This is a genomic window from Halopenitus salinus (assembly GCF_042662125.1).
In the GTDB taxonomy this organism is placed as follows: domain Archaea; phylum Halobacteriota; class Halobacteria; order Halobacteriales; family Haloferacaceae; genus Halopenitus; species Halopenitus salinus.
The window spans coordinates 57,098-113,954 of sequence record NZ_JBHSXL010000009.1; the positions used below are offsets into that span (position 1 = coordinate 57,098).

General features: G+C 66.5%; 54 protein-coding genes (2 of these 54 cut by a window edge). 29 read left to right on the top strand and 25 right to left on the bottom strand.

The window, feature by feature from the left end; genetic code table 11:
- From ACFQE9_RS09715 to ACFQE9_RS09760, 10 genes are all read left to right on the top strand, one after another.
- Positions 1-944: the 3' portion of an alpha-1 4-glucan-protein synthase gene (locus ACFQE9_RS09715; RefSeq protein ID WP_379743891.1), read on the top strand. 217 nt of this gene lie to the left of the window's left edge; the window shows 944 of its 1,161 coding nt (coding positions 218-1,161); its start codon lies beyond the left edge, outside the window; its stop codon occupies positions 942-944.
- A gap of 39 nt (positions 945-983) precedes the next feature.
- Positions 984-2,210 carry an extracellular solute-binding protein gene (locus ACFQE9_RS09720; protein ID WP_379743893.1) on the top strand — a complete coding sequence of 409 codons (1,227 nt, stop codon included), beginning with the start codon at positions 984-986 and terminating at the stop codon, positions 2,208-2,210.
- Between the two features lie 40 nt (positions 2,211-2,250).
- Positions 2,251-4,617, top strand: coding sequence for a DUF7846 domain-containing protein (locus ACFQE9_RS09725; protein WP_379743895.1), 2,367 nt, complete (start codon positions 2,251-2,253; stop codon positions 4,615-4,617).
- A gap of 52 nt (positions 4,618-4,669) precedes the next feature.
- Positions 4,670-6,016, top strand: a complete 1,347-nt coding sequence (locus tag ACFQE9_RS09730) for an outer membrane protein assembly factor BamB family protein (RefSeq protein WP_379743897.1) — start codon at positions 4,670-4,672, stop codon at positions 6,014-6,016.
- A 62-nt stretch (positions 6,017-6,078) separates the two neighbouring features.
- Positions 6,079-6,207 carry a hypothetical protein gene (locus tag ACFQE9_RS09735; RefSeq protein ID WP_379743899.1) on the top strand — a complete coding sequence of 43 codons (129 nt, stop codon included), beginning with the start codon at positions 6,079-6,081 and terminating at the stop codon, positions 6,205-6,207.
- A 115-nt stretch (positions 6,208-6,322) separates the two neighbouring features.
- Entirely contained in the window at positions 6,323-7,468 is a 1,146-nt protein-coding gene (locus ACFQE9_RS09740; protein ID WP_379743901.1) for an aminopeptidase, read from the top strand.
- A gap of 269 nt (positions 7,469-7,737) precedes the next feature.
- On the top strand, positions 7,738-8,760 hold the full coding sequence (locus ACFQE9_RS09745; RefSeq protein ID WP_379745564.1) for a nucleoside recognition protein: 1,023 nt from the start codon (positions 7,738-7,740) through the stop codon (positions 8,758-8,760).
- A gap of 40 nt (positions 8,761-8,800) precedes the next feature.
- Entirely contained in the window at positions 8,801-9,304 is a 504-nt protein-coding gene (locus tag ACFQE9_RS09750; protein WP_379743903.1) for an HPP family protein, read from the top strand.
- A 51-nt stretch (positions 9,305-9,355) separates the two neighbouring features.
- Positions 9,356-10,642 (top strand): Glu-tRNA(Gln) amidotransferase subunit GatD, encoded by a 1,287-nt coding sequence (gatD, locus tag ACFQE9_RS09755; RefSeq protein WP_379743905.1) that lies wholly within the window; start codon positions 9,356-9,358, stop codon positions 10,640-10,642.
- Entirely contained in the window at positions 10,639-10,869 is a 231-nt protein-coding gene (locus ACFQE9_RS09760) for a hypothetical protein (RefSeq protein WP_379743907.1), read from the top strand. Before gatD ends, ACFQE9_RS09760 begins: the two co-directional genes overlap by 4 nt.
- A gap of 37 nt (positions 10,870-10,906) precedes the next feature.
- Here ACFQE9_RS09760 and ACFQE9_RS09765 read toward each other — a convergent pair whose 3' ends face one another.
- Positions 10,907-11,338, bottom strand: coding sequence for a universal stress protein (locus ACFQE9_RS09765; protein ID WP_379743909.1), 432 nt, complete (start codon positions 11,336-11,338; stop codon positions 10,907-10,909).
- Positions 11,339-11,400: 62 nt separating this feature from the next.
- On the bottom strand, positions 11,401-11,799 hold the full coding sequence (locus ACFQE9_RS09770) for a hypothetical protein (RefSeq protein ID WP_379743911.1): 399 nt from the start codon (positions 11,797-11,799) through the stop codon (positions 11,401-11,403).
- Between the two features lie 138 nt (positions 11,800-11,937).
- On the opposite strand from ACFQE9_RS09770, the gene deoC reads away from it, so the two are divergent.
- A complete protein-coding gene (deoC, locus tag ACFQE9_RS09775) occupies positions 11,938-12,573 on the top strand; it encodes a deoxyribose-phosphate aldolase (RefSeq protein WP_379743913.1) in 636 nt (211 codons plus the stop codon).
- Between the two features lie 77 nt (positions 12,574-12,650).
- Here deoC and ACFQE9_RS09780 read toward each other — a convergent pair whose 3' ends face one another.
- Both ACFQE9_RS09780 and ACFQE9_RS09785 read right to left on the bottom strand, forming a co-directional pair.
- Entirely contained in the window at positions 12,651-13,322 is a 672-nt protein-coding gene (locus ACFQE9_RS09780; RefSeq protein ID WP_379743915.1) for a universal stress protein, read from the bottom strand.
- 52 nt (positions 13,323-13,374) lie between these two features.
- The gene (locus tag ACFQE9_RS09785) at positions 13,375-15,786 is read right to left on the bottom strand and encodes an amino acid permease (protein ID WP_379743917.1); all 2,412 of its coding nucleotides are present in this window, start codon (positions 15,784-15,786) and stop codon (positions 13,375-13,377) included.
- A 517-nt stretch (positions 15,787-16,303) separates the two neighbouring features.
- Here ACFQE9_RS09785 and ACFQE9_RS09790 point away from each other — a divergent pair.
- Positions 16,304-16,957: a bifunctional 4-hydroxy-2-oxoglutarate aldolase/2-dehydro-3-deoxy-phosphogluconate aldolase gene (locus tag ACFQE9_RS09790; RefSeq protein ID WP_379743919.1), complete on the top strand. Its 654-nt coding sequence runs from the start codon at positions 16,304-16,306 to the stop codon at positions 16,955-16,957.
- A 452-nt stretch (positions 16,958-17,409) separates the two neighbouring features.
- Here the strand turns inward: ACFQE9_RS09790 and ACFQE9_RS09795 are convergent, their stop codons facing one another.
- Positions 17,410-18,141, bottom strand: a complete 732-nt coding sequence (locus ACFQE9_RS09795; RefSeq protein ID WP_379743921.1) for a fumarylacetoacetate hydrolase family protein — start codon at positions 18,139-18,141, stop codon at positions 17,410-17,412.
- Positions 18,142-18,261: 120 nt separating this feature from the next.
- Between ACFQE9_RS09795 and ACFQE9_RS09800 the strand changes: the two genes are divergently transcribed.
- Entirely contained in the window at positions 18,262-19,074 is an 813-nt protein-coding gene (locus ACFQE9_RS09800) for an SDR family NAD(P)-dependent oxidoreductase (protein WP_379743923.1), read from the top strand.
- 51 nt (positions 19,075-19,125) lie between these two features.
- Here the strand turns inward: ACFQE9_RS09800 and ACFQE9_RS09805 are convergent, their stop codons facing one another.
- From ACFQE9_RS09805 to ACFQE9_RS09815, 3 genes are read right to left on the bottom strand one after another with little or no spacing between them, the layout of a single operon-like run.
- Positions 19,126-20,241, bottom strand: a complete 1,116-nt coding sequence (locus ACFQE9_RS09805) for a UxaA family hydrolase (protein WP_379743925.1) — start codon at positions 20,239-20,241, stop codon at positions 19,126-19,128.
- Positions 20,238-20,552 carry a UxaA family hydrolase gene (locus ACFQE9_RS09810; protein ID WP_379743927.1) on the bottom strand — a complete coding sequence of 105 codons (315 nt, stop codon included), beginning with the start codon at positions 20,550-20,552 and terminating at the stop codon, positions 20,238-20,240. The genes ACFQE9_RS09805 and ACFQE9_RS09810 overlap by 4 nt, the downstream gene beginning before the upstream one ends.
- Positions 20,549-21,736: a UxaA family hydrolase gene (locus ACFQE9_RS09815; RefSeq protein ID WP_379743929.1), complete on the bottom strand. Its 1,188-nt coding sequence runs from the start codon at positions 21,734-21,736 to the stop codon at positions 20,549-20,551. Before ACFQE9_RS09815 ends, ACFQE9_RS09810 begins: the two co-directional genes overlap by 4 nt.
- Before the next feature lie 173 nt (positions 21,737-21,909).
- Between ACFQE9_RS09815 and ACFQE9_RS09820 the strand changes: the two genes are divergently transcribed.
- From ACFQE9_RS09820 to ACFQE9_RS09845, 6 genes are all read left to right on the top strand, one after another.
- The gene (locus ACFQE9_RS09820; RefSeq protein WP_379743931.1) at positions 21,910-22,653 is read left to right on the top strand and encodes an SDR family oxidoreductase; all 744 of its coding nucleotides are present in this window, start codon (positions 21,910-21,912) and stop codon (positions 22,651-22,653) included.
- Between the two features lie 75 nt (positions 22,654-22,728).
- On the top strand, positions 22,729-23,511 hold the full coding sequence (locus ACFQE9_RS09825; protein WP_379743933.1) for an HpcH/HpaI aldolase family protein: 783 nt from the start codon (positions 22,729-22,731) through the stop codon (positions 23,509-23,511).
- 62 nt (positions 23,512-23,573) lie between these two features.
- Entirely contained in the window at positions 23,574-24,749 is a 1,176-nt protein-coding gene (locus ACFQE9_RS09830) for an enolase C-terminal domain-like protein (RefSeq protein ID WP_379743935.1), read from the top strand.
- Positions 24,746-25,849, top strand: a complete 1,104-nt coding sequence (locus ACFQE9_RS09835; RefSeq protein WP_379743937.1) for a Gfo/Idh/MocA family protein — start codon at positions 24,746-24,748, stop codon at positions 25,847-25,849. The genes ACFQE9_RS09830 and ACFQE9_RS09835 overlap by 4 nt, the downstream gene beginning before the upstream one ends.
- 114 nt (positions 25,850-25,963) lie before the next feature.
- Positions 25,964-26,827: a fumarylacetoacetate hydrolase family protein gene (locus tag ACFQE9_RS09840; protein WP_379743939.1), complete on the top strand. Its 864-nt coding sequence runs from the start codon at positions 25,964-25,966 to the stop codon at positions 26,825-26,827.
- 169 nt (positions 26,828-26,996) lie between these two features.
- The gene (locus ACFQE9_RS09845; protein WP_379745567.1) at positions 26,997-28,172 is read left to right on the top strand and encodes an MFS transporter; all 1,176 of its coding nucleotides are present in this window, start codon (positions 26,997-26,999) and stop codon (positions 28,170-28,172) included.
- Between the two features lie 99 nt (positions 28,173-28,271).
- On the opposite strand, the gene ACFQE9_RS09850 is transcribed toward ACFQE9_RS09845, so the two are convergent.
- The 3 genes from ACFQE9_RS09850 to ACFQE9_RS09860 form a co-directional block, all read right to left on the bottom strand.
- Positions 28,272-29,189, bottom strand: coding sequence for a DMT family transporter (locus tag ACFQE9_RS09850; protein ID WP_379743941.1), 918 nt, complete (start codon positions 29,187-29,189; stop codon positions 28,272-28,274).
- Positions 29,190-29,350: 161 nt separating this feature from the next.
- Complete coding sequence (locus ACFQE9_RS09855; protein ID WP_379743943.1) at positions 29,351-30,214, bottom strand: HpcH/HpaI aldolase/citrate lyase family protein; 864 nt, start codon at positions 30,212-30,214, stop codon at positions 29,351-29,353.
- Between the two features lie 213 nt (positions 30,215-30,427).
- Positions 30,428-31,525 (bottom strand): zinc-binding dehydrogenase, encoded by a 1,098-nt coding sequence (locus tag ACFQE9_RS09860; RefSeq protein ID WP_379743945.1) that lies wholly within the window; start codon positions 31,523-31,525, stop codon positions 30,428-30,430.
- A gap of 124 nt (positions 31,526-31,649) precedes the next feature.
- Between ACFQE9_RS09860 and ACFQE9_RS09865 the strand changes: the two genes are divergently transcribed.
- Positions 31,650-32,936, top strand: coding sequence for a ribulose-bisphosphate carboxylase large subunit family protein (locus ACFQE9_RS09865; RefSeq protein WP_379743947.1), 1,287 nt, complete (start codon positions 31,650-31,652; stop codon positions 32,934-32,936).
- Positions 32,929-34,302: a four-carbon acid sugar kinase family protein gene (locus ACFQE9_RS09870; protein WP_379743949.1), complete on the top strand. Its 1,374-nt coding sequence runs from the start codon at positions 32,929-32,931 to the stop codon at positions 34,300-34,302. The genes ACFQE9_RS09865 and ACFQE9_RS09870 overlap by 8 nt, the downstream gene beginning before the upstream one ends.
- A 5-nt stretch (positions 34,303-34,307) precedes the next feature.
- On the opposite strand, the gene ACFQE9_RS09875 is transcribed toward ACFQE9_RS09870, so the two are convergent.
- A complete protein-coding gene (locus ACFQE9_RS09875) occupies positions 34,308-35,093 on the bottom strand; it encodes an SDR family NAD(P)-dependent oxidoreductase (RefSeq protein WP_379743951.1) in 786 nt (261 codons plus the stop codon).
- Between the two features lie 195 nt (positions 35,094-35,288).
- Here ACFQE9_RS09875 and ACFQE9_RS09880 point away from each other — a divergent pair, with 195 nt between their 5' ends.
- Together ACFQE9_RS09880 and ACFQE9_RS09885 are read left to right on the top strand one after the other, a co-directional pair.
- A complete protein-coding gene (locus ACFQE9_RS09880) occupies positions 35,289-37,487 on the top strand; it encodes an acetate--CoA ligase family protein (protein ID WP_379743953.1) in 2,199 nt (732 codons plus the stop codon).
- Between the two features lie 112 nt (positions 37,488-37,599).
- A complete protein-coding gene (locus ACFQE9_RS09885; protein ID WP_379743955.1) occupies positions 37,600-38,523 on the top strand; it encodes a 3-hydroxyacyl-CoA dehydrogenase family protein in 924 nt (307 codons plus the stop codon).
- Positions 38,524-38,584: 61 nt separating this feature from the next.
- Here the strand turns inward: ACFQE9_RS09885 and ACFQE9_RS09890 are convergent, their stop codons facing one another.
- Genes ACFQE9_RS09890 through ACFQE9_RS09900 form a run of 3 tightly spaced genes read right to left on the bottom strand, consistent with a single transcriptional unit; the run spans position 38,585 to position 40,824 of the window.
- Entirely contained in the window at positions 38,585-39,937 is a 1,353-nt protein-coding gene (locus tag ACFQE9_RS09890; RefSeq protein ID WP_379743957.1) for an NAD(P)H-dependent oxidoreductase, read from the bottom strand.
- A 21-nt stretch (positions 39,938-39,958) separates the two neighbouring features.
- Positions 39,959-40,393, bottom strand: coding sequence for a VOC family protein (locus ACFQE9_RS09895; protein ID WP_379743959.1), 435 nt, complete (start codon positions 40,391-40,393; stop codon positions 39,959-39,961).
- A gap of 5 nt (positions 40,394-40,398) precedes the next feature.
- Positions 40,399-40,824 (bottom strand): VOC family protein, encoded by a 426-nt coding sequence (locus tag ACFQE9_RS09900; protein ID WP_379743960.1) that lies wholly within the window; start codon positions 40,822-40,824, stop codon positions 40,399-40,401.
- Positions 40,825-41,030: 206 nt separating this feature from the next.
- On the opposite strand from ACFQE9_RS09900, the gene ACFQE9_RS09905 reads away from it, so the two are divergent.
- Entirely contained in the window at positions 41,031-41,177 is a 147-nt protein-coding gene (locus tag ACFQE9_RS09905) for a hypothetical protein (protein WP_379743962.1), read from the top strand.
- A gap of 39 nt (positions 41,178-41,216) precedes the next feature.
- Here the strand turns inward: ACFQE9_RS09905 and ACFQE9_RS09910 are convergent, their stop codons facing one another.
- The gene (locus tag ACFQE9_RS09910; RefSeq protein WP_379743964.1) at positions 41,217-42,023 is read right to left on the bottom strand and encodes an NAD(P)-dependent oxidoreductase; all 807 of its coding nucleotides are present in this window, start codon (positions 42,021-42,023) and stop codon (positions 41,217-41,219) included.
- Between ACFQE9_RS09910 and ACFQE9_RS09915 the strand changes: the two genes are divergently transcribed.
- Positions 41,973-42,275: a hypothetical protein gene (locus tag ACFQE9_RS09915; protein WP_379743966.1), complete on the top strand. Its 303-nt coding sequence runs from the start codon at positions 41,973-41,975 to the stop codon at positions 42,273-42,275. The two genes, ACFQE9_RS09910 and ACFQE9_RS09915, sit on opposite strands and share 51 nt — an antisense overlap.
- A 273-nt stretch (positions 42,276-42,548) precedes the next feature.
- Here ACFQE9_RS09915 and ACFQE9_RS09920 read toward each other — a convergent pair whose 3' ends face one another.
- From ACFQE9_RS09920 to ACFQE9_RS09935, 4 genes are all read right to left on the bottom strand, one after another.
- On the bottom strand, positions 42,549-43,307 hold the full coding sequence (locus tag ACFQE9_RS09920; protein ID WP_379743968.1) for a VOC family protein: 759 nt from the start codon (positions 43,305-43,307) through the stop codon (positions 42,549-42,551).
- Positions 43,308-44,086: 779 nt separating this feature from the next.
- Positions 44,087-44,611, bottom strand: coding sequence for a tripartite tricarboxylate transporter TctB family protein (locus ACFQE9_RS09925; protein WP_379743970.1), 525 nt, complete (start codon positions 44,609-44,611; stop codon positions 44,087-44,089).
- Between the two features lie 59 nt (positions 44,612-44,670).
- Entirely contained in the window at positions 44,671-46,197 is a 1,527-nt protein-coding gene (locus tag ACFQE9_RS09930; RefSeq protein WP_379743972.1) for a tripartite tricarboxylate transporter permease, read from the bottom strand.
- A gap of 234 nt (positions 46,198-46,431) precedes the next feature.
- Entirely contained in the window at positions 46,432-47,628 is a 1,197-nt protein-coding gene (locus ACFQE9_RS09935) for a CaiB/BaiF CoA transferase family protein (protein WP_379743974.1), read from the bottom strand.
- Positions 47,629-47,860: 232 nt separating this feature from the next.
- Between ACFQE9_RS09935 and ACFQE9_RS09940 the strand changes: the two genes are divergently transcribed.
- Positions 47,861-49,057: a CaiB/BaiF CoA transferase family protein gene (locus ACFQE9_RS09940; RefSeq protein ID WP_379743975.1), complete on the top strand. Its 1,197-nt coding sequence runs from the start codon at positions 47,861-47,863 to the stop codon at positions 49,055-49,057.
- 24 nt (positions 49,058-49,081) lie between these two features.
- Here ACFQE9_RS09940 and ACFQE9_RS09945 read toward each other — a convergent pair whose 3' ends face one another.
- The 5 genes from ACFQE9_RS09945 to ACFQE9_RS09965 form a co-directional block, all read right to left on the bottom strand.
- Positions 49,082-49,873 (bottom strand): enoyl-CoA hydratase/isomerase family protein, encoded by a 792-nt coding sequence (locus tag ACFQE9_RS09945; RefSeq protein WP_379743977.1) that lies wholly within the window; start codon positions 49,871-49,873, stop codon positions 49,082-49,084.
- 170 nt (positions 49,874-50,043) lie between these two features.
- Complete coding sequence (locus ACFQE9_RS09950) at positions 50,044-50,829, bottom strand: enoyl-CoA hydratase/isomerase family protein (RefSeq protein WP_379743979.1); 786 nt, start codon at positions 50,827-50,829, stop codon at positions 50,044-50,046.
- 150 nt (positions 50,830-50,979) lie between these two features.
- Positions 50,980-52,113 (bottom strand): Bug family tripartite tricarboxylate transporter substrate binding protein, encoded by a 1,134-nt coding sequence (locus ACFQE9_RS09955; RefSeq protein WP_379743981.1) that lies wholly within the window; start codon positions 52,111-52,113, stop codon positions 50,980-50,982.
- Between the two features lie 217 nt (positions 52,114-52,330).
- On the bottom strand, positions 52,331-52,831 hold the full coding sequence (locus tag ACFQE9_RS09960; protein ID WP_379743983.1) for a gamma carbonic anhydrase family protein: 501 nt from the start codon (positions 52,829-52,831) through the stop codon (positions 52,331-52,333).
- Positions 52,832-52,942: 111 nt separating this feature from the next.
- On the bottom strand, positions 52,943-53,368 hold the full coding sequence (locus ACFQE9_RS09965; RefSeq protein ID WP_379743985.1) for a universal stress protein: 426 nt from the start codon (positions 53,366-53,368) through the stop codon (positions 52,943-52,945).
- Positions 53,369-53,495: 127 nt separating this feature from the next.
- On the opposite strand from ACFQE9_RS09965, the gene ACFQE9_RS09970 reads away from it, so the two are divergent.
- The 3 genes from ACFQE9_RS09970 to ACFQE9_RS09980 form a co-directional block, all read left to right on the top strand.
- Positions 53,496-54,287, top strand: coding sequence for an IclR family transcriptional regulator (locus tag ACFQE9_RS09970; protein WP_379743987.1), 792 nt, complete (start codon positions 53,496-53,498; stop codon positions 54,285-54,287).
- 187 nt (positions 54,288-54,474) lie between these two features.
- The gene (locus ACFQE9_RS09975; protein WP_379743989.1) at positions 54,475-55,557 is read left to right on the top strand and encodes an ADP-ribosylglycohydrolase family protein; all 1,083 of its coding nucleotides are present in this window, start codon (positions 54,475-54,477) and stop codon (positions 55,555-55,557) included.
- 530 nt (positions 55,558-56,087) lie between these two features.
- A protein-coding gene (locus ACFQE9_RS09980; protein ID WP_379743991.1) for an enolase C-terminal domain-like protein crosses the window boundary here: on the top strand, positions 56,088-56,857 show its 5' portion. 397 nt of this gene lie beyond the right edge of the window; 770 of the gene's 1,167 nt are visible here — the first part of the coding sequence; the start codon lies at positions 56,088-56,090; the stop codon falls past the right edge of the window.

The window sequence follows — 56,857 nt, forward strand, 5'->3', positions numbered from 1 at the left end:
ACGAGGAGCACGGGATATCGGAGTACGGCCACCTCGTTCCGGCGGCGAGCCACGCCGAGACGAGCTTCGGGCTCCTCTACATGTGGGCGAACGACCGCTTCGAGTACGGGTTCTTCATCGACGACGACACCCTTCCGGAGCCGGAGGACGACTTCTTCGGACGCCACTTCGAGAACCTCGCGTTCGAGGGCGAGATCGAGTCGGTCTCCTCGGACCAGCGGTGGGTGAACGTACTCTACCAGCGCGCGGACGAACACGGGCTCTACCCGCGCGGGTACCCCTACGCGGCGATGGACGAGACGGTCGAGACGTCGACGGAGACCGTCGACGACGTCGTCGCCTCCCAGGGGCTCTGGACCAACGTTCCGGACCTGGACGCGGTCCGAATCCTGATGGATGGCGACCTGCAGGGGCAAGCACAGACCCGCACGAGCCGGTCGGACTTCACCGGTGACTTCGTGGCCGCGGAGGGCAACTACCTGACCGTGTGTTCGATGAACCTCGCGTTCAAACGGGAGGTCATCCCCGCCTTCTATCAGCTCCCGATGGACGACAACGAGTGGGACGTCGGCCGCTTCGATGACATCTGGAGCGGCGTGTTCTTGAAACGCGCCTGCGACGTCCTCGGAAAGACGATCTACAACGGGTTCCCGCTCTGTGAGCACAACAAGGCGCCGCGGTCGACCTTCGACGACCTCCAAAACGAGGTCGCCGGCCTCGAGCTCAACGAACACCTCTACGAGATCGTCGACGACGTCGGCGGCGACGCCGACTCCTTCGCCGGCGTCTTCGAGGCCATGGGCAGGGAGCTGGCCGAGGGATCCCACGAGGAGTACAACAACGGTGCGTTCTTCACCCACGTCGGCGAACACATGCTCGAGTGGATCGAGTGTCTCGACGCGCTCGAGACGCCGGCCCGGACCCCTGCTGCGGCGGACGACTGAATCGACGACTATTTAATGATTTAGGTTGACCTAAAACACATGACGTCATCCGACCCTTCACGCGAACGAGAGGACACGGAATCACGGGAAGGAGAACCTCACGACCGGCGCGAGACCGCCGATCGTCGGACCTTCCTCGCGACCGCGGGCGCGATCACGGCCGCGGGGCTCGCGGGCTGTACCGGAAACGGCGGAAATGGCAACGGGAACGGCGGAAATGGCAACGGCGGCGGCAACGGAAACGGCGGCGGCAACGGCGACACCGGCTCCGACGTCGGGCAGATCGGGTCGGGTCGCGAGGGACGCGGCGCCCCCGGCGGCACCTCCATGGAGGAGATGCCCGACCTCGAGGGCGAGCTCACGGTCTACTCCGGCCGCGGCGAGTTCCTCGTCGGGGAGCTCGTGAGCTACATCGACGAGCTCTACGACGACTTCTCGCTCACGGTCCGCTACGGCGGCTCGACCGACCTCGTCAACCAGATCGCAACCGAGGGCGAAGGTACCTCGGCCGACGTCTTCTACTCCGTCAACGCTGGGTCGCTCGGCGCGCTCGCCGACGAGGGGTACGCCGCGTCGCTCTCGAGCGACCTCACGGACCTCATCCGTTCCGAGTTCCACACCGAGAACTGGATCGGAACCTCCGGCCGAGCGCGAACGGTCCCCTACAACACGAACGACGTCTCGGAGGACGGCCTCCCGGACGACATCATGGCGTACCCCGAGGAGTTCGACGGCGATCTCGGCTGGGCCCCCTCGTACGGGTCCTGTCAGGCGTTCGTCACCGCCATGCGGATCATCGAGGGCGAGGAGGCGACCCGCGAGTGGCTCCAGGGCGTTCTCGATGCGGGCATCCAGGAGTATCCCGACGAGTTCGTGACCTGTCAGGCGATCGCCGACGGCGAGATCGACGCCGCGTTCACGAACCACTACTACATCCAGCGCGTGCTCGACGGGAACCCCGAGGCGCCGATCGCGACCTCGTTCACCGAGGGCGACGCCGGGGCGGTCTTCAACGTCGCCGGCGCCGCGGTCGTCGAGGGGACGGACGTTCCGGACGTCGCGGAGAACTTCGTCCGCCACCTGCTGTCGGCGGAGGCGCAGGACTACTTCGCGACCTCGACGTTCGAGTACCCGCTCATCCCGGGCGTGGAGCCGGTCGGCGACCTCCCGACGATCGACGAGCTCGACGTCCCGGACATCGACCTCGCGCAGCTTTCCGACCTGGAGACGACCGTCGACCTGATGCGGGACGTCGGCGCCCTCTGAGATCGGTACCGACTCGCCTCCGTCGACCCGCACCCGAATCGTGTTAGAACGAATCCGCGCCACGATCGACCGGACGCTCGCAGCCGGCCAGCGCCGGGTGCGCCGAGCGCTACCGGAGACGTGGCTGGCGGCCCTGATCGCGGGAGTTTCGGGAGTCGTCGTCTTCACCGTCGCGTCCACCGTCTTCGCCTATCACTCGAGCAACCACGACGAGGCGGTCTATCTCATGCAGGCGGCGATGCTGCTCGAGGGGCAACTGGAGCTTCACGCCGGTGAACTGGCGGACGCGTTCCACCCGTGGTTCTTCATCGAGGACGGAGGGCGGCTCTACCCGAAGTACTCGCCGGTTCCGTCCGCGATGTACGCGGTCGCGATGGGCCTCCTCGGCGAACCGCGCGTGACCCTCGCGGCGGTCGCGGCCGCGAACGCCTTTCTCGTGTATCGGCTCGCCTCGATGGCGTGGGACCGGCGGGTCGGCGTGGTCGCCGCGGTCGTCTTCGCGGCCGCGCCGATGGCGGTCGTCACCACGTCGGTCTTTCTGCCGTACGCGCCGACCACCGCGTTAAACCTCGCGTTCGCGGTCGCGTACCTCCGGGGCGTCCGCGAGGAGTCGATCCGGTGGGGCGTTCTCGCCGGGATCGCGGTCGGGATCGCCTTCTTCTCGCGGCCCTACACGGCCGTGCTGTTCGCGGCCCCCTTCATCGCACACGCCGGATACGCCGTGATCGCCGCGGGCAAAGACGAGGGGGTCCTCGGCCGCATCCGCGAGCGCGGACCGGACGCGCTCCGGTGGGGGGTGCTTCCCTCCCCGATCCGGCGGAACCTCGCCACCGCCCTGTTCGGGCTCCTCTTCGTCGGAGTCACGCTCGCCTACAACGCCCGCATGACGGGGTCGGCGACCACGTTCCCCTACGCGGTGTTCGCTCCCCTCGACGGACCGGGATTCGGGCGCCGGCGGATCCTCGGCCACTCGATCGTCTACACGCCGGAGCTGGCGCTGCGCGCGAACGGATACGTCCTGTGGTACCTGTTGACCCGGTGGTTCACGGCCGGCGCGCTCGGCAGCGCGGCGGCCGCCGGCGGGCTCGCGGTGGCGCTCCGCCGATGGAGCCGAGCCGGGCGGCGGCGAGCGGCACGGATGGGCGAGGAGGCCGGCGGGCGTTCGATCGGGAAGTTCGACGACCGTTCGATCCGAGGGACGTCCGGGAAGCTGCTCGCGGGACTGTTCGTGACGGTTCCGCTCGGCAACGTCGCCTTCTGGGGCAACTACAACGTCCTCGCGACGATGGACGACCCGACGAACGGGATCGTCTCGCAGTTCGGGCCGATCTACCACTTCGACCTGCTCGTTCCGCTTTCGGTGTTCGCCGCGATCGGCGTCGTCGTGGGATGGCGTCGGGCTCGGGAGGCGATCCGGGACCTCCTCGAGTCGGACGGGACGGGGATCGATCCCGACGGAACCGTCGTCCGCGCGTGCCTGGCGGCCGTGGTGCTCGCCGGCGTGCTCCTCGCCGGGGGAGCGAACGCGGCCGTCGTCGCGGAGCCCGTCGATCGAAACGCCGCCCACGCCGAGAAGTACGAGACCGCCTACGAGCCGATCGAGACGGCGGAGTTCGAGAACGCGCTCGTCATCATCCCCGCACCCTACGGCGAGTGGCAGAACCACCCGTTCCAGTATCTCCGCAACGATCCGGGCTTCGACGGGCCGGTCGTCTACGCGCTCGATCGGGACCCGGGCGAGGACTTCACCGTGTTCGACGCCTATCCCGACCGCGAGTATCACCGCTACACCTACCGCGGCGAGTGGACGCCGACGGGCGACCGGCACGTGACGCCGAGGTTGGAGCGGATCGAGGTCCGCCGCGGCGCGGTCCTCGAAGGCGAGGCGACGGTGGGGATCCCGGACCGCGTAACTAGCGCGAGGGTTCGCATCGAGGGTGCGGGCGACGAGCACGCGAGCTACGTCGTGGCCGATCCCGACGGATCCCTCGCCGTTCCCTGGCGGATGGATGCCGAGCGCGTTCGGTTGCCGGCGGCTGGAAGCGACGGCGGGGAGGACGCCGTCGACGCGGCGGCCGTCCCCGTGCCCGAGGACGACGGCAGGGTCTCGCTTTCGATCACGCTGACCCAGCCGGACGGGGGGACGCTCACCTACCGACAGGATCTCGACGTTCGAGTGAGCGAAGTGGATGGATCCGAGGCCTCGGACGCCGACGCGGAGGGACGCGACGGGAGCGTGGTCGAGGTCGTCTGGCCGCCCGAGCGGAAGGTGTGTCGCCTCGCCACCGACTGCGGGAGGGAGGGAACGTACCTGCCGAACCATCCGGACGCCCACCTGGACGGCGTGAGCTTCGAGACCTCGATCACCACGGGCGACGAGGAGCGAGACGGCGACGGCGGCACGTGAGCCGTGGAGCACAACAGCTATACCCGTGAGGTCGGTCGGTTGGATCGATCGGATGTCGCCCCCACAGGACGAGACGCCCGACGGTCGAACCGTCTCCCGCCGCCGGTTCCTGGCGGGACTGACCGCCGGCTCGCTGGCCGGGATCGCCGGCTGTTCGGGACTCCGGACCGGGCCGCGGTACGACCGCAGCCAGGCGGACTTCGACCCGGAACCGCTTCCCGGCGATCGGACGTATCCGGACGACGACGGCGTGACGATGTTCAGACGCGGGCTGCGCCGGCTCGGGTACTACCCCGATGCGACCGTGCCCGACTCGGTGGCGGTGAACTGGCAGTTCCCGGCCAACTACATCGGCCACACGGCCGCGAAGGCGAGTCCCCGCCCGACGCCGGACGGCGAGACGATCGTCATCCCCGCGGACACGGGGCTCGTCCACGCGGTCACCCCGAAGGGGCGCAGTCGGTGGACGGCCCGGACGGGCGCGACGTCGCTCGGGATCCACGGAACGCCCACGATCGTCGACGGCGTGGCCTACATCGGCGGCTACGACGGTGACCTCTACGCGTTCGACGTGCGGACGGGCGAGCAGGTCTGGCGGACCTCCCGGATCGCCTTCGACGGCGCCATCGCCATCGGATCGAGTCCGGCCTACTGGGACGGCGTGTTGTACGTCGTCGTCGAGTACAACCACCCGCCGGCCGGCACGATGTGGGCCGTCGACGCGGAGACGGGCCAGCCGCTGTGGAGCGACGACCGGCTGTGGGGGATGCCCCACCCCTCGACGTCGATCGACCCCGAGTACGAGCGGATGATCACCGCCTCGAACGACGGGGTCTGTTACAGCTGGGAGTTCCCGTCCCTCGAGTTCGAGTGGTCCTTCGAGACCGACCACCACGTCAAGGGGACGATCCCCCAGTACGACGGGCGCGCGTTCGTCGGCTCCTGGGACGGCTTCTTCTACTGTCTCGACGTCGTCGACGGCACGGAGCTGTGGTCCTTCGAGACGGGCGAGATCATCATGTCGAATCCCGGCGTGGACCCGGAGACGGGGATCATCTACGTCGGAAGCGACGACCGCCACGTCCACGCGCTCGACATGGAGACCGGCGACCGGATCTGGTCGCGAAACGTCCACGGCAGCGTGATCGGGTCGCTCACCGTGACTTCCGACGCCGTGCTCGTGGGGTCCTACGACGGGAACCTCTACGCGCTCGAGAAGGACACCGGCGAGGTGCGCTGGACGGTCGCGAACAACGGCCACGTCACGAGCGCGGCCGTCCCCCACGACGGACGGATCTACTACGCCGAACGCGCCGTCCTCTCCGGGTACTGGAACGACGACGAAGAGACGAGGGTGGAGGTTCCGGGCCACGCGTACTGTCTCGTCCCCGATGAGTGATCGGGCACGCTTTCGAGAGAAAGCCCCGAAAGCGGTAAACCGACGCGTCGAGAACGCCGGGTATGGACCGATACATCGTCGACGAGGAGAACGACGAACTGCTCTCGCCGATCGTGGTGATCGCGACCGTCGTTCTCGTCGGCGTGTTCGCGATCGGGTTCCTCAACCAGGCGATCTCGCTCGTGCTCTAGGACGGTCTCGGAGGGATCGAACCGGACGGGTCTCCGGCCACACGACGACGGGCCCATGTTTCCGGCCTCACGACGAGACGGACCCATTTTTCAGACCACGCGACGAGACGAGATCATGGACGAACGCGTACGCGAGCACGCCGCGGTGCTGGTCGACTGGAGCGCGCGGATCGAGGCCGGAGACGACGTGGTCGTGAGCGTCGCCGAGGACGCACACGACCTCGGCGTCGCGGTCGCGAGGGAGCTCGGCGAGCGGGGCGCGAACGTCGTGACGCTCTACGGGTCCGGGGAGGTCGAACGCGCGATTCTGAAGGGGCGTGAGGACGCGAGTTCGGGCGACTTCGAGGCCGAGCCGCCCGAGTTCGACTCGGACCCGCCCCACGAGCTCGCGCTCCTCGAGGCGGCCGACGCGTACCTCCGGCTCGGCGGCGGCCGGAACACGGCCGCGACCGCGGACGTGTCCGACGGGATCCGGCAGGGGTACGCCAGGTCCCGACGCGGGATCCGGGAGGCCCGCATGGAGACGGACTGGGTCTCGACGGTCCACCCGACCCGGAGCCTCGCCCAGCAGGCCGGGATGGCCCACGAGGAGCACCGTGAGTTCGTCTACAATGCGGTCCTCCGCGACTGGGAATCGCTGGCCGAGGAGATGGCGATCCTGAAGGAGCTCCTCGACGACGGCGAGATGGTCCGAATCCGCACGGAACGCGACGGCGAGCCCGAGACGGACCTGACGCTGTCGATCGCCGGCCGGACCGCGGTCAACTCGGCGGCCTCCGTAGCCTACGACTCCCACAACCTCCCGTCCGGCGAGGTGTTCACGGCGCCCGCGGGCGTCGACGGCGAGATCCGCTTCGACGTTCCGATGACGATCGAGGGAACGCGGGTGCGCGACGTCCGGCTCACCCTGGCGGACGGCGAGGTCACGGACTTCGAGGCCGAGACGGGCGCCGAGGCGATCGCGTCCGTCCTGGAGACCGACGGCGGCGCGAGGCGGATCGGGGAACTCGGGATCGGGATGAACCGCGGGATCGACCGGGCCACGGACTCGATCCTGTTCGACGAGAAGATGGCCGGGACCGTCCACCTCGCGCTCGGTCGCGCCTACGACGCCTGCCTGCCGGCCGGCGAGTCGGGCAACGACTCCGCGGTCCACGTCGATCTGATCGCCGACGTCTCCGGCGACTCCACGCTCGAGATCGACGGCGAGGTCGTCCAGCGGAACGGCACCTTCCGGTGGGAGGACGGCTTCGAGGGGTGAGGTGGGATTCGAGAGGTGAGGTGGGATTCGAGGGGGAGTCGGACCCCGAGGACCGTCGATGATCGGGCGCGAAGATCGGCCGGCTTCGACGGGAATTTGTCTCCCCCGCTCCAATCCCGGCCGTGAACGCGGCCGTCACCGTCGGACCGGCGCTTCTCGAACTCGCCGCGATCGCCGCCCGCGCCGTGATCGCGGACCCCGGCTCGACCCTCCAGAGCGCCCCGGCCGTCGTCCCGGGCGCCGAGGCGTTCGCGGCGGAGGCGGCGTCGCTGCTTCGTGAGGTCCTCCCGCGGATCGTCCGGATCGCGGTCTTCATCGCGCTCGGGGTCTACGCCGCGAACCTCGCCGTGGAGTTCGGACTGATCGAGCACGTCGCGGGGGTCGCCGGCTATCTGACGCGGCCGGCGAACCTGCCGGACGAGGTCGGAACCGCGATCCTCACCACCGCGGCGTCGACGACGGCCGGCTACGCCACGCTCGCGGAGTACCGCGAGTCGGGGCTGCTCGACGACCGGGCGACGATCGTGGCCGTGATGATAAACACGTTCTTCGGGTTCCTCCAGCACGTCTTCACCTACTACGCGCCGGTGTTGATCCCGATCCTCGGGCTTCGAACGGGCGTGTTGTACGTCTCGATCCGGGCGGGGATCTCGCTCGCGATCACCGTCTGTGGGGTCCTCATCGGGGGGCTCGTCCTCTCCGCACGCAACGTCGACCGGTCGGCACTCGCCGCGATCGACGGGGTCTCGGAGGGAAGCGACGGCACCGGGAACGATGGCGGCGGAGGCGACGACGGTGGCGGTGATGGCGATGTCGACGCGGGGACGGACGCGGACCGCACCACCCGGGATCGGGCGGTCGCGGCCGCCGAGAGCTCCTACGGAACGCTTGCCCGGATCGTTCCCCGGCTCGCGATCGTCTACACGCTCGTGATCGCGCTGGTGAACAACGTGGACGTGGAGGCGCTGACCGGGGTCGCGGAGCCGCTGACGTCGGCGCTCGGGCTGCCCGGCGCATCGGTCGCGATCGTCGCCGTCTACTCGCTCGATACCACCGCCGGGGCGGTCGCGATCGCGCCGCTCATCGGGGAGACGTTCACGCCGCGGACCGCGGTCGCGACGATGTTGCTCGGCGGGATCGTCTCCTTTGCGGTCTCGACGTTCAAGCGGTCGATCCCCTTCCAGTTCGGCATCTGGGGCCCGGAGTTCGGAACGAAGGTGATCGCGGTCAACACGGCGATGAAGCTCGTGTTCATCTCGATCGCCGTCGGGGGATTGCTCCTCGCACCGTGATCCGGTCGGCTTTTGCACAGGCGGGCGAAACACGCGGGGCGTGGTCAGACGCCGCGTGTACACGAGCCTGTACGCGAGCCTGCTTTTCACCGTCCTCGGCGCGGTCGCCTGGGCGACGGGACAGCCGTTCGTCTTTCCGAGCCTCGGCCCCTCCGCGTTCCTGCTGGCCTTCGACAGGCGCGGGGGGCGTGATCGGGCCTACCGCGTCGTCGGCAGCCACCTGATCGGGGCGATCGCGGGGTTCGCGGCCTACCACCTGCTGGCGGAGGGCGTCGCCCTCACGGCCTCGCCGCCGCCGTTCTCGATCGACGGGCTCCGGCTTGCGGCCTCCGGCATGGCGTCCATCGCGGCGACGAGCTGGGCGATGATCGCCACCCGGACGAACCACGCGCCCGCGTGTGCGACGACGCTCATCGTCTCGCTCGGCCTCCTCTCGACGGCCCGTTCGGCAGCGACGATCGTCGTCGCGGTCTGCGTGCTCGTGGGCGCACACGAGACGGTGCTTCGGATCGCGAACCGGGTTCGAGGCGGGCTGACCGGCTGAGCGGCGACCCGAACGGTTGGATTCAAGTCGACCCCGTGGCAATCGGGGCGTATGAACCCAGGGGACCGCGTCCGAATCGAGCGCGCGGGCGTCACGAACGAGGGCGTGTTGATGCCCTCCACGACGCCGGATCGGCTCGTCTTGAAGCTCGAGGGAGGCTACAACGTCGGCGTCGACCGCGAGGAGGCGACCGTCGACGTCCTCGAGACGGACGTCCACGCGATCGACGACGGGGACGGCGCCGAGACCGGCGCCGTCTCGGAGATCGACTTCGGCGAGGACCTGCCCACGATCTCGCTCATCTCGACTGGCGGAACGATCGCCTCGACCGTCGACTACCGGACGGGTGCTGTCACCGCCCGGTTCGACGCCGAGGACGTGCTCCGGGCGGTCCCGGACCTCGCCGGACGGGCGAACTACCGCGGGCGGGTCGTGGCCAACATCCTCTCGGAGAACATGGATCCCTCGATCTGGCGCGAACTCGCCCGGGCGGTCCACGAGGAGATCGAGGCCGGCGCCGACGGCGTGGTGGTCATGCACGGGACGGACACGATGCAGTACTCCGCGGCCGCGCTCTCGTTCATGCTGGAGACGCCGGTTCCCGTCGTCCTCACCGGAAGCCAGCGGTCGGCCGACCGCCCCTCCTCCGACAACGTCATGAACGCGGTCTGTGCGGTCGAGGCGGCCAAATCCGACTGCGCGGAGGTGCTCGTCTGCATGCACGCCGACGAGTCCGACCGGGCGTGCGCGCTCCATCGCGGCACGCGCGTGCGCAAGAACCACACCTCCCGACGCGACGCCTTCGAGACGATCGGCGCGAAGCCGCTCGCCGAGATCGACTACGCGACCGCGAGCGAGGCGGGCGCCGACGGCGAGGCCGCGGAGGAAGCGATCACGTTCCGCCGCGAGCACACGAGCCGGGGGGCGACCGACCTCGACATCGACCCGGACCTCGACCCCGAGGTCGAGCTTCTCAAGTTCACGCCCGGGATGGATCCGGCCGCGCTCGAGTACCTCGAGGGAAAATCGGGGGTCGTCGTCGAGGGGACCGGGCTCGGACACGTGAACACCGACCTCATCCCGCGGATCGAGGAGCTGGTCGACGACGGAACGCTCGTCGTGATGACGAGCCAGTGTCTCGCCGGGCGGGTCTGCGATCGGGTCTACGACACCGGCCGGGACCTCCTCGATGCGGGCGTGATCGAGGGCGAGGACATGCTTCCGGGCACCGCGACGGTAAAGACCATGTGGGCGCTCGCGAACGCCGAGGATCCAGTCGAGACGATCCGGACGCCGATCGCCGGCGAGATCACGGACGAGTCGCGGCCCTGGAGATGACCCCTCTCGACGGGATCGCGCTCTTCGTCTCCCTCGCTACGGTCCGAGCCGGGGTCTACTACGCCGTCGTCTACGGCGTGGTCGTCGCCGCCGCGACGTGGATCTACCGGGACGCGTGCGATCGGGAGATCTCCTACCCGTGGGCGTGGGCCGCCGCGACGCTCTTTTTGACCATCGTCCCGGTGCTCGCGTACCTCTACGTGCGTCGAGGAACGGCGTCGAAGTGATCGAGGCGCCCACGGGCCGTTCGCGGGCGCGCCGACATCACTCCATCCCGTCGCGGGGCAACGCGATGACGGGGAGGTCGCTTCCGGTGACGAGTTTCGTTCGAACGCTGCCCGAGAGGAAATCGAGTATCCGTCCGCCGCCACGCGATCGGAAGGCGATCGCGGTCGCGTCGCGTTCGTCGGCCGCGGCGTTTATCGTCTCCGCGACGTCGGTTCCGTAGTGGATCCCGGTCTCGACCGGGACGTCGTCGGCGTTCGCGAGGCCTCGAACCGCCTCGAAGGCCGTCTCGGCGATCTCCTCGCGCTGTTCGACGCCCGCCTTGTCGATCCCGCCGCCGGCCTTCTCGATGACGTGGACGACGAGGATCGTCGTCTCCGAATCGAGGTACCCGGAGAGCGAATCGTAGGTGTCGACGGCGTCCGCCTCGTTGGCGATCGGGACGAGCACGCGGGAGAGCAGCTCGGTCATACCGGCGCTTCGATCCCCACCCGTATAGTCTTGATCGGACGATCGCCGGCGATCGGAGGGCCTCAAACCGCGGTGACCCACGCGCGGTAGTCCTCCTCCAGCTCGAAGACGCGCAGGAAGGCGGCCTCGATGAACCCCGCGATCCGGTTCGGGTCCGAGCGGGCGGTGATGACCGCGTTCGTCCCCTCGGCGTCCTCCGGGCTCTCGAGCTCGTCGATCCGGAACTCCGGGTACTCCCCGAGGAGGTCCTTGAGACGCTCGAGCTCCGCGTCCGTGACGTCGAGGACGACCTCCGTCCCGGCGAGCTGGATCCACGGCGCGACGTCGCCGCCGTCGGTCGTGTCGTCGTCGGGGTCGACGTCCACCGTCATCACCGGGCTCGAACGGCGCCTGTGTGCGGCCACCGCGTCCGCGAACAGCCGTCGCCGCTCGGTCTCCGTCGCGGCGTCGAAGCGGGTCATGGGACCCAGTTGTCGTCCATCGCCAATAAGCCGGCGGGTGGCCGCGGAGGGTCGACGGAGCGACCCACCGACCGAGGAAGGCCCCGTCCGGGTTGGAGCGACCCGCAGACCTTTCTACCGTGCCCCCGAGGAGCGGACATGGACCGACGGGAGCTCGCGAGCCGGATCGACCACACCGTGTTGGGCCCGGAGACGACCTGGAGCGACGTCTCGTCCGTGCTCGATGCCGCCGAGGAGTACGGCATGAACGCGTGTATCCCCCCGTGTTATCTGGAGGGTGCGACGGCGACGAGTCCGGTCACGATCGCGACCGTGATCGGGTTTCCCCACGGGCAGTCGTCGGCGGCCTCGAAACACGACGAGGCGGAGAACGCCTGGAACGACGGCGCCGACGAGCTCGACGTCGTGATCAACGTCGGCCGGCTGCAGGCCGGCGAGACGGACACGGTGACTGCGGAGCTCGCGGACGTCGTCGCGGCCGTACCGATCCCGGTGAAGGTCATCCTCGAGACGGCGCTCCTCTCGGAGGCCGAGATCCACCGCGCCTGTGAGGCGGCGGTCGCCGCCGACGCCGACATGGTGAAGACCTCGACGGGGTTCGCCGACGGCGGCGCGACGGTGGCCGACGTGGAGCTGATGAGCGAGTACCTTCCGGTGAAGGCCTCGGGCGGGATCGGAAGCTACGAGGAGGCGATGGCGATGTTCGAGGCGGGCGCGGAGCGCATCGGCGCCTCCAGCGGGGTGGAGATCGTTCGGGGACACCCGGACGGATAGCGAACGTCGAGCGGCGGGGCGAGCGGGGTTGGGCCAAGCGTGGAACGTCGAGCGGCGGGTGAGGACCGAACCGACGATCACCCGAAGACGATCGGCGTCGAGCCGGCGGCGGTGACGACGATGACCGGACAGACCGCGTCCGATCGGACGGTTCCGGTCGTCGATCCGAGGACGAACCGCTCGACTCGACCGCTCGTCGGGGCACCGAGGACGACGGCGTCGTAGTAGGAGGACTGTTCGACGATGGCGCTCGCCGGCGAGTCGCCCTCGAACAGCCAGGTGTCGATCCGGTCGCACTCGCCGACGCGGTCCTTCGCGGCCGACAACAGCCCCTCGCCGGCCGTGATCGCGTCGTCGGGTCCGTCCGAGTCGTCCGAGTCGTTCGCCGCGTCCCGGTGACGCGGCGAACTCGCGTCCTCGACTTCGGTGGAAACGGCTCCGCCACCGCTGCCCCCGTCGGGGACGACGTGGAACAGCTCGAGCCACGCACCGCTTTCGCGTGCGAGCGCGCTCGCGAGATCGACGGTGGCCCCGGAGTGCGGGCCGTCCCCGATCGCGACGAGGATCGAGGAGAGACCGTCCGGCGTCCCCGAACCGGACGGAAGCGTCGTTTCGACCGATTCGACGGTCGAAACGTCGTCGACGATCCCCGTCGCGTCCGCGACGTCGAGGAGGGTCGCAAGGTCGACATCGTCGGAGGACGCCTCGCTCGAACCGGGCCCACCGTCGACGCCGTCGTCCGCGTTCATACCACCCTCTACCGCGGTATCGGATAAAAAGGACGGGGTACGGAGGGTCCGGTTATCGATCCTCGGGGGGGCCCTCCGTAGATCCGGCGGAGGGGCCCTCCGCAGAACCGTCGGAGGAGTCCTCTGCGGGCTCCTCGAAGGAGCCGTTCGTCGACTCGTCGTCGGAGTCGAGCGAGGCGGCCGTGCTCGAAACCTCGCGTTCGCGGGCGCCGGCCCCGAACAGCCGCTCGCGGAGCCCGCGTTCGTGTTTCTTCTCGGCGAGGAGGACCGAACAGTCGACCTCGTAGAGGACGTCCAACACGAGGGACCCGCGGACGAGCCGCGAGAGGAGGCCGCGCTCGGTGGCGCCGATCACGAGCATCGTGGCGTCGGCCGCGGCCTCGGCGATGCGTTCCTGGACGTCGCCGGTCTCGACGCGGATCGCCGCGTCCTCGAGGTCGTGCTCGGTTGCCCACTCGCGGAGGAACCGCTCGCCGGCGTCGCGATCGTCGGCGACGTGGAACAGCGTGATCTCGGAGTCGAACTCCGCGCGCAGCATGCGCGCGACCGCGGCGGAGAGATCGGAGTCGGGGCCGCCGGCGGTGGGAACGAGGACGCGGGAGGTGTCGAACCCGCGGTCCTTGAACACGAGGAAGTCGCTCGGCAGCGAGTGGGCCAGCTCGTCGACCGCGGACTCGGCCCGGCCGGGCGATCCGTGGGAGTCCTCGCCCCACCCCATCACCGTGAGGTCGGCCCCGTAGGTCCTCGCGGCGTCGAAGATCTCCTCGAAGGTCCGGTGTGAGAGGATGACGTGGGTCTCGACGTCGACGTCGAAGGTCTCGACGTCGTCCTTGGCGCGATCGAGGAGGTCGTAGGCCGCGTCGTGGGCGCCGCGATCGCGGGCGGCCGCGAGGGAGGTCTGGTCGGGCACGTTCGCGATGTTCACGGCGACGACGGTCCCGTCGTGCTGTTTGGCGATCGCGGCGGCCAGCGAGATGAGGTGTGCCTCGGTGTTCGGGTTCGCGAGGGGGACCATCACCCGATAGGTCCCGCCGTCGGGCTGGACGGACGTGGCGGCGGAGACGGCGGCGTCGGGCAGCTCGTCGGAGCGGTCGAGGATCCACTCCGCGAGAACGCCGGAATCCTCGACGCGCGAGCGCGCGTATCCGAAGTACCAGACGATCGCGAACGCCACGAGGACGGCCGAGAGCGCGATGACCAGCGGCTCGATGTAGGCGATGAGCGCGAAGGAGGTGACGGCGCCGACGATGGGGACGACGGGATAGAGGGGTACCTCGAAGTCCGGGTCGTAGTCGGCGGGTTCGGCCTCGCGCATCACGATCAACGCGAGGTTCAACAGGCCGTAGACGATGAGGTGCAACACGGAGCCCGCGGTGGCGAGCACCTCGAGGTTGCCGAAGACGAGAAAGACCACGATGAGCACGCCCGTGACGGCGATGGAGCGGTAGGGCGTCCCGAACCGACCGTGGATCTCGTTGAGCTGCGGGGTGACGATCTTCTCCCGGCCCATCGCGAAGTTGATCCGCGAGGAGGAGAGGATCGACGCGTTCGCCGAGGAGGCGGTCGCGAGCAGCCCGCCGAAGAGCAGGAGCCCCCATCCGACGATTCCGAGCCCGGCGCCGAAGATCGAGTACCGACCGAAGAGCAACTGTGCGGCCTCGACGACGGCGGTGTCGTTGTTCGCGACCATCTCGTTGGGGACCGCCGCGAGCAACACGACGAGGAACAGCGCGTAGATGGTGGTGACGATCACCACGGAGCCGATGACGGCCCGCGGGAGGTTGCGTCCCGGATCCTTGATCTCCTCGGCGACAGAGGTGATCTGGACGAACCCGAGGTAGGAGACGAAGACGATCGCCGTGACGGGAAGCACCTCGCCCGCGGTGCCCGGCGGCGCGATCGGCCGAAGCGTTTCGAGGTCGGCGTTGAACAGCCCGACGACCGTGAACAGCCCGAGAATGGCCAACAGCGTGATGACGATCACGTTCTGGAGGCCGCCGGTCTCCTTGGCACCGACGTAGTTGACCGCGATGAACAGGAACGCGCCGACGAGGCCGATCGTCTGAGCCGCGGAAAGCGAGACCGGGCCGAGCGCGAGCGCGGGCGCGCCGACGAGCGCGTTGACGTACTCGCCGAACCCGTACATGTAGAACGCGGAGGCGAACGCCAGCCCCAGCCAGTTGGCCCAGCCGCTTATCGATCCGAACAGGGGACCGAGCGCGCGGTTGATGTAGAAATAGGCGCCGCCGGACCGCGGCATGGCGGTCCCGAGCTCGGAGGCAGAAAGCGCCGTGAACAGCGCGATCACGCCGCCGATGACGAACGTCGCGGCGGAGAGGGGACCGGCGCGGGCGACGGCGGTGCCGGGGAGGACGAAGATCCCGGCGCCGATCATCGTCCCGATCCCGATCGTCAACGCCGCCAGCAGTCCGAGGTCCTTGGCGAGTTCCTCGTCGCCGCTCACGTCGTCGCCCCCCCGAATCGGGAGCGACGGGAGGCCCCCGGGAACGGACGAGTCGAACGCCGGGCGTCGAAGCACGGAGCGGGGTCCGTGCCGCTACACCGGTTTCGCAACGGTCGCTCGATCATGTCCTCCCGTTCGCCGTCGAACCGCTTAGTTCGTTCCCTCTGTCGTCGAGATTCAGCGACGTCGAGATGAATATCAAAAGTATAGTTAAAAACGATACATAACGATATACAGATAAAAATAATGCCAGCCAGTTCACCGACGGTGAAGATCGGAAACATCGCTTAATTCAACCGAATAACCCATGTAAACGACATTTATCGAATCGATAGTGTATGAAACGGTCCGGGATGGATCGATGTAGTATTTATATTCTATATTTTTATCTAAGTGATAATTATTCCGAGAAACGCGCACGTCAAATGACACGCGAAAACACCCCACACGGTCATCGGAGCGGTATCGATACCCGGGATCGCACATCTTTTTGCGCGGACCGATCGAAGGCCGATTCATGAACGGGAAACAGGCGGTCGTAGAGAGGCTCGAGGAGAGCGGCGTCGTCGCGGTGTTGCGCGGCGTTCCGGCCGACCGGGTCGGGGAGATCGCCGAGGCGATGTACGACGGCGGCGTGACCGCCCTCGAGGTCACCGCGGACGCCGACCGCTACGCGGAGATGATCGGGACCATCGACGAGCGTCTCGGCGACACCGACGCGGTCGTCGGGGCCGGGACGGTGCTGGACGCGCCGACCGCACGGAAGGCGATCGACGCCGGCGCCGAGTTCGTCCTGGCGCCCGACTTCGACGAGTCGGTCGTGGAGGCCTGCAACGAGGAGGACGTCGTCGCCGTCCCCGGCGTGATGACCCCGACCGAGGCGGTCGAGGCGATGGACGCCGGCGCGGACGTCCTCAAGCTGTTTCCGGCCTCCACGGTCGGACCGGACCACATCGGCGCCCTCCACGGTCCGCTGGGCGACGTCCCGATCATGCCGACCGGCGGCGTCTCGGCCGACAACGTCGCGGACTACTTCGAGGCGGGCGCGATGGCGGTCGGCGCGGGCTCGGCGCTCGTCGACTACGAGGCGATCGAGGCGGACGACATGGACGGCGTGCGCGAGAGCGCCCGCGAGTTCGTCGACGCGGTGGAGGCGGCTCGCTCCGCTTGAACGGTGCAGTGAGACACCACCGGTCTCGACGATCGCCGGATCGCTTCGATCCGAATCATCGTCCCATATAATAAAACGACCTGGTCACGGAGACGAACTGATGCGTCCCGAGCCGGATGGCGTGACGCGCATATGCGTGTAACGTTCGCACGGATCGGCGGATCGGTAAAGCCGGCCACACGCACGGTGGAGACGATGGACAGTGCTGAAGGGAAACCCGACGTGGTCGTCTCCCAATACCGAACTGATCGGACCGCGTGGAAGTCCTCGCTCTGGTCGGGCTGATCGGTGTTTTTCGTCGCCTCGATCCGCTCGCGCGAGAGTACGCCGGTCGGAATTCCGGGATCGATCGACGAACTCGTCAAATGATCGTTTTACATCGTGGGACGGGATCGTGCGTCGAGGGCGATCAGCGTCGGCCTCGAGCAGGAGTCGAAACGGACGGCCGAAGCTCAATCGCGTCGAACCGTGTGTTCGAGCGTTCGGATCCCCTCGATGTCGACCTCGACACGGTCGCCGTCGGAGAGCGGAGCGACGCCCTCGGGCGTTCCGGTCGAGACGACGTCGCCCGCCTCGAGGGTCATGTAGCTCGTGATCTCCGCGATCAGTTCGGGAACGGTGAAGATGAACCGCGAGAGCGTGGAGTCCTGTCTGGTCTCGCCGTTGACCCGGAGGCTGATCCGGGCGTCCTCGGGAACCTCCTCCGGCGTCGCGAGGACGGGCCCGATCGGACAGGAGTTGTCGAACGCCTTCCCGCGGACCCAGTTCCGTTCGATCCGCTGGTCGTCGCGGTTCGAGACGTCGTCGAGGCAGGTGAAGCCGGCGACGTACTCCATGGCCTCCTCCTCGGGTACGTTTCGACACTGCTCGCCGATCACGACGGCGAGTTCGGCCTCGTGTTCGACCCGCTCCTTGCCGGCCGGCAGCGGAACGGTGTCGCCGTGGGCCGACAGGGCGTTCGGCGGCTTGAGGAACAACAGCGGTCGGTCGGGGATCTCCGAGTTCGTCTCGGCCGCGTGCTTCGCGTAGTTCCGACCGACACAGACGACCTTCGTCGGCTCACACGGCGGCAGGATCTCGACCGATTCGGGAGCATAGGTCCGGCCGTCGAAGACGATCCCCTCGTCGGTCCACTCGCCGGTTCGAACGCTTCCCGCCGGGTCGCAAAATCGCACTCGATGCATACCCATAGGGTCGATCGTGTGGAATAAAGCGTTTCGAAACGCACACGGGTTCGACACGCGCCGTCGCCGGCACCGACGCGGACGGGAACGTATTTGCGATCCCGGATCGATCGATCGCGCATGTCCGAGACGAACGACGATCGGGAGGAGTCCGGTGGCGAGCGTGAGGAGTTCGAGTACGCCCCGGTGAGCGTTTCCGGAAAGACGGCCGTGGTCGTCGGCGGAACGAGCGGGATCGGGCGGGCGATCGCGCTCGCGTTCGCCGAGGAGGGCGCGAACGTGGTCGCAACGAGCCGGACGGACTCGAAGGTGGCGTCCACGGCCGAGGAGATCCGCGATCGCGGGGCCGAGGCCCTGGAGGCGACCTGCGACGTGACCGACCGGGACTCGCTGGAGGCGCTCACCGAACGAACCGTAGAGCGTTTCGGTGGCGTCGACGTCCTCGTGAACTCGCCGAGCGCGATCGCCAGGTCCTCCGTCCGCGACGTGACGGACGAGGAGTTCGAACACGTCCTGGACGTCCAGCTTGTCGGGGTCCACCGGACGGTGCAGACGTTCGCGAACGCGACGGATCTGGAGTCCGTGATCTCGATCGCGTCGATCTCCTCCGAGCAGGGGATGTCCGACCTGGCGGCCTACGCCTCCGCGAAGGGGGGGATCGACGGGTACACGCGCGCAGCGGCGAAGGACCTGGGACCGGAGATCCGCGTCAACGCGATCCGGCCGGGATTCATCGCGACCGAGCAGACGGCCGACGCCTACGCGGAGGGGTCGTACCGATACGAACGCGTCACGGAGCGCGCGTCCGCCGGCCGAATGGGTCGCCCGGAGGACGTCGCCGGCGCGGCGGTCTACCTCGCGAGCGACGCCGCGGCCTACGTGACCGGCGAGATCGTGGTCGTCGACGGCGGGTTCTCCGCGAGTTCGTTCTGAAGAGACGGTTCCGATCGGACGAAACGGGAGGAAAGATTCGGGCCGAACCCGCTACATCGAGGGGCCGACGCGGGTGATGGCGAACTGCGTGATGCCGTGGGCCTCCGCGCGACACTCGTCGCCGTTGGCGACCTCGAGAAGCCGATCGACCACGTCGTCGGCGTCGGTCTCCGTCGCGAGCACGTCGATGTCCTCGGAGAGCGCCTCGCCGGTGTCGGCGTCGCCCGTGACCTTGAGGACGGGAACGATCGGGTGGCCGGCGACGACCCCGTCACCCGTGATGTGAACGACGAGGTTCGCGCCCGCGGCCGCGAGACCGGTCGTCGCCTCGGCGAACCGGGAGGGCGCGTCCACGACGGCGACTCCCTCGTCGATGCCGACCTGATCCCCGTACTCGACGACCTCGGAGACGGGGTGGCTACCCCACGATCCCGTCGCGTCCTCGAAGGACATCCCGCGTGCGGCGCGGCCGACCCGAGTCGCCCGATCCGGGTTCTGGCCGTGCCGTTCGATCAGTGCCGACATCGACTCCTCGACGTCGTCGCCATCGGTCGCGGCGCGTGCCGCGTCCGGGTGGGCGGCGATCCGCTCGTTCCCGGAGACGACGACGCGACCGCCGGCGTCGACGACGCGATCGACGACCTCGCGGACGAGCGGATCGGCCTCGGAGACCGTCGACTCGTCGAGGTCGCTCGAGACGACCCCGACGGTGAGGTCCTCGAGGGAGGACGGCGACCGGTCTGCCACGTGGTCGTCGACGAGCTCCGCCGCGGCGGCCGCGCCGCGTTCGATGCACTCGTCGACGCCGCCGGCGCCCTGAATCGACAGCTCGCGGACGGGAACGTCCATCTCCTCGAGCGCCTCCGCGACCTCGTCGCTCTGGACGACCTCGCAGCCGAGCCCGACGACGACCGTGCCGGCCACGTTCGGGTTGCGCGCGAGCGCGAGGAACGTGCGCCGGGTCTGATCGGCGTCGGCGCCGATCTGGGCGCAACCGTGGTCGTGTGGCGCCGCGATCGCGTTCGGAACGCGTTCCGCGATCCGTTCGGCGACGACGTGCGAACAGATGACGGAAGGCAACACGAGGACGGAATCGCGGACCCCGACCGTGCCGTCCCCACGGCGAACGCCCTCGAAGGTCCCGGCTGGAGCGTCGGCGCCGCTCATGCGGATCCCTCCTCGGCCGCGGCCTGGTCACCGCGTCCGCGGGTGCTGTCGCAGTTGTGGGTGTGGACCCACTCGCCGGCCTCGATCGGCGCGCTGGCGGTGCCTATCACTTCGTCGTACTTTCGGATCGCGTCCCCGGCGTCGTGGGGTTCCAACGCGACCTTGTGGCCGAACGGGACGTCCTCGGAGACGACGATCCGGCGGTCGTCGAAGACGACCTCGGTGCCCGCCTCGAGGTCCTCGACTGCGGTGGAGACCGAGTCGTCCTCGGCCATCATCAAAAGCAGGTCGTCGAGAACGCGTCCCTTCATGCGCTCACCTCCGAGGTCAGCTCACGCGGCTGGATCTCGTTGATCGCGAACTCCTCGAGTCGGCGGTTCTCCGCCTCGGTCAGGCGGCCGTCCGCGACCTCGAGTAAGGTCTCGTAGACGCGCCCGCCGACGGCGTCGATGGAGTCGCCGTCGAAGACGGTGCTCGCGTTCACGTCCATGTTGTTCGACATCCGGTCCCAGGTCTTCGGGTTCCCGGTCACCTTGATCACGGGGGCGATGGGGTTGCCCGTGGTGCTGCCGCGTCCGGTCGTGAAGGCGATCACCTGCGCGCCGCCGGCGACCTTTCCGACCACGCTCTCGACGTCGTAGCCCGGCGTGTCCATGAGGACGAGCCCGCCGCCGACGGGCAGGTCCTCGCCGTAGTCGACGATGCCGCGGACCGGCGAGGTGCCGCCCTTGGAGATCGCGCCGAGGCTCTTCTCCTCGATCGTGGTCAGCCCGCCCTCCTGGTTGCCGGGGGAGGGCTGTGCCCCGCGGATGTCGACGCCCATGTTCTCGGCCAGGGCCTCCCTGGCGTCGACGCGCTCGAGGAGCCGCTCGCGGGTCTCCTCGTCGACGCAGCGCTCGGCGAGGATGTGTTCCGCGCCGATGAACTCCGGCGTCTCGCTGAAGCAGGCCGTCCCGCCCGCCTCGACGAGCCGGTCACAGCCCGCGCCGACGCCGGGGTTGGCCGCGATCCCGCTCGTGGCGTCGCTGCCGCCACACTCCACGCCGAAGACCAGCTCGGAGGCGTCCGCCTCCTCGCGCCGGTCGGATTCGGCCTCCCCGTTGAGCCGATCGAGGGCCTCGACGCCCGCGGAGACCGCGCCCGCGGTGCCGCCGACCTCCCGGATCGAGAGGGTTTCGACGGGCGTGCCGTTGGCGGCGATGCCGTCCGCGAGCGTCCCGGCGTCGATGTCCTCGGTCCCGAGTTCGACGACGAGCGCGCCGCCGGCGTTCGGGTTCTGGCCGATGCCCTCGAGGACCCGTTCAGTCTGTTCGCGCGCGGCTTTCGGCTGGCTCGTTCCGAGCTGGTGGGGCGTCGCTCGCGCCCACGCCCCCGCCTCCTCCGCGACCGCGGAGGCGACGGCGGAGGCCGCGACGGACGTCGGGATCACGGCGACGTGATTCCGCACCCCGATCCGTCCGCCAGGTCGTCGGTAGCCGGTGAAGGTTTCTACCATGTGCGGGTATCTGGCAAACGACGGCCATAACCCTTTCGTTGGGGCCGAACGCGGGTCGCCCGGAATACCGCCCGTTTCGGAGGAATCTCGAGGGAGGAGTAACCGATGAAACCGACGGAGAACCGTCCGGCGGCGGTACGTTTATGCTGACGCTTGCGGGTGATCGAGACGCAATGGACGCAGACACGCTCGATGACGCGGCGGCGTTCGTCACGGGAGCGACCTCCGGAATCGGCAGGGCGACCGCGCTCGCGCTCGCAGCGGAGGGCGCGAACGTCGCCCTCGCGGCCCGCAGGGTGGAACGGCTCGAGGAGATCGCGGCCGAGATCGAGTCGGAACACGACGTCGAGGCGCTCGTCGTGCCGACCGACGTCCGGGAGCCGGACCAGGTCGAGGCGTCGATCGAGGAGACGGTCGGGGCGTTCGGCGCCCTCGACGTCGTCGTCGCCAACGCCGGGCTCGGGGTCGGCAAGGACGTCGAGTCGCTGACCGAGGAGGAGTATCTCCTCATGACCCAGGTGAACGTCAACGGGATGTTCTACACCGCCCAGCGGTCCCTGCCGCACCTCCGGGAGTCCTCCGGGAACATCGTCTTCCTCGGGAGCTTCTCCGGGCAGTACCCGCGGCCGTTCAACCCGGTCTATGCCGCCACGAAGTGGTGGACCCGCGGCTTCGCGTTGAGCCTGGAGGGCGCGGTGGGCGACGACGACATCGGCGTAACGGTGGTCAACTCGACCGAGGTGCGCACGGAGTTCGGTTCCGAGAGCGACGACCCGCTGAAGGACCGGTTCGAGCCGGGCGAGGTGACGGAACCCGAGGAGATCGCGGAGGCGATCGTCTTCGCGGCCAAACAGCGGCCGCCGAACACCGTGAGCGAACTCGACCTCTACCGCCGGGACAAGTTCGCGCACTTTTGAGACGACGGCGGCGCGTTCGGGGCGGAACCGGCCGGAATCAAAAGTATATGTACCCCCGCCCTCGAAACGCCGGGCATGGAAACCGATACGCGGCTCCAGAACGCGGCGGAAGCATCGAGGCCGTTGGTCGGCACGTGGGCGACGTTCCCGTCGCCGGCCGTCGGCGAGCTGCTCGGCGAGGTCGGCTACGACTTCGTCAGCGTCGACGCCGAACACTCCCCGACCTCCTACGAGACGATGGAGAACATCCTTCGGGGGATCGACTGCGCCTCCGGCGACTCGGAGGCGCTCGTTCGAGTGCCCGACGGCGACCCGACGACGCTGAAGAAGACGCTCGACCTCGGCCCGGACGCGGTGCTCGTCCCGATGGTCGAGACGGCGGAGGAGGCCGAGGCGATCGTCGAGGCGAGCCGCTATCCGCCCGAGGGGCGACGCGGACTGGGGATCAGCCGCGCGTCCTACGGCCGCGACCTCGGCGAGCACGTCGAGACGGTGGAGCGATCGCTCGTCAGACACGTCCAGCTGGAGTCGGAGCCGGCGATCGAGAACGCCGCCGAGATCGCGGCCGTCGACGGCATCGACGGGGTGTTCATCGGTCCCGTCGACCTGTCGATGTCGATGGACCTCTTCGGCGAGTGGGAAAACGAGGAGTTCCAGGCGGCGATCGACGAGGTCGTCTCGGTCGCCCACGACGCCGGCGTCGCGGTCGGAACCCTCGCAACGACGGCCGAGGAACGTGAGGCGCGCCTCGAGTGGGGCGTCGACTACATCATCGCCGGCGTGGACGCGGTCCACCTCGCGGAGAGCGCGGCCGCGGCGCTCGAACACACCCACGAAGCGATCGACGACGCCGAGTGAACGACGAAGCGATCGACGGCGTCTTTGATACATTTATTAAACCGGATCGAGAATCCCCTCGTGTGAGCCCAGAGATCACACGCATCGAGAGCACGGAATTCAGCTATCCCCTCGAGAACGTCGGGATGGACGAGTCCGGGTTCAACATCGTCTACGAGCCCGGATCGACGCTCGAACGCAAGCTGTTCGCGATCGAGGTCCACACGGACGAGGGGATCACGGGCGAGTACGTGGGCGGGAACTCGCCCGGCGCGGCCCAGATCAACATGTTCGCGGACTACCTGATCGGGAAGAACCCGCTCAAGCGCGAGCGCCACTGGTCGGAGATCAAGCGCGCGCTGCGGAAGTACGACCGGATGGGAATCGGTCCGATCGACATCGCGCTTTGGGACTTCGCCGGCAAGTACTACGATGCGCCCATCCACGAGCTGCTCGGCACCTACCGCGAGCGCCTCCCCGCCTACGCCTCCACCTATCACGGCGACGAGAACGGCGGGCTCGACTCGCCCGAGGCGTTCGCCGACTTCGCCGAGGACTGCCTCGAGATGGGCTATCCCGGCTTCAAGATCCACGGCTGGGGCGGCAGCGACGCCTCCCGCGACCTCGATCGGGAGATCGAGACGGTGCACGCGGTGGGCGAGCGCGTCGGCGACGAGATGGACCTCATGCTCGATCCCGCCTGCGAGTACGAGACGTGGGGCGACGCGCTGCAGGTCGGGAAGGCGTGCGACGAACAGGACTTCTACTGGTACGAGGACCCCTACCGCGACGGCGGCATCACCCAGCACGGCCACGGGAAGCTGATGGAGAAGATCGACACGCCGATCCTCCAGACGGAGCACGTCCGCGGGCTCGAACCGCACGTGGACTTCATCGCGAACGGCGCGACCGACTTCGTCCGCGCGGATCCCGAGTACGACGCAGGGATCACGGGCGCGATGAAGATCGCTAACGCCGCGGAGGGCTTCGGGCTCGACGTCGAGTATCACGCGCCCGGCCCCGCACAGCGCCACTGCCTCGCCGCCACCCGCAACGCCAACTACTACGAACTCGCCCTCGTCCATCCGGGCGCCCAGAACCCGGCACCGCCGGTCTACAAGGGCGACTACTCGGACCTCATCGACACGATCGACGAGGACGGGACGGTGCCCGTGCCGGACGGTCCCGGCCTCGGCGTCGAGTACGACTGGGAGTTCATCCAGGACAACGCCACCGGCAGCGTCCACGTCTACGAATGAGCGAACCCTACCGCGCCGGGATCATCGGAACCGGCGGAATCGCCGGGATGGGCATCCTCGGGATGCACGACGAGGAGGCGATCGGCAGGGAGAAGATCGACGCGAGCCACGCCGGCGGCTACGACCAGACCGACGACATCGAGCTGGTCGCGGTCGCGGACGTCGACGAGGAGAAGCTCGAGACGTTCGGCGAGGCCTGGGAGATCCCCGAGTCGGGCCGCTACGTGGGCCACGACGCGATGCTCGAGGCCGAGGACCTCGACGTCGTCTCCGTGTGTACGCCGTCGTTCCTCCATCACGACCACGTCGTCGACGCCGCCGGGTCGGCCGCGGATCCGGACGTGATCTGGTGTGAAAAACCGATCGCCTCCTCGGTGACCGACGCGGAACGGATGGTCGACGTCTGTTCGGAGACCGACACGGAGCTCGTGATCAACCACTCGTTCCGGTTCACCGACAAGCTGCGGACGCTTCGCGATCACGTCCAGGGGGGCGAGCTGCTCGGCGACGTCAAGTCGGTGAGCACCCAGTTCCGCATGGAGCTGTTGCGGAACTCGACGCACCTGCTCGACACGCTCGTCTACCTGCTGGACGCCCGCGCCGAGCGGGTGAGCGGGTACATCACGGGCGAGAACGAGGCGGTCGACTCGCTTTCGGCCGACCGCGACGTCGACGACGCCGGCGGCGGCGGGTTCGTCGTGATGGACGACGGGACCTTCACCACGATCGACTGTACGATCCCCCGCGAGGAGTCCTCGATGACGCTCAACGTCATCGGCTCGGAGGGGAAACTGTACATGAACAACGACGACGGCGAGTGGCGCTACTGGTCGCTGGAGGACGGCGAGCACGTAGAACGGGAGATCCCCGACATCGACGGCTCCTGGACGTGGGAGGACGACTACAAGCGGTCGTTCGCGAACGCGGCCGACCACCTCCAGGACCTGCTCGACGGGAACGCGGAAAACCAGTCGACCGGTGAGGAGGCGACCCGCTCGCTCGAGATCATCGTCGGGTTCTACGTCTCACACTACACCGGCGGACAGGTCTCCGTTCCGCTCGACCGCCCGCTTCGCGACGTGGAGATCACCTCCTGGTGAGCGGTCTCCGGGTGGGCGTCTCCCCGGCGTGAACGACCGACCGCAGTTTTTATACCGTTCACCCGCAACCGTTCGAGACGACAACCGATCGCGACGTCGATCGGGAGACCCATCATGCAGTATTACCGACTGGACGATACGGCGGACGGACTGGTAGCGAGCACCGACGACGGCGTCTTCGATCTCGGCACGGCGGAGACGCCGATCGGGTCGTTCCGCGCGCTGGCGGCGGCGGCCGCGCGAAGCGGCTCGACGATCGACGCGATCGCCGAGGCGGCGATCGAGACGTCCGACGAGCTGCCGGCGGGCGCGCTCTCGGCGGCCACGCTCCCCGCGCGCGCCGACGAGGTGTGGGCGGCGGGCGTGACCTACGAGATCAGCGAGCAGGCCCGCGAGGAGGAGAGTTCCGAGCCGGACATCTACGACCACGTCTACGACGCCGAGCGCCCGGAGATCTTCTTCAAGGCCACGCCCAACCGGACCGTCGGCCACGGCGAGTCGGTCGGGATCCGCGAGGACTCGACGTGGGACGTCCCGGAGCCGGAGCTGGGGGTCGTCCTCTACCGCGGCGAGCCGGTCGGGTACACGATCGGAAACGACATGAGCAGCCGGTCGATCGAGGGAGAGAACCCGCTTTACCTCCCGCAGGCGAAGGTCTACGACCGCTGCTGTTCGATCGGCCCGTCGGTCGCCTCCGCCGATTCCATCGGGGACCCCCACGACCTCGAGATGCGGATGTCGATCGAACGGGACGGCGGAACACGGTTCGAGGGGTCGACCTCGACGGACCAGATGAAACGGAGCTGCGAGGAGTTGACGTCGTACCTCACCCGCCACAACGCCGTCCCGGAACTGGCCGTGCTCCTCACCGGGACCTCGCTGGTTCCCGAGGACGACTTCACGCTTCAGGAGGGCGATACGATCGCCATCGAGATCGACGGGATCGGTCGGCTCGAAAACGACGTCATCGTCGTCTAACGGCGATCGTGTGCTCACTCGACGGGCGCCCACGGGCGTCGGATAGCGACGTCCCCGGACATGGACGCGATCCCGGGCGTGGACGCGGTTCCGGCGACGCCCTCGGACATGGACGCGGTTCCGGCGACGGACGAGGCCGCGGATCGCCGCGCCGATCGACGCCGCCGTGATACGGAACCGACGATACCGCGATACCGTCCTCGCGCTGTGTACGCTCGCCTTCTTCGTCACGATGGTCGGCCGGCTGGCGATCAGCCCGGTCGTCCCGACGGTGACGGCGGAGTTCGGCGTCTCGAACGCGGTCATCGGCACGGCGCTTTCGGGGATGTGGCTCGCCTACGCGCTCACGCAGTTCCCGAGCGGGATCCTCGCCGACCGATACGGCGAGCGGCTCGTGATCCTCGTCTCGGTCGGCGGGACCGGCCTCGTCAGCCTGGGGCTCGCCTTCTCGCCGCACTTCGCCGTCTTCCTCGTCGGCACCGTCCTGCTCGGCGGCGCGGCCGGGCTCCACTACAGCGTCGCGACGACGTTCCTCACGCGGATATACGACGACGTCGGGACCGCCGTGGGGATCCACAACGGCGGCGCGCCGGTGGCGGGACTCCTCACGCCCGTCGCCGTCGCGTGGGTCGCCGCGAGGTACGGTTGGCGACCGGCGATCGCCGTCGGGGCGTTCATCGCCGTTCCGACGTTCGTCCTCTTCGCGCGGTACGTCCGGCCGACCGAACCGCGCAAGCCCGACCGGTCCATGCGCGAACAGATCGATCCGGGTGCCCTCCTGGACATCGTGACACGGCCGTCGATCGTCTTCTCGAGCGCGATCGCGATCCTGGCCGACTTCACCTGGCAGGCGCTCGCGTCGTTCCTCCCGACGTTCCTCATCGAACACCACGGCCACTCGACGGCGCTCGCGAGCACGTTCTTCGCCGCCTACTTCGTCGTGCAGGGAGTCCTCCAGATCGGCGTCGGGGCGCTCTCTGACCGCTACGGACGGGACCTCGCGACCGGCGTCTGTCTGCTCTCCGGGATCGGCGGCATCGGCGTGTTAGTGGGCGGGTCAGGCCTGCTCGCGGTGAGCGCCGGGATCCTCCTGCTCGGGTTGAGCATGGGGTGGGGTGCGGCCGTGATCCCCAGGGTGATGGATCACCTCACCGCCGAGGAGCGCGGGACCGCCTTCGGCTTCGTCAGAACGGCGTACATGATCGTCGCCTCCACGGGATCGATCGTGGTCGGGCTCTTCGCCGACCGGTTCGGGTGGGGGACGTCGTTCCTGCTGCTCGGCGGCCTGATGGCGCTCGGGGTGGCGTTGCTCGTCGGAAATCGGGTTCTCGGAGCCGACCTTTGAGGCCGTCCCGCGGAGGCCGTTCGAACGGATCGATGACCGGCACCACGGAGGCCGTTCGAACGCGTTTGACGGGGGGTCGGACGCGAACCGGCCACCGAGTCACGGCGTCCGTATCGCCACGTAGATCCCGAACAGCGTGAGCGCGCCGCCGACGAGGGTTCCGACGCCCGGAACCTCCGCGAGGAAGACGAGCGCGTAAATCGAGCTGACGACGGGAGTGCCGAGGTAGGAGACGCTGACGACGTTCGAGGGGACGTACCGGATCGCCCAGTTCGAAAGCGACTGGGCGACGAAGCTGGGACCGAACCCCATCGCGAAGAACAACAGCCACTCGTACCGCGGATACGCCCACAGCGCGACCGACTCGCCGGTCCCGGCGGCAAAGAGGAAGGCGACCACGGTCGCGAGGAGGTGGACGACGGTGACGTACGGGATGGCCGCGACGCGCTGGCGGATCCAGCGGCTGATGAGGATGTATCCCGCAAACAGGAGCCCGGCGGCGATGGCCAACAGGTTCCCGAGGACAGGGTTCGCGCCGTTGAGAAGCGATCCCACGGCGAGGCCGCCGAGCGACATGAACGCGGCGCCGGCGACCGCGAAGACGAGGCCGGCCACGGTCCGGCGCGTCACGTTCTCATCGAGGAGGAGGTACGCGAGGGCGGCGACGAATATCGTCTGCGTCTGAACGAGCGTCGTCGACGCCGCCACGGTCGTCCAAAGGAGGCTCTCGAACCAGACCAGATAGTGGCCCCCGAGAACGATCCCGGAGGCCGACGCGACCAACAGGTCCCGACCGGAGAACTCCCGGAACGCGTCGCGATATGCGATCGCCGAGAACGCGGCGAAGCCGAGCGTGGCGAACCCGAGCCGATAGCTGACCTTGACGGCGCTCGGCGCCGAGCTCAGCTTGACGAGGACCGCGCTCGTCGCGCCGACGAGGACGACGAGGGGGAGGACCGAAAGTGCCTGCGTCGTCGTGTCGTCGCCGAGCGCTCCCCGGTGGTCCAACTCGAACACGGCCTGGTGCAGGCACCCTCCCGCAAAGAAGCTACCGCCGTGGCGAACCGCCCGTCATCGAAAACATCGAACTCGAAACCCCGACGTACCCGAACCACCCGCCGCACGCGAACCACGCCGAGAACCTCACGCGTCGATGCATTCGCGGGAGCCTCACGCGTCTATACGTCCATCCCGGCCGATCGCGCCCGCTCGAGCGTATCGCGAAGCTGGTCGACGACCGGCTTGTCGATCGCGACGCCGTCGATCACGGCGACGCCCTTCTCGCGCGCCTCGAAGGCGTCGACGAATCGTTTCGCCCGATCGACCTCCTCTCGCGAGGGCGTGAAGACGTCGTTGATCACCGCCGCCTGCTCGTCGGACATCGCGGCCTTGCCGTCGTATCCCACCGCCTTGGCCGCTCGGGCCTCCGATCGGGTTCGATCGCGATCGTGAACGGCGGCGAGGTTCGGCTTGTCGATCGCCGAGATGCCGGCGGCACCCGCCGCCATGGAGAGCACGGATCTCGGAACCGAGAGGTCGGTCTCGTCGAGGATGGACATGCCCACGTTCATCTGGAAGTCGATAGCGGCGAACAGGAGACCGCGAACCCGATCGGTCGACCGGGCGATGGAGCGGGCCTCGAAAAAGGCGTCCGGCTGTTCGAGCAGCGGGACGATCCCGACGTCGGCGCCGTGGTCGGCGAGAATGTCGTCGACGATCCGAACCTCGGTCGGGCCCCGCACGTCGGGGACAAACACGAGTTCGGGCGGATGGTCCGCGGCGGCGATCGCCCGGACGTCGGCGACCCCGTGTTCGGTATCGAGGCCGTTGACGCGGACCGTGAGACGGGGGCCGTCGGCCACGTCGCCGGACGAGCCGCTCTCGATCAGGTCGAGAACGCTCTCGCGGGCGTCCGCTTTCGCGCCCTGACGGACGGTGTCCTCCAGATCGACGATCACGACGTCGGCGACCGAGCCGAGCGCGTCCGCAATGGCCTCCGGGTCGGTGCCGGGAACGAACATGTAGCTCCGTTCGAGGGACATCACGACTCGAATGCGCGTCCGTCGGCCTAAGCGTTGTGGCGCCTCGAAAGTCCCGTTTCGGCGGTCGGTGGTTGGCGACCGTGTGGTCGATCGGGAACTCGGACGAGGATCAATGAGGGGCGATGAGAACCGGCGAGGGGCGACGAGGAGCCGTGAGGATCGGCGAGGAACGACGGGGAGCGGTGAGGACCGAGGCGACGTCGCCGAGCGGCCTCACCGCTCGGGGACGATGGAGGCGCGGCCGACGTCACGCTCGTCGGATCGGCGGATGGCCTCCTCGGCCTCCGCGAGCGGGAAGTCCGAATCGAAGAGGTCCTCGAAGGGATACTCGTCGCCCGCAGTCTCGAGGAACTCGATCGCGGTTCGCAGATACCACGGGTCGTACCGCATCGCCGACTCGACGTCGATCGACTTGCGGGTCATCCTCGCCGGGTCGAACTCGGTCGTGTGACCGGGGACGACGTTCCCCATCTCGAGGTACCGCCCGCCCTCCCGGAGGAGTTCGATCCCCTCCGAGAACGCGTCGGGCACGCCGGCCACCTCGACGCCGACGTCGGCCCCGTCCCCGTCGGTCAACTCGCGGACCCGTTCGGCGCGCCGGTCGACCGTATCGACCCGCCGCATGTCGACGACGTGGTCGGCGCCGAACCGCTCGGCCAGCTCGAGTCGAGCCTCCACGCCGTCGATGACGATCGTTCGCGCGCCGCGCTCGCGGGCGGCCGCGACGGCGGCGAGTCCGAGCCCGCCGGCGCCCTGAACGACGACCGTGTCGTCCCACCCGACCTCGACTGCGTCGAGGCCACAGAGGACCTGCGAGAGCGCGCAGTTGGCGCTGGCGACCGGCCCCTCGTCCAGGCCCGAGGGGACCTTGTAGAAGAACTGATCGGGGTAGACGTAGTAGTGTGAGGCGAAGGTTCCATGGAAGTGCGGATGGACGTCCGCCGACTGCGACCAGTGATCGTAGGCGTGCTCACAGAGCCGAAACTCGCCCTGTCCGCAGCGGACACACGACTCGCAGGTCGCGAAGTAGGCGGGAACGATCAGGTCGCCCTCCTCGACGGGCCGGCCGGCGTGGTCGGTCGAAACGCCGTCGCCGAGCTCGAGGACGCGAAAGAGCCCCTCGTGGCCCAGCGGACCGTCGGTGATGTGCGGGTGGCCGCCGCTCCAGATGTGGATCTCCGATCCACAGACGTTCGCGCGGACGACCTCGGTCACGATCGCTCCGGGCTCGGGTGAGGGGACCTCGAACTCCTTCAGCTCCACGTTCTTCGGCCCGTCGAGACAGGCGATCCGCCCCGTGTTCTGTGGCATGCCAACAGCTATCCCACCGCACGTCTAAAGGTATCGGTGTTCCTCCGAGGGCTTTCGGAGTCAGGTCGGACCGATCCTCCGAGTCGAGAGGCCGGTCGGCATCGGTCGCTCCAGGGGAGGATTAATGACGGACCGTGACGCTGTGGGTACCATGGCGGAGCGATTCACCGCGACCTACCGCATCGAAACGCCGCGATCGGCGAGGGAAGCCGCGGAGGCGATGGCCGGCGAGCAGTCGGCGAGCACGTTCGTCGACGTCGAGGCCGAGACCGCGGACCTCCAGGAGCGCCACGGCGGTGACGTCGTGGACGTGACCGAGATCGGCAGGGCTCCGGAGCCGACGCTGCCGGGTGCGACGCCCGAACCCGGAGACGTCGACGAGTACGTCCGCGCGGAAGTGACGCTCTCGCTCCCGCTCGAGAACGTCGGCGTGTCGGTTCCGAACCTCCGGACGGCGATCGCCGGGAACGTCTTCGAACTCCAGTCGCTGTCGGGGGTCCGGGTATTGGACGTCGACGTGCCGCCCGAATACGGCGAGGAGTGTCCGACCCCGGCGTTCGGCGTCGATGGCACGCGCGAGCTGATCGGCGTCCGGGACCGTCCGTTGATCGGAACGATCATCAAACCGAGCGTCGGCCTCGCCCCCGAGGAGACGGCGTCGCTCGTTGAGACCCTCGTCGAGGCGGGCGTCGACTTCATCAAGGACGACGAGCTCATCGCCGATCCGCCCTACTCCCCGTTCGAGGACCGCGTCGAGGCGGTCATGTCCGTGATCAACGACCACGAGGCGGAGACGGGCAAGAAGGTCATGTACGCCTTCAACGTGACGGGCGACGTCGAGGAGATGATCCACCGACACGACGTCGTGCGCGATGCGGGCGGCACGTGCGTCATGGTGAGTCTGAACAGCGTCGGGCTGGCGGCCGTTCGGGAGCTTCGACGGCACGCCGAGCTGCCGATCCACGGCCACCGAAACGGGTGGGGTGCGCTGTCGCGGTGTCCCCAGTTGGGGTTCGAGTACACGGCCTACCAGAAGCTCTGGCGGCTGGTCGGGGTCGACCACCTCCACGTCAACGGCCTCGAGAACAAGTTCGCCGAGTCGGACGAGTCAGTGATCGCGTCCGCGCGCGCGGTACAGGACCCGATTCCCGGCGACGACGGCGCGCTCCCGGTGTTCTCCTCGGGCCAGTGGGCGAAACAGGCGCCCGCGACCTACGAGCGGCTCGGGAACGCGGACCTGCTGTATCTCTCCGGGGGCGGAATCATGGGCCATCCCGGCGGGCCGGCCGACGGCGTCGCGGCCCTGAAGCAGGGCTGGGAGGCGGCCACCTCGGGAATACCGCTCGAGGAGTACGCACGCGATCACGAGGAGCTCCGGGCCTCGATGGAGGCGTTCGGGGACGATGAGTGAATCGGACGTCGACCTGGCCTACTACGGGGACGACCTGACGGGATCGACCGACGCGATGGAGGCGCTCGCGCTGGGAGGCGTTCGAACCGCGCTGTTCCTCGACCCGCCGAGCCCGGAGGAGTTGACCGGGCGATTCGCGGATCTGGAGGCCGTCGGGGTCGCCGGCCGCAGTCGATCGATGAGTCCGGCGGAGATGGACGAGCGGCTCCCGGCGGTGTTCGAACGGTTCGCCGAGCTGGACCCCTCGCTCGTCCAGTACAAGGTCTGTTCGACCTTCGATTCCGCCCCCGAGACGGGAAGCATCGGACACGCCATCGACGTCGCACAGCCCGTGTTCGAATCGCCGTTCGTCCCGGTCGTCGTCGGCGTTCCGGCGCTCGAGCGATACGTGGTCTTCGGAAACCTGTTCGCCACCGTCGGGGACCGGACCTACAGGCTCGATCGGCACCCGACGATGAGCGAACACCCGACGACGCCGATGACCGAAAGCGATCTCGGCCGACACCTGCGAGACCAGACCGACCGCGACATCGATCGGTTCGATCTCCTCGCGCTCGAGAGCGGGGACGCCGACGCCGAGTTCGCCGGCCTGCTGGAGACCGACCCGGAGATCGTCGTCTTCGACGCCGTGGACGGAAGCCACCTCCAAACGGTCGGGCGATTGGTCTGGGAGCGGGCCGCCGAGTCGACCGAGGGCCCGGTCTTCGCGGTCGGATCCTCGGGGCTCGATTACGCGCTGACGGCCCACTGGAGCGAAACGGACGGGACTTCGCGGCGAGACGTTCCGTCGGGACCCGATCCCGTCGACCAGCTGCTCGTGATGTCCGGGAGCGCGTCGCCGGAGACCGCGAACCAGATATCGAACGCGATCGCGGACGAACGGTTCGACGGGATCCGCCTCGATACGTCCGCGCTCGTTCGTCCGGATGGCACGGAGTCGGAACGCGAACGGGTGATCCGGGAGGCGATGGATGCTCTCGAGCGCGGCCAAAGCGTCGTGATATACTCGGCCCGTGGGCCCGACGATCCGGCCATCGAGGAGACCCGGACGGCCGCGCCGGATGACGTCGACGTCGGCGAGCGGATCGGGACCACGCAGGGAGAGATACTCGAGGCGGTGCTCCGCGAGTCGAACGTCGACAGGGTGTGTGTCGCGGGCGGCGACACGAGCGGGTACGTGACCCCGGCGCTGGACGTCTACGCGCTCGAGTACCACCGCCCGCTCGCGCCGGGGAGCCCGCTCTGTGTCGCGAGCTCCGACGACGAGCGGTTCGACGGAATACAGGTGTGTTTGAAGGGCGGACAGACCGGCGGGGAACACTTCTTCGAGACGGTCCGGCGGGGCGGAAGCGACGCCTGGCCGTAGCCGCCTCAGTAGATCGACCAGCCGCCGTCGATGGTCAACAGCTCGCCGGTCACGTATTCGGCCTCGTCGCTGGCCAGGAACAGCGCGCCGGAGGCGATCTCCTCGGGCTGGGCCGGACGACCGACCGGGATCGGTTTCACCAGGTCGCCGCTTTCGGACCACTCCTCCGCCTTCTCCGTGAGCTCCGAGAGTCCGGTCGACGTCCGACCGGGGGAGATTCCGTTGACGCGGATCCCGTCCGCTGCGAGTTCGATGGCCGCGGAGCGCGTTATCATCTTGATCGCGGCCTTGGTCATGTTGTAGAGTATCTGGTCCTCGCGGACCGTGTCCGTCCGGATGGAGGCGGTGTTGACGATGCGTCCCTCGACGTCCCGCTCGAGCATGTCCGCGGCCGCGATCTGACACCCGAACAGGACGCCGCCGGTGTTGACCGCCTCCATCATCTCGGCCTCCTCGGACGTGACGTCGAGGACCGAGCCGGAGACGTGCGCGCCGGCGTTGTTGACCATCACGTCGACGCCGCCGTACTCGCGGGCCGCCTCGACGACCGTCTCGATGTCCCGACGGTTCGAGACGTCGGTCTCGACGTACTCGGCGTTCCCGCCGCGGTCCTCGATCAGTTCGTGGGTCGGGAGGCGATCCGCGTCCTCGGGAGGGTTCGGCCGGAGGTCCGCATTTATCACGGCGGCTCCCGCTTCGCCGAACTGGGTCGCGATCGCCCGTCCGATCCCCGAGCTGGCTCCGGTGACGATGACCGTCCGTCCGTCGTAGTCGTATGTCACGTTCGACATGGATCCCCACCCGCGGACCGGAACCAAAAGTTCACCGGCGATCGGGGGTCGAGGTCGTCCGGCGTGGGACGTCCGTCCAGCGCGAAGCGTCCGCCCGGCGTGAAGCGGCCGGCGTAAAGCGACGAGAGGAGGGAACTCGTGAACGACCCCTCGGGGCGACCATAGCTATATTACCGACGCGACACACGCCCGGGCATGGACACGCGAATCGACCTCGACCCGCTCTTTTCGCCGTCGTCGGTGGCGGTCGTCGGCGCCAGCCCCGACTCGTGGTACTCATCGCAGCTGATGGACAACCTCCTCGAGTACGGGTTCGACGGAACGGTCTACCCGGTCAACCCGAGCCGCGAGGAGGCGTGGGGGAGAACCTGTTACGACGACGTCTCGGAGCTCCCCGAGGTGGTCGACCTCGTCGTGGTGAGCATTCCCCGCGAGTACGTCGTCGAGACGGTCGCGGAGGCGGGCGGCATGGGCGTTCCGGCGGCGCTCGTCATTACCGCCGGATTCGCGGAGGCGGACGAGCGGGGACGGGAACTGGAGGCGGAGCTGGCGGCGACCGCACAGGAGTACGACATTCGCGTCGGGGGGCCGAACTGCATCGGTCTGGCGAACGCGCTCGAGGGGACCGTCCTCACGAGCACCTGCTCGCGGCGGCCGGAACCGGGATCGATCGGGCTGGTGAGCCAGTCCGGGGCGCTGGCGTTCACCACGTTCTTCGAGCGGGCGGCCGACGAGGACGTCGATTTCGCCTACATCGCCTCGACGGGGAACGAGGCCGATCTGAGCGTCACGGACTACGTGGACTACATGGCCGACGACCCGGAGGTGTCCGTGATCTGCGTCTACCTCGAGGGACTCGAGGACCCGCGCCGGTTCATGGACGCGGCGGCGAGGGCACGTCGGAACGGGACGCCGGTGCTGGTGGTGAAGACCGGGCGAACGTCGGACGCGGAGGCGGCCACGCTCTCGCATACGGGCTCCGTGGCCGGCGACGACGACGTCTGGCAGGGCTCCTTCGACCAGGTCGGAGTCGAGCGGGTCGACGACATCTCCGACCTTCTCGTGCGGGCGAGCGCGCACGCGGCGTTCGATCCGCCGGAGTCGGACCGCGTGTGTATCGCCTCGACGAGCGGCGGACTCGCGGGTCACCTCGCCGATCTCGCCGGGGAACGGGACCTCTCGCTTCCGGACATCGACGGCGACACCGAGCGCGCCCTCCTCGACATCGACGACCTGTTGACCTTCGGGGAGATGCACAACCCGGCCGACATCAGAGGATACGGTGCCGACGTTCTCCCCGAGATAACCGACGCACTCCTGGCCGACGACGGGTTCGACGCGTACGTCCTCGCCGTCGGGCTGCCGGCGGTGGACGAGCGCGCGGACGCCATCGCGGACGACCTCCTGGAGATAGGGGAGACCGCCGACGCGCCCGTCTTCGTGCTGTGGACCGGGAGGAAGGATCCGGCCGACCTCGACGACCCCCAGCCGTACGAGCGGGTCAGAGCGGAGATGCCGCTTTTCTACGACCCGGCGCGGTGTATGGACGCCGTCGCCTCGCTCGTGCGGTCGGGAGCCCCGATGGCGGAAAGCGACACCCCGGATCGCCGATGGGCGAACGGCGATCCGAGGCGGTCGGCGAACGCGACGGACGGAACGATCGACGAGGGATCGACCCGGTCGACCGGATCGACCGGACCGGCCGGATCGACCGGATCCGACCACGATCTCCCGGACGATCGGGTCCTCACCTGGAGCGAGGCCGAATCGCTGGTCCGGTCGTTCGGGATCGACCTCCTGCGGACTGGCGTGGCCGGATCGAGTGATGAGGCCGTAGCGTACGCGGAGGAGATCGGCTATCCGGTCGCCCTCAAGGTCGACTCGCCGGACGTTCCACATCGCAGCGACGCCGACGCGGTTCGGCTCGGCCTCTCGGATGCGGATTCGGTTCGCGACGCCTACGACGCGGTCCTCGAGAACGCGCGGTCACACGTTCCCGGAGCGGACGTCGAGGGAGTCCTCGTCCAGCCGATGATCGCGGACGGCACCGAGGCGTTCGTCGGCGCGAGCACCGAGGAGGCGTTCGGGCCGACCGTCACGGTCGGCGCGGGCGGGACCCTCGTCGAGGCGTTCGACGACGCGGTCGTTCGCATCCCGCCGGTGACCCGCGAGGAGGCGCGGGAGGCGATCGACGAGACGGAACTGAGCCGGTTGCTCGAGGGGTACCGCGGGGAGGAGCCGGGTGACGTGGAGGCTCTCGCGTCGCTTCTCGAGAACGTCTCGCGGCTCGCGAGCGAGGTCCCCGCCATCGAGGAGCTCGACCTCAACCCGGTCGTCGTCCACGCCGAGGGCGAGGGCGTGTCGATCCCGGACGTGCTCGTCAAAACCCGGTGATCGGTCGGGGCGACTGACGGAGCGTCGGGTCGACTACCGAAGCGGTCGGATCGCGTTACGTTTGCGGGGTGGGGGAAGTTTTACTACGATCGGGGGGTTGCTCCGGAACGCCATGGAGCACATCTCGATCATCGGCGCAGGAGACATGGGACACGGGTTCGCGGTACACTTCGCGTTACACGACTGGGACGTGACGGTCGTCGATCACCGACAGTCGAACCTCGACGAGGCGAGCGAACGTATCGAGGAGACGGTCGAATTCCTTCGCGACGAGGACCTCACCTCGGAGACGCCCGAGGCCGTCCTGGATCGGGTCTCGTTCACGCTGGACCGGGCGGACGGCGTCGCCGACGCCGACGTCGTTCTCGAGAGCGTTCCGGAGGAACTCGAGATCAAACGCGAGGTGTTCGAGGACCTCGCGGAGTCGGCCCCCGCGGACGCGCTCCTGGCGAGCAACACGTCGGGGATCCCGGTCACCGACATCGCGGAGGGCAACGAGGCCGCAGACCGTATCGTCGGCTGTCACTGGTGGTACCCACCCTACCTGCTCACCCCGGTCGAGGTCGTCCGCGGCGAGCGGACGAGCGACGAGACCGTGGCGCGGACCGAATCGCTGCTGGAGGGCGTCGATCGCGACCCGATCGTCGCCGAGCGTGACGTCCCGGGGTTCGTGTGGAACCGGATCCAGTTCGCGGTGCTTCGCGAGTGTCTCCACCTCGCCGAGGAGGGCGTCGCCTCGCTCGAGGACATAAACGCCGCCGTCCGCGACGGCTACGCCCGCCGGACCTCGATCATCGGTCCGATGGAGACGGCCGACATCGCGGGTCTCGACCTCTTCGAGACGAACGCGAGGAACCTCTATCCCCACCTGTGTGACGACGACGAGCCGGGCGAGCTGTTCGCCGACCGGCTGGAGTCGGGACGGGGCGGGATCGAGGACGGCGCCGGGTTCTTCGAGTACGATGAGTCGCCCGAGGAGATAACGCGTGATCGCGACGAGCATCTGGCGGCGCTCAAGCGGGTGCTCGACGAGTAGCCGGGCGACGAACAGCGGGTCGGATCGAGAAAAAACGGACCGGGATGGGGTTCCCGGGAAACTACAGCGATGCCTCGGCGTCCTGCAGCATCCGAAGCCGGTAGAGGAACGACTCCTGATCGACTTCGACGTCGTCGAAGGTCACGATGTCGTCCTTCTCGAGGTCGGTGGTGACGGTCGCATCGTCGAGCAGCTCGAGGGGGACGTAGTCCTCCTCGGTGGCCGTCTCCGCGTCGACGAGCAGCCCGTAGACGGTGTATCCGCCCCCGCCGTCGAGTTCGTCGCCGGGCGCCAGGTCCTTTTTCGCGGCGCCGACGACCTCGGCCTCGCGGTTCTTCGGTACGCCGGTCGGCTCGTTTCGAAGCGCGGCGTTCGCCACGCTGACCGACGTCTCGGTGCCCGGGAGGTGGTGCGGGCGGTAGAACAGCTGGTATTTGCCCTCGCTGGCGATGTACATCCCCGACCCGCCGTACTGGTCGAGGTACTGTTGGACGCGCTCGTTGGGGGTCGTCGTGACGATCCAGACGCCGAACTCGATGTCGTTTTCGACCTGGGTCTCGTCGGGTTTGAGCGAGCTGATCGTGTCGACCACGCCCGTACGATCGAGGAGGCCGCCGTCCTCCTTGGGACGCATCTTCTCCGGGATGTCCTCGAGTTCGGCGGTGGGAAGGTGCATCCCCGGAACGTCCGGCTTCAGGCCGGTCGCGTTCGCCACCGCGCACATCTCGACGGCGACCTTCGTTCCGTCGAGGAAGGAGTTGTACATGTACGGGTTGAGCTGGTTCTCCTCGACGAACTCCTCGTCGAAGCCCCAGCGCTCGAAGACGTCCTCGGGGGTCCCGTAGCGGTACTCCTCGATGAACGGGTTGCCCTTTCCGGCGGCGACGACGTCGAGGCCGATCGTCTGCGCCCAGTCGTAGAGCTCCGCGAGGAGCGCCGGCTGGTCGCCGTAGGCCATCGAGTAGGTCACCCCGGCCTTCTCGGCGAGCCGCGCGAGGGTCGGGCCGACGACGGTGTCGGCCTCGACGGTGACCATGACGACGTGTGTCTCGTTCATGATGGCCGTATAGGCGTGTCGGGCCCCGAACTCGGGGATCCCGGTCGCCTCGACGACGACGTCGACGTCGGCGTTAGCCAGATCCACACCGTCGGCGATGACGGCCCGGTCGCCGCTTTCGATCGCCGCCTCGAGGGATTCGGTCCCGTCGACCTGTTCGATGAGCGCGTCGTCCACGCCCGCGTTCTGAAGCGTCTCTACCGCCTTGTCGGTCTCGATGTCCGCGAGCGCCGCGGTCCGCATGCCGGGAGCGCGTTCGACCTGATCGACCAGCCGCGTGCCGAACAGGCCGGCTCCGATGACGCCGACATCGATCGGTTCGTCGAGTTCCGTAAGCTGTGATGGGATGTTGAGCATTATGTATCGTCCGCTAGTTCCTCATGACTCGTCCGCTATCTCCTCGACGAGCTGGAGGTAGATCCCCTCGCTCGTCTCCTCGTCCATGTCGAGCAGTTTGCAGTCGGGGAAGGTCGGCGCGATGATCGGCTCGTCCCACGCCGGTTCGATCCCGCGTTCCGCGAGCGCGGCGACCGCCTCGTCCATGTCGTCGACCTCGTAGGCAACGTGGTTGAGTCCGTTCCCGTGCGTCTCGTGGAACTCCTCGATCTCCGGGTGTCCCCGGGGGAGCTGCACCTCGATGTAGGTCTCGCCGACCTCGAAGACGGCGGCGTCGTAGCCGGCATCGGGCATCTCCCGGTGGGCGACGAACGACATGCCGAGCGCGTCCTCGAAGAACGGGCGGTACCGGTCGAGGTCGTCCACGGTGTACGCCACGTGATGTACGCGTTTGAAGAGGTCCTCGTCGTCGAACATCACGGTCACTCCGAGAGCAGCTCGATCACGTTTCGGTCGGGATCGTACACGTAGGCCACATCGGCGCCGTTATCGAGCGTCTGTGGGGGATTGATGAACTCGACGCCCTCCGATCGAAGGTCCTCGTAGGTCGCATCGAGGTCGTCGACCTCGAGACAGAAGTGGGCCGCGCCGACGTCGTTGTTCGAGACCCCGCGGTTCGCGTCGTCCCCCGGGGGGTCGTGGTACTCGAGCAGCTCCACCGCACAGCCGTCCGCATCGAGGAATACGATGTCGACGTCCACCCCCTCGACGCCGACGAACTTGCTGAACTCCTCGCTCGCGAACGAGAGCTCGTCGACCACCTCCATGCCGAGGGTGTCCCGATAGAACGCCAGTGCGTCGTCCATGTCCGATACCGTCACGCCGTAGTGGTGCGCGCTTCCTATCATCGTGATCTCCGTTCGCGGTCGCGCCGCGGTTGCCCCGCAGTCGTCCTGCGGTGTGGTTTCGACTGCCGTGTCGGGAGGTCAGATCGGACCCGAGCCCGACAGCGGCTCGATCCGAAGCTCCCATCGAACGCGCCGTCTGTGTGCCGGCCGCCGATCGATGGTTCGCCTCGGACACAACCACCGTATTGGGGGATATATAGCTTACTATGGCAGTCGATGACTATCGAAGCACCTCGAAGACGGGAAGCCCCGTCGGAGGGGAGGAGATCCGGGTGAAGGGAGGAGATCCGGATGAAGGGAAAATCTCCGGGTGGGGGGAGAAGAGCAGCGGAACGAAACAGGTGAATGGGTAATGAGTTCTCGAAACGGGAGCGGTCCGGGCGAACGCGGGATCAGATGATCCGACCCTCGCTCTTCGAGCGTCCCTCCTCCGTGGATTCGATCTCGGCGTCGAACATGTCGGCGTAGAACTGGAGCAGGTCGGGGTGGGGGCGGTCGCCGTATCCGGCGTTTATTCCCTCGCGGTGGAACTGCTCGACGAAGTTTCCGAGCGGGAGGTAGGTCTCGTATTTGTCCGCGAGGCTCTTGAGCTCGACGAGGTCCTTGTGTGCGACGTCGAGGTGGAACTTGTTCCTGTAGACGCCGGCGTCCTCGTCGATCGCGAAGTGCCGTTCGAACTCCTCGAACTCGTTCGAGAAGAAGGAGTCCAGCTTGTCGTCGTATATTTGGGTGTAGTGGCGAAGCGTTCGATACAGCGTCGAGGGATCGACGCCGAACTCGTCGGCGAGGAGCAGCCCCTCGATGAAGATGACGAGCGTCGTCTGGCCGACGTGGTTGTGAATGAGCTTGACGAACTGCGCGTCGCCCACCTCGCCGATGTGGTAGACGTCGGTGGCGATGGCGGAAAGCACCTCCCGATTGTCGGAGATCCGGTCCGCGTCACCGCCGATCATGATGGTGAGTTCGCCCGTCTGCGCGCCGACCTCGCCGCCCGTGATGGGGCTGTCGTGGTAGTTTATGCCGGCGGAATCCGCCTGCTCGGCGAGCTCGCGTGCGGTCAGCGCCGAGAGCGTGCTCGTGTCGAAGACGTCGGTCCCGGCGTCCCCGTGCTCGACGATCGCATCGAGCGCGGCCCTGGAGGCGTCGGGGTGGGGCAGCGAGAAAACGATCGTCGAGGCACGCCGAGCGATCCCGACCACGCGGGGATCGACACCACGGTCTCGCTCCACGAGCCGCTCGGCGACGAGGTGTTGATGTACCTCGACGGTCCCCAGGGCGAGCTCCGGACGGTCATGCCGGTCGACTCCGAGATCGACGAGGGCAAGCACGCCTCGATCGTTCCACGGGTGGAGTCGCTGTACCTGTTCAACGAGAAGACCGGCGAGCGGTTCGTGCGCGGCGACCTCCAAAGTGACGCCACGGCCGAGGTCGTCTCGGACGCCGCGAACTGACCCCACAACGATCCGTCCCGACCCGGAGGACGCTCGTCGACGACCCCCGGTCGGGAGGCGTTCTTTATTGCTCGACTCCCAGAGAGGATAAAGACGTATATAATTATTACGATTACAACACTACGACAGTAATGCCGACCGGACGAGCGATACGTCGTCGACTCACGACGGCGCGAAGCGAATGGCGAACCCGTGGCCGACGAGGTTCGCCGAGCGATCAAAACGATCCGGACGAGGCGGGACTGGACGGCGGACGCGACGTCGATCGACCGATCAGTCGTCGGTGACGACCTCGATCTCGTGGCCGTCCCGGTACTTCGTGAACGCGTAGCGGTCGTCACACGATTCGGGATCGCGGTAGTCCTCGGCGTCGCGAGCCATGAGGTCCTCCCAGGTCCCGTGGAGGTCGTCGGTACGGACCGCCAGGTGGCCCCAGGCGTCGCCCATGGTGTAGGTCCGGTCGTCGTAGTTGTAGGTCAACTCGACGGCCATCTGCTCCTCGCTCGCCCCGACGGGCTTCATGAAGTAGTTCGCGAAGGTGTCGGCCTCCCACCGCTTGCCGGTGTAGGCGTACTCGAGCTTGCGGGCCCACCAGCCGAGCGCCTCGTCGGGGTCCTCGATCCGGATCATGGTGTGATCGAGGCTCCAGGGCGCGCCGTGGTCGCGCTCGACGATCTCGACCTCGTGGCCGTCGGGGTCCTTCACGAACGCGTAGTCGCCGCCGCAGGACTCGGGATCGCGGTAGTCGTCGACGCCGCCCTCCATCAGCCCCTCGTAGGCGCTCTCGAGGTCCTCGACGCGGACCGCGATGTGTCCCCAGGCGTCGCCCATCTCGTAGCTTCGCCCGTCGTGGTTGTAGGTCAACTCCAGCTTGGCGCCGTCGTCGGCCATGTCCTCCGGGCCGAGGAACACGTTGGTGAACGTGTCGGCCTCCCAGCGGCCCTTCTCCTCGTACTCGAGGTGGGTCTTGTACCACTCGAGGGATTCCTCGAGGTCCTCGACGCGCATCATCACGTGATCGAGTGACAGCATGTGGATGATCGGGCGTCGCGTGAGCGTAAAAGCGTACCGAAGACGAGGAAACGCGTACAAAACGAACTGGGCGTTGGGTCGCGTCGATTCTTGCCGAATTGGAGCGGCAGCGAGGCCTTGGAGGCGGGGCTCTGTGGTCCGTGGATCGATGTATCTAAACATATTTGAGATCAGTAATGTTTGCTATTCTATTTTTTAAGTTATATGTTCGATGGAGTTCCAAGCCCCGTGGGAAATCACCTGAAATCGGTCGCCGTCCTCAGCGAGGACAGCTCCCGAGTAATCGGCGTCATCGACGAGAAATTCGACACTATCGGATCGATGACGGCGATGTATCTCGACTGGAAACCATCGTGTCGTTTGTCGTCACGTCGAACGGACCCTGAAATCTCGAACTTTGCTCGCTTCAGGACCCACAGCACCGTACAGCCAGTCGTCATCGATGATGCAGATCACTGCCTCGTCAACCGCGAGCGGATCCACATTTACCGCCGAGATCGGATGTAAATCGGCGTTCTTCACCCGATCGTGAATAGAGACGTGACTACGTTTGAGCCAAATACATCTAAAATATTACTTTTATCCAATATTGATATGAAATATATTAACATCTAATCGCAACTCAAGTGATTCACTTCAGGTCCCGATCGCGCTCCGCGAACAGCGGATCGAACCACACGAGAGACTCGCCGAGGCGGTCGGATTCCGTCGCAGACGCGCAGAACTCGCCCGCTTCGTCCCCTAAATTAAACGTGAGCGGCGGAAGATCCCGAAACGGACTACACGAGCCCGTCGACCAGGATCCCCAGCTCGCGGAACGGTCCGGTTCCGTACGGCAATGCGATGTTCATGAAGTTTCTGAACAGTATGAACACCAAAACGGTGATGAGAACGCTATATATCGCCGCTCTGGGCATCGAATGGTACTCTAACGTCCAAAGGATCGCAAAGAGGAATCCCGGTGTTGCGACGAGGAACCCGACCTCCGGCAGGAGCAGGAAGTACGGGATCATCAACACGAGCGAGAGGACGAACCGACGGGTCTCGGGAGTGAACGCGGCGGGATTCAGACTATCCAGGGCGTCGCCGGTCGGGAGAAGCCCTCGAAAGTCGATGTCATCGCTTCGACGGTAGATGTTGAACGCGTTGAGCGCACAGGCGGCCATGATAATGACGAGGGCGATACGGGGCCAATAGGCGGCGCCGGGATCTCCAGATGCGGTGCTGACGCCCGAAAACCGGCTCGATCGGACGAACAGGAATATCGATATCACACCGATCGCCAGCGAGATGAGCAGGTCCACGGTGTCGTCGTACTCGTCGTCCCCGTCGAACGGCGACGTCTCGGGGGCCGAATCGGACATCACCGATCACCTCCGAGAGTGAGGAATCGGCGACCGACCGCGGTATCCTGTAACAGCGGGATCGTGAACAGGAGCACGGCGACGACGAGAAGCACCGCCGAGATCGGCCGCTGGAGGAATACGACGAACTCCCCGCTGGCCTTTACCAGTCCTCTGCGGAGACTGGACTCCGCGATCGGGCCCAACACGAGTCCGATGACGAAGGGGGCGATCGGGTAGTTGTAGCGGTCCAGGTAGAAGCCGGCGATGCCGAAAGCGAACATGACCCAGAGATCGAAGAGAATGTTCCGCGTGGCGAACGCCCCGATGATGGAGAAGACGAGGATCAGCCCGAAGAGGATCTCCTGTGGGACGTTGCGGATCTTGGTGAAGAGTTTGACGATCGGGCCGTTCATGAAGAGGATCATGACGTTCGCCAACAACAGCGCGGCGAAGATCGTCCACACGAGCGACTGGTTGTCGGCGATAAACGAAGGGCCGGGAGTGAGTCCGTGGAGAATGAACGCCGCCAGAATGACCGCGGTGGTTCCGCTCCCGGGGATCCCGAGCGCGAAGAGGGGCACGAACGCCCCGCTCGCCGCGGCGTTGTTGGCGGTCTCGGGCGCCGCCACGCCCTCCGGCACGCCGGTGCCGAACCGTTCGCGGATGTCCTGGGGTACGATCCGCTGGCCGAAGGTGTACCCGAACAGCGCGCCGGTCGTCGCGCCGGCTCCGGGGAGAATGCCGATCAGCGTTCCCGCGATGGAGTTGACCGACAGGATCCGCCGAAAGCGCTTGAAGTAGTGTAACGGCGGTCGCAGCGATCCGATCGAGGACCCCGCATCGTCGTCCGCATCGCCGATCATCTGTCCGCCGCTTTTGATCTGTTTGAGTACCTCTGCGACGGCGAAGACGCCGAGAATCACCGGGATCAGCTCCACGCCGCTAGTGAGCCGCTGGATGCCGAAGGTGAACCGCGGCGTCCCCGCCAGCGCGTCGAGTCCGATCGTGGCGGCGAGCACGCCCAACATCATCGTGATCACCGCCTTCGTGACGTTGCCGGCGCCGATCGTCGAGACCAGGGCGAGACCCAGGATGACGACGGCGAAGTACTCGGGATCCGAGAGGGTTCGCGACCAGGAGGCGAGCGTCGGCGAGAACAGGATGAGAATGATGACGCCGACGATACCGCCGACCGCGGAGCTGAAGACCGCGACGCGGATGGCCTCGCCCATTCGTCCCTGCTGGTTCATGGGATAGCCGTCCAGGGTCGTCATGATCGCCTCCGGAGCGCCGGGGACGCGGAACATGATGGCGCTAATCGACCCGGCATAGACGGCACCAACGTAAATGACCGAGAGCAACATGATCGCCGTGATCGGGCCCATCCCGTAGGTGAGCGGGATGAGCAACACGACGGTCATCGTCCCGTTGAGGCCCGGGATCGACCCGCTCATCATCCCCAAGAACAACCCGATGAGGAAGATGGCCATGTTGAACGGGGTGAAGATGTTCGCGAACCCGCCGAGCAGCTGTTCGACTACCATGATCCGTGTGTGGGTCCGGTGAGCCGATCGGGGGCGAACCTCGGAATTGCCCGACCGTACCGTTGTGGCGTGTACGCCCGGACGAACGGTGCTGCATGTCGGTCCGGGGCCCGCGATACCCACGTGTGAGGTTGTAACATCACGTAGGTCTATGTAGGACAGGTATTATTTAATTGTTGTGGTGGCGAACCGACGGACGTCACGGGGGACGCCCGACGAGCCGCTCGCCACGTGTCAGGATCCGAACGCCCCGGCCTCCCGAAGCGACTCGATCTCCGAGGAGGAATAGCCCGCCGCCCGGAGCACCTCGTCCGTGTGTTCACCCAGATCGGGTGCCGGGTTCTCGAACCCGTTGTCGGCGTTCTCGAAGTTCAACGGATGCTCGATGACCGGGACGTCGCCGTGTGTTTCGTGTTCGAGCTCGGTAAGGACCCCGCGAGCCTCGACCTGTTCGTTGTACAGCGCCTCCTCGACGGAGTTGACGGGTCCGGCGGGGATCCCCGCCTCCTCGACGAGCAGGTCCATCCACTCGTCCGTCGTTCGTTCGACCATCGACCGCTCGATTTCCGCCTCGAGCTCGTCCATGTGGGACACCCGGTCCGCGTTGGTCTCGAACCGATCGTCCTCGAGGAGTTCGGGGCGGTCGATCGCCTCACAGAACAGGGTCCAGAGCTTCGTGTTGAGACAGGCGACGTTGATGTATCCGTCGGCGGTCTCGTAGGTCTGATACGGTGAGAGGACCGGGTCTCGCGTCCCCATTCGACCGGTGGATTCGCCCGCGAACACCTTGCCGGCCTGTTTCGTCAGCCAGGGGATAGCCGCGTCCAGCATGCCGAGATCGATGTATTCGCCCTCGCCGGTCCGTTCGCGTCGATAGAGACTGCTCGAGATGCCGAAGGCGGCCCACATCGCGGTGATGAGGTCCGTCTGCGGGAGCCCGACCTTGACGGGCTGGCGGTCCTGTTCGCCGGTCACGTGCATGATCCCGCTCATGCCCTGGATCAGGAGGTCATAGCCCGGACGTTCCCGCCACGGCCCGGTCTGTCCGAACGCCGAAATCGCACAGTAGACGACGTCGTCGTTCTGCCGGCGGATCGACTCGTAGTCGACGTCGAGTTTCTCCGCGGTGCCGGGCCGAAAGTTCTGAATGAAGACGTCCGCCTCCGCCGCGAGATCGTAGAGCACCTCGGTCCCCTCCTCCGTCGTGAGGTCGATCTCGATGCTCTTTTTGTCGTAGTTGACCGTCCAGAAGTAGGGGGATTCCCCGTCAATGAACGGCGGTCCGGAGTGTCGATTGTCGTCGCCGACTCCCGGCCGTTCGACCTTGATCACCTCAGCCCCCTGGTTGGCAAGCATCAACGAGCAGAATCCACCGGTAACGAACGTCGTCAGATCCAGTACGACGATGTCCTCGAAGATCGTCTCACTCATGGCGTATCTACACGGCGACAGCAAGTATACATAAAGGTTGTGCACGGGTTCGGTTGCGACTCGACGAAGACGATCCCGGAGGGAACGGCCGGCGTTCGCACCCAGGATGAACGGATCCTCATCGGCGGCGGACGGACCACCCCTCCGCGGCGGCGGACCGTCTGACGGGACCGAACGTGTCTACCCCAAGATAAGAATAATTTATATATGATGACTTGAGATAAGTACACGCATGACGCAGGGATCACTAGAGCACATTACGGTTATCGATTTCTCACGGTTCCGTGCCGGACCGTGGTGTACGAACCTCCTCGGCGAACTGGGCGCCGAGGTGATCAAGGTCGAGCGGCCGGGAGTCGGCGACGCCGAACGGCACAGCTTCCCGGAACAGGAGGGGATGGGAGTCAGCTTCATCCCCCGTAACCGAAACAAAAAGAGCGTCACGATCGACATGAAGACCGACGAGGGGCGACAGCTCGTCGAGGACCTCATCGCGGACGCCGACGTCGTCGTCGAGAACTTCAGCCTCGGAGTCCTCGAACGGCTCGGCCTCGGGTACGACTACCTCCAAGAGGAGGTGAATCCGGGGCTGATCTATGGGTCGATCAAGGGGTACGGCGAGAAGGGCCCGTACAAGGACCGCAAGGGCGTCGACCTCGTGATGCAGGCCGAAGGCGGGCTGATGAGCGTGACGGGGACCGAGGATGGCGACGTCGTCAAGGTCGGACAGGCGATCGGCGACATCGGCGCCGGACTGTTCACGACGGTCGGGATCCTCTCCGCGTTGAACCACCGCGAACGAACCGGGGAGGGCCAGAAGGTCGAAACCAGCCTGTTCGGGACGATCGTCTCGTTCATGGAGGAGTACCTCACGATGTACGGCATGACGGGCGACGATCCGGGGCCGCTCGGGACGCGCCACCAGACGGGCGTTCCCTACGAGCTGTTCGATACGGCCGACGGGCAGATGGTGATCCACGTTCCGAGCCGGCGCTGGCAGGAGTTCGCGACGGACGTCCTCGACGCTCCCGACCTCGCCGAGTACGACTCACAGCAACAGCGGCAGGAACACTACGACGAGATCATGGAGGTCCTCCGGCCGAAGCTGCGCGAACGGACGACCGAGGAGTGGCGCGGGATCCTCGACGAACTCGGGTGTCCAAACGGACCGCTGAACCAAGTCTCGGACGTGGTCGAACACCCACAGGCACGCGATCGCGGCTACGTCTTCGAGTACGAGGACGAGAACATCGGCGAGGTGACGATGCAGGGCCACCCGTTCCACCTCTCGGAGACGCCGGGAAGCGTTCGGTCCGGCCCGCCGCTGCTCGGCGAGCACACGGGCGAGGTCCTGCGGGAGAAGCTCGGCCTCTCGGACGACGAACTCGAAACGCTGGTCGAAAAGGACGCGATCGCCGGCGACGTCTAGGTATTCGAACGCGAATCGGTCCGCCTATCTTCCCTCGAACTCGGGTTCTCTGTCGTTCATGAACGCCTCGACGCCCTCCTCGTGATCGCGGCTCTCCTTGGCCTGCTCCTCGAGTTCCTTCGACCACCGTTCCTCCGTTGGGGTGAGACCGTCCTTGTCCATGATGGCACGGATGATCCGCTTCATCCCGCTGAGCGAAAGCGGCGCGTTGCTCGCGATCGATTCGGCCATCCCGTAGGTCCGTTCGTCGAGATCCTCGCGGGGGACGACGTCGTTGAGCAGTCCCATGTCGTACGCCCGATCCGCGTCCACGAACTCCGCGGTGTAGAGGAACTCCTTGATGTCGCCGGGCCCGATGTGCGCCATTATCTCGCCGATCTCCCCGGCGCCGTATATCATGCCGAGTTTGGCGGGTGTGATACCGAACTGGGCGTCATCGACCGCAATACGGAGGTCACAGGAGGCGATGAGATTCATCGACCCGCCGAAGGTACCGCCGTTGATGCGGGCGATAACGGGATACTCGAAGTGTTTGATCGCCTCGATCATCTCCTCGAACTCGGCTTCCTCGGCTTCGACCTCGGGGCCATCGCCGTAATTTCGCTGATGATAGGAGATGTCGAATCCGGAGCTGAACGCCTTCTCTCCGGCGCCCGTGAGAACGAGACAGCGGACGTCACCACGCTCCTCGAGTTCCTCGACGGCGGCGATGATGTCCGCCAGAAGCGGGGGGCTCAACGCGTTTCGCTTGTCCGTATTGTCGATCGTGATCGTTGCAACTCGCTCGTCGACGTCAGTGCGAATCTGACCTGCCATCCGTTGTGGGGACAACTCCCTCATATATTAAATTTGTGTAGATCGAAGGACACCCATCCGCCGGATCCGGATCGGTCGCTCGAAAAAAAAAACCGGGTTCAAAGCGGGAGACGCCGATTCTCGACGGCGAGCCTCGAAATCGTCGGCCGCTATTCTCGAAAAACCCGTGGCTATCCCTCGTTGAACTCGTCGACGAGTCGACGTCGCTCCTCGGTGGCGAACTGCTCCCACCAGATCTCGGATTCGTGCTCGTGGGCCGTCTCGAGGTCGGGAGCGTTGGCACTGTGGTTGATCGCCTGCTTGGAGGCCTTCACGGCTCCCCGTCCCGTGTCCTGAATCGCGTCGACGATACCGTCGACCTCGTCGTCGAGGTCCTCACGCGGGACGACGCGATTCACGAGGCCGATGTCGTGTGCCTCCGCGGCGTCTATCAGCCCCGCGGTGTAGACGATCTCCTTCGTCTTGGGCTCGCCCACGAGCTGAACCATCCGGTAAGTGGAACCGCCCCCCGGGATCTGTCCGATGTCGGTCGTCGGGACGCCGAACTTCGCGTCGTCGACGGCGACGCGGAGGTCACAGAAGCTCGCGAGAACCAGCCCGCCGCCCACACAGTAGCCGTTGATCTTCGCGATCGTCACCGGATGGATCTCGTAGATGCGTTTGTACACCTCCTCGAATGCCATCCGCTGGCGGTCCTTCTCTCTCGGGTCGTGTTCCTCGGCCGGGCCCGCGTACTGTTCGATGTCCGCGCCGCTCGAGAAGGCGTCCTCGCCCTCGCCGGTGAGAACCACGACGTCGATGTCCCGGTTCAGCTGTATCTCCGAGAGGGCACGACTCAGGTCCAGGTACACCTCGGTGCTCAACGCGTTGTACACCTCGGGCCGGTGGAACTCGATCGTGGCGACTCCGTCGGCGACGTCTACGGTAATGCTCTCGTAGGCATCGTAACTTACCATGCGACGAGTATCCGACTAGGAGTACATAATGATTGTGTATGCGGAACGGCGGCGAAAGAACGGTCCGTCGAACGTCGGCATGTCCCTCACCCGGTCGTTCGGATCGGCGTTCGACGGTGCGGCGCGGAAACGAAACGGGCGGACGCGCGATTATGGGTCGTAGGCTTCCAGCGCCTCCTCGAAGAGGTCGACCATGTCAGCGAGATTCTCCATGTGCTCGGGTCCGGAGAGGTACCCCTCCCGAAGGTCGAGGTAGTTCGCCGACTCGAACTCCCGGTAGGCGTCGGTCTCCATCGCTTCCTGGACGATATCGGACCAGAAGTCGATCGCCTCCTGAGGAGTCCCGTCCTGGACGACGAGGGCTCGCTGGACGCCGAACTGAGCGTCCCATCCCGTGTCCTCGACGTTGGGGACGTCCTCGTACCCCTCGACTTCGTCCTCGATGCCGACGAAGAGGAGCTGGGCCTCGCCCTCCTCGACGATGGGCTCGATCTCGACGAGCTCGGCGTAGCCGCAGTCGATCTCGCCGGTGATGATGTCGTTTTCCATCTGGCCGGCATCGTCGTAGGCGACGATCTCCATGTGCTCGAGGATGTCCGCCTCCTGGGCGAACTGGATCGGAAACACCGCACTGTCGAGGCCGCCGGTGACGCCGAACTGGATCCCGTTCTCCGGTGCGCTGTCGACGAGTTCGTAGATGTCGTCGTAGGTGTCCTCGACGCCGCTCGTCCAGATCCAGCTGGTGTCGTACTGCATCCGGGCGATGCCCCCCCAGTCGTCGAGGGTGAAGTTCGCCGTTCCATCGGCGATGTTCGGCGCCAGGACGTTCGTGTCCGCGAAGATCGTGTGGCCATCGGCCGGTTGATCCATGACCGCCTGGGCGCCGTTCATTCCGCCGGCGCCCGTGATGTTCTCGACGTTGAGTTCGACGTCTATTCCGCGGTCACTGAGGATCTCCGCCGCCGGCTGGGCGACCTGTCGCACGGCGGTGTCGGTACCGCCACCGGCTCCCCACGGGACGACGAGCCGAACGTTCTGTTCGGGCTGCCAGCCGTCGTTTCCGCCGTTCCCGCCATTCCCGCCGTTTCCGCCGTTTCCGCCGTTCCCGCCGTTTCCGCCGTTTCCGCCGTTCCCGCCGTTCCCACCGTTTCCGCCGTTCCCGCCGTTCCCGCCGTTCCCGCTGCAACCGCTGAGGCCGGAGAGACCGACGGCACTCAGGATTCCGGCGTGTTTGAGGTAGCGACGCCTCGTGCTCGACGTGTCGTGTGATGGCTTGTCTGCCATGTGAGAACACATAGAAATGCCATTATTTATAATTTGTTGTTCGTGCGTGAGATGTCACGTTCAAAACCAATAGACGTTCCCAGGAACGGGGACACTGTCAGCGACTCTCGATCGCGGTTCGACGGACTCTCGATCGCAGTTCGATAACTGCACGCGGGCGATCGCTGTTCGTCGGGTGCTACTGCTTTCGCCGGGTGCCACTGCTTGTTTTCCGGCGCTACTGCATCGTACCCTGATCGCGGTACTCCGCGCCCAGCTCGACGTAGTGCTCCTGAATGCGACGGATCTCCTCGCGTTGTTCGTCCGTGATCGGGCGCGTCTCAGCGGGAATCCCGTAGGCGACGTGGCCCTCCGGGATGATCTGGTCGTGTCGGACGACGCTTCCGGCGGCGACGATGCTGTTGGATTCCACGGTGGCGCCCTCGAGCACCACGCTCGAGATGCCGATGAGCGAGTCGTCGCCGATGTCCGAATAGTCGATGACGACCCCGTGTCCAACGGTGACGCGATCGCCGATGTCGGACCCGTGGATCATGGAGAACTCCTGGACGTTGCTGTCCTCGCCTATCGTGACCTCGCCGCCGTCGCCCCTGAGGCAAACGAACGGCCACACGCTCGCGTTCTCCTCGACGGTGACGTCGCCGACGACGTAGGACATCTCCGAAACGAACGCCGAATCATCGATTTCCGGGGTGCTCCCGCGGATTGATCGGTTCATGATAGAGACCCACACCACAGTATTACTTATAATGATCGGTGGCGGCACCTTCGCGTGGTGAGACGCCGAACGGGAACTCGAACCGCTACCGGACGGTGGAGACGATCGCCGCTACCGAATGGTGGAGACGACCGGACAATCGGCGTTGAGCAGGATCGACTGCGCGACGCTGCCGAACAACGCCTTCCCGGTCGGGGAGCGTTTTCGGCCGCCGACGACGACGTACCGGGCATCGTTTCGCTCGGCATACTCGGTCACCATCTGGGAGGCCTCCCCGACCAATCCGACCGGTGTGTACTCGTCCGCGACGTCCGTTGCGACGTCGGCGGCGTGTTGGGACGCGAATTGCTTCACCTCGTCCATGGGGGCGGGCTGTCCAGTCTCCTCGTAGCTCGTCTGTTCCATCTTCCGGAACTTCGAGTTACTCAGCACGTGTACGACGTGAAGCGGAACGTCGAGGGCGGTAGCGAGGAACTCGCCCTCGGTGACCACTTCGCTGGCTTGTTCGGATCGATCGACTGCGGCGACGACGATCATGGACAGAAGGTTTCGGGGATAGGATATAAAAACACCGGATCGGTGAACGTGGCGCCCGGTGAGCGAATACGATCGTCTACAGCGTAGAACAGCAAGACATAATTGTGCCGTGTTCGACTCATCAGGTATGGCACCGTTCAACACAGATGGGAAGACGATCAAATCGACGAAGACTGCGTTCGACATCATAGAAATGATCGCGCGCGAGGACCGCCCCACGACGTCGCAGATCGCCTCGGAGATCGAATACTCCAGAAGTACGACGCACTATCACCTTCAGACCCTCCAACAGAACCGATACGTGGTCCACGACGGCGACGGATTTCGGCTCGGATTGCGGATCGCACACCTCGGAAACATGGCCGTTCGACAACACCGACTCGGCGGGATGGTCGAACAGGTGGCCGACGATCTGGCCGCGGACACCGGACGGATCGCGCAGGTTGCAGTCATGGAAGCCGGCGAGGGGGTCTGGCTGTACTCGTCGGGACATGCCGAACTCGAGGAATGGTCCACCGAGGTCGGTACCGGATTCGATCTCCACGCCACGGCCTACGGACAGGCGATCCTCGCGTACCTTTCCGAGGAAACGGCCGACGAGTGGATCACAGCCCACGATCTGCGGTCACATACCGAACGGACCCCGACGAGCCGTGACGCGCTGGAGGAACAGTTGAGCACCGTTCGAGAACACCGGTTCGCCTACAGTTCCGACGAGTTCGTGCCCGGAATAACCACCCTCGCAGCGCCGATCCTGGGGGAAAAGGAACGGACCATCATCGGTGCGATCGGGATCACCGACCACACGGATCGGATCGATGATCCCTACAGACATACCAAGGCGAAGCGGTTCTCGGACGAACCCCGAAAGCTCGTCCAGCGTGCCGCCAGGCTCACGAGCGACAGACTGAGCGATTGAACGGGGCCACAACGCGGATCTGATCGACGATATAGAACGGCTGGGTCGTTTGTCGAGGACGATGTGGCGCTTTCGACGGTTCTTCCCCGTCTCGAGGAGTTCCCCATTCGACAGCAGTACCACGGTTCGAGGACATGTAAAACGGATAATCTAAGAAGCTATGTGGTATCGGGGCGTTCGGTCGGGTATGACAACCGAGATCGCAGACGACGTGTACGGCTGCCTCATCGGGGGCGCGATCGGGGACGCGCTCGGCGCCCCGGTCGAAGGATGGACATACGAACGCATCGAAGAGGAGTACGGGACCCTACAGGATTTCAAGCAGTACGACATGCCGTACGCGAACACCCATGCGGGAGCGGTGACCAGCGACACCACGTTGAGACAGATCCTGAGTTTGGCGATCGTCGAGAACGGAAGCCGAGTTACGCCCGAGGAGTTCGGTCAGGTGTTCTGTGATCGACTCAATCCCGACCGGGTATGGATCAACGAGGAAATCATCGTAAACAAACTGAGCGCAGGCATGGACCCATGGAGCTCCGGAACCGGTTCCATACCCGACAACAAGATGACCTCCGCGATCACCCCCGTCGGGATCGTAAACCTCGGAGCTCCGACGCAGGCGTATCAGGACGGGTTCGTCCTGGCCTCGGTACTACAGGATGGGCCGGATCGACATGGAACGGCGACGGTCGCGGCAGGCGTCGCGGAGGCCATCACGCGGGGTGCGACGATCGACACGGTGTTGGCGACCATGACCGAACACGCGACCGGAAAGATGGATCGGGCGATGGACATCGCCATCGGGCTCGCCGAGGAGAGCGACACGCCGGAGGACCTGATCGAACGGCTGTACGACGAATTTCTCGACTGGAGGTGGCTCCCGTCGCGCTGGGATCGCGAAAAGTACCACGAAGGGGAGGTCTTCAGTGCGAATACGTTGGAGGTCGTCCCCGTCGCGGTGGCGATGTTGCGGATCTGTGACGGCGAGGTCAACCGGTCGATCATCGAGGGAGTGAACTACGGTCGCGATAGCGACGCCGTTGCGACGATCGCGGGAAGCATTGCGGGGGCACTACACGGGGCAGACGAGATCCGAAGCGACTGGAAGAGCAAATGTGAGACCGCAAACCGGGAGTTCTTCGCGGAACTCGAGGACGATCCCGATGCGGACTTTCGATCCATGGCGGATCGACTAGTGGGCGTACTGGAACGGGAGCGCGACCGGGCCGAGGAACGGGCCCGAATGCTCTCGGAGGTACTGGAGTAATTACAAACTTAGGTTTGTAATACCCTGGTGGGAGTACATCTTCGACCGCCAGGATTCGAACCCCGACATAGCATCCATCCAGATCCGATCCGGATCATAAACACGACCTAATGAAGCTCAGAAGTGCTCGGTGTGCCGGTCAACCACCGATTAGAGGAGTACGTCGCCGGTCGAAAACCCGAATTCACTCCCCGAAGCGAACGATCTGGAGCACATGGGACACCTTTACCAGATCTGGTTTCATGTCTAGATATAGTTTTATTGATATATAATATTACATATAGTATATGTAACAACATCAATATGTTATGTCGGGGCAGATCGGAGTAGCAAAGCATGGTCGTTACATGCGTTACTGGATTTGAAGAGCGCTACTCTCTGTATCGTGAGTAATGCCGGAGTTAAATCCAGAGTATGAATGATCACAAATACAAGAAATATAATATTAGAGTAACTATCACCCCGAAATATAAGGAACATTCAGACCTCGCCATGATTTATGGTGGTCGACCCCGACTCGACGCTCGAAGATGCCAACGATCACGAGGATCGAGACGACGGAGTTCGAGTTTCCGATCGAGGACATGGGCTATTCCGGCCACGGCTTCGATCCGGTCTACGAACCGGGGACGACGAGCTGGCGCAAGCTGTTCGCGTTCGAGGTCCACACGGACGTGGGGATCACGGGCGAGTACGTCGGAGCCAACTCACCCGGCGCGGCCCAGATCAACATGTTCGCGGACTACCTGATCGGGAAGAACCCGCTCAAGCGCGAGCGTCACTGGTCGGAGATCAAGCGCGCGCTGCGGAAGTACGACCGGATGGGGATCGGGCCGATCGACATCGCGCTGTGGGACTTCGCGGGCAAGTACTACGACGCCCCCATCCACGAGCTGCTCGGCACCTACCGCGAGCGCCTCCCCGCCTACGCCTCCACCTACGCGGGCGACGACGCCGGCGGGCTCGATTCCCCGGAGGCCTACGCGGACTTCGCCGAGGACTGTCTCGAGATGGGCTACGGCGGCTTCAAGATCCACGTGTGGGCCGACGAGCTGCGATCCGTCGATCGGATGGTCGAGACGGTCCACGCGGTGGGCGAGCGCGTCGGCGACGAGATGGACCTCATGCTCGATCCCGCCTGCCACCTCGAGACGTGGGGGGACACGCTCGAGGTCGGCAAGGCGTGTGACGAACAGGACTTCTACTGGTACGAGGACCCCTACAAGGACGCGGGACTCTCCCAGCACGGCCACGGGAAGCTGATGGAGAAGATCGACACGCCGATCCTCCAGACCGAGCA

Excerpts from the sequence above, each read along its gene's own strand:
- ACFQE9_RS09820 (WP_379743931.1), top strand. The coding sequence starts at position 21,910 with ATGGACGCAGACACGCTCGATGACGCGGCGGCGTTCGTCACGGGAGCG.
- ACFQE9_RS09740 (WP_379743901.1), top strand. The coding sequence starts at position 6,323 with ATGGACGAACGCGTACGCGAGCACGCCGCGGTGCTGGTCGACTGGAGC.
- ACFQE9_RS09815 (WP_379743929.1), bottom strand. The coding sequence starts at position 21,736 with ATGGTAGAAACCTTCACCGGCTACCGACGACCTGGCGGACGGATCGGG.
- ACFQE9_RS09770 (WP_379743911.1), bottom strand. The coding sequence starts at position 11,799 with ATGACCCGCTTCGACGCCGCGACGGAGACCGAGCGGCGACGGCTGTTC.
- ACFQE9_RS09955 (WP_379743981.1), bottom strand. The coding sequence starts at position 52,113 with ATGGCAGACAAGCCATCACACGACACGTCGAGCACGAGGCGTCGCTAC.
- ACFQE9_RS09810 (WP_379743927.1), bottom strand. The coding sequence starts at position 20,552 with ATGAAGGGACGCGTTCTCGACGACCTGCTTTTGATGATGGCCGAGGAC.
- ACFQE9_RS09905 (WP_379743962.1), top strand. The coding sequence starts at position 41,031 with ATGGCAGTCGATGACTATCGAAGCACCTCGAAGACGGGAAGCCCCGTC.
- ACFQE9_RS09735 (WP_379743899.1), top strand. The coding sequence starts at position 6,079 with ATGGACCGATACATCGTCGACGAGGAGAACGACGAACTGCTCTCGCCG.
- ACFQE9_RS09940 (WP_379743975.1), top strand. The coding sequence starts at position 47,861 with ATGACGCAGGGATCACTAGAGCACATTACGGTTATCGATTTCTCACGG.
- ACFQE9_RS09840 (WP_379743939.1), top strand. The coding sequence starts at position 25,964 with ATGCAGTATTACCGACTGGACGATACGGCGGACGGACTGGTAGCGAGC.
- ACFQE9_RS09975 (WP_379743989.1), top strand. The coding sequence starts at position 54,475 with ATGACAACCGAGATCGCAGACGACGTGTACGGCTGCCTCATCGGGGGC.
- ACFQE9_RS09870 (WP_379743949.1), top strand. The coding sequence starts at position 32,929 with ATGAGTGAATCGGACGTCGACCTGGCCTACTACGGGGACGACCTGACG.
- ACFQE9_RS09880 (WP_379743953.1), top strand. The coding sequence starts at position 35,289 with ATGGACACGCGAATCGACCTCGACCCGCTCTTTTCGCCGTCGTCGGTG.
- ACFQE9_RS09795 (WP_379743921.1), bottom strand. The coding sequence starts at position 18,141 with ATGCATCGAGTGCGATTTTGCGACCCGGCGGGAAGCGTTCGAACCGGC.
- ACFQE9_RS09970 (WP_379743987.1), top strand. The coding sequence starts at position 53,496 with ATGGCACCGTTCAACACAGATGGGAAGACGATCAAATCGACGAAGACT.
- ACFQE9_RS09965 (WP_379743985.1), bottom strand. The coding sequence starts at position 53,368 with ATGATCGTCGTCGCCGCAGTCGATCGATCCGAACAAGCCAGCGAAGTG.
- ACFQE9_RS09930 (WP_379743972.1), bottom strand. The coding sequence starts at position 46,197 with ATGGTAGTCGAACAGCTGCTCGGCGGGTTCGCGAACATCTTCACCCCG.
- ACFQE9_RS09890 (WP_379743957.1), bottom strand. The coding sequence starts at position 39,937 with ATGCTCAACATCCCATCACAGCTTACGGAACTCGACGAACCGATCGAT.
- ACFQE9_RS09780 (WP_379743915.1), bottom strand. The coding sequence starts at position 13,322 with ATGAACGCGGACGACGGCGTCGACGGTGGGCCCGGTTCGAGCGAGGCG.
- ACFQE9_RS09730 (WP_379743897.1), top strand. The coding sequence starts at position 4,670 with ATGTCGCCCCCACAGGACGAGACGCCCGACGGTCGAACCGTCTCCCGC.
- ACFQE9_RS09825 (WP_379743933.1), top strand. The coding sequence starts at position 22,729 with ATGGAAACCGATACGCGGCTCCAGAACGCGGCGGAAGCATCGAGGCCG.
- ACFQE9_RS09950 (WP_379743979.1), bottom strand. The coding sequence starts at position 50,829 with ATGGTAAGTTACGATGCCTACGAGAGCATTACCGTAGACGTCGCCGAC.
- ACFQE9_RS09865 (WP_379743947.1), top strand. The coding sequence starts at position 31,650 with ATGACGGACCGTGACGCTGTGGGTACCATGGCGGAGCGATTCACCGCG.
- ACFQE9_RS09860 (WP_379743945.1), bottom strand. The coding sequence starts at position 31,525 with ATGCCACAGAACACGGGGCGGATCGCCTGTCTCGACGGGCCGAAGAAC.
- ACFQE9_RS09960 (WP_379743983.1), bottom strand. The coding sequence starts at position 52,831 with ATGAACCGATCAATCCGCGGGAGCACCCCGGAAATCGATGATTCGGCG.
- deoC (WP_379743913.1), top strand. The coding sequence starts at position 11,938 with ATGGACCGACGGGAGCTCGCGAGCCGGATCGACCACACCGTGTTGGGC.
- ACFQE9_RS09805 (WP_379743925.1), bottom strand. The coding sequence starts at position 20,241 with ATGAGCGGCGCCGACGCTCCAGCCGGGACCTTCGAGGGCGTTCGCCGT.
- ACFQE9_RS09895 (WP_379743959.1), bottom strand. The coding sequence starts at position 40,393 with ATGTTCGACGACGAGGACCTCTTCAAACGCGTACATCACGTGGCGTAC.
- ACFQE9_RS09720 (WP_379743893.1), top strand. The coding sequence starts at position 984 with ATGACGTCATCCGACCCTTCACGCGAACGAGAGGACACGGAATCACGG.
- ACFQE9_RS09875 (WP_379743951.1), bottom strand. The coding sequence starts at position 35,093 with ATGTCGAACGTGACATACGACTACGACGGACGGACGGTCATCGTCACC.
- ACFQE9_RS09920 (WP_379743968.1), bottom strand. The coding sequence starts at position 43,307 with ATGCTGTCACTCGATCACGTGATGATGCGCGTCGAGGACCTCGAGGAA.
- ACFQE9_RS09835 (WP_379743937.1), top strand. The coding sequence starts at position 24,746 with ATGAGCGAACCCTACCGCGCCGGGATCATCGGAACCGGCGGAATCGCC.
- ACFQE9_RS09885 (WP_379743955.1), top strand. The coding sequence starts at position 37,600 with ATGGAGCACATCTCGATCATCGGCGCAGGAGACATGGGACACGGGTTC.
- ACFQE9_RS09765 (WP_379743909.1), bottom strand. The coding sequence starts at position 11,338 with ATGACCGAGCTGCTCTCCCGCGTGCTCGTCCCGATCGCCAACGAGGCG.
- ACFQE9_RS09790 (WP_379743919.1), top strand. The coding sequence starts at position 16,304 with ATGAACGGGAAACAGGCGGTCGTAGAGAGGCTCGAGGAGAGCGGCGTC.
- ACFQE9_RS09760 (WP_379743907.1), top strand. The coding sequence starts at position 10,639 with ATGACCCCTCTCGACGGGATCGCGCTCTTCGTCTCCCTCGCTACGGTC.
- ACFQE9_RS09935 (WP_379743974.1), bottom strand. The coding sequence starts at position 47,628 with ATGAGTGAGACGATCTTCGAGGACATCGTCGTACTGGATCTGACGACG.
- ACFQE9_RS09855 (WP_379743943.1), bottom strand. The coding sequence starts at position 30,214 with ATGTCCCTCGAACGGAGCTACATGTTCGTTCCCGGCACCGACCCGGAG.
- ACFQE9_RS09945 (WP_379743977.1), bottom strand. The coding sequence starts at position 49,873 with ATGGCAGGTCAGATTCGCACTGACGTCGACGAGCGAGTTGCAACGATC.
- gatD (WP_379743905.1), top strand. The coding sequence starts at position 9,356 with ATGAACCCAGGGGACCGCGTCCGAATCGAGCGCGCGGGCGTCACGAAC.
- ACFQE9_RS09900 (WP_379743960.1), bottom strand. The coding sequence starts at position 40,824 with ATGATAGGAAGCGCGCACCACTACGGCGTGACGGTATCGGACATGGAC.
- ACFQE9_RS09800 (WP_379743923.1), top strand. The coding sequence starts at position 18,262 with ATGTCCGAGACGAACGACGATCGGGAGGAGTCCGGTGGCGAGCGTGAG.